General features: G+C 46.0%; 50 protein-coding genes and 3 pseudogenes. 26 read left to right on the top strand and 27 right to left on the bottom strand.

Annotation, left to right across the window (positions count from 1 at the left end; all coding sequences use genetic code 11):
* Positions 1-418 precede the first annotated feature (418 nt).
* From J07HQW2_RS17660 to J07HQW2_RS04175, 5 genes are all read left to right on the top strand, one after another.
* Complete coding sequence (locus J07HQW2_RS17660; RefSeq protein ID WP_021054123.1) at positions 419-532, top strand: AbrB/MazE/SpoVT family DNA-binding domain-containing protein; 114 nt, start codon at positions 419-421, stop codon at positions 530-532.
* Positions 533-537: 5 nt separating this feature from the next.
* Complete coding sequence (locus J07HQW2_RS17655; RefSeq protein WP_021054122.1) at positions 538-933, top strand: hypothetical protein; 396 nt, start codon at positions 538-540, stop codon at positions 931-933.
* Positions 930-1,298 carry a transposase gene (locus J07HQW2_RS17650; protein WP_021054121.1) on the top strand — a complete coding sequence of 123 codons (369 nt, stop codon included), beginning with the start codon at positions 930-932 and terminating at the stop codon, positions 1,296-1,298. Before J07HQW2_RS17655 ends, J07HQW2_RS17650 begins: the two co-directional genes overlap by 4 nt.
* A gap of 108 nt (positions 1,299-1,406) precedes the next feature.
* Positions 1,407-1,724: an RNA-guided endonuclease InsQ/TnpB family protein gene (locus J07HQW2_RS17645; protein ID WP_021054120.1), complete on the top strand. Its 318-nt coding sequence runs from the start codon at positions 1,407-1,409 to the stop codon at positions 1,722-1,724.
* A 387-nt stretch (positions 1,725-2,111) separates the two neighbouring features.
* Positions 2,112-3,923, top strand: coding sequence for an L-aspartate oxidase (locus tag J07HQW2_RS04175; protein ID WP_021054119.1), 1,812 nt, complete (start codon positions 2,112-2,114; stop codon positions 3,921-3,923).
* Positions 3,924-4,174: 251 nt separating this feature from the next.
* On the opposite strand, the gene J07HQW2_RS04170 is transcribed toward J07HQW2_RS04175, so the two are convergent.
* The 5 genes and pseudogenes from J07HQW2_RS04170 to J07HQW2_RS17635 form a co-directional block, all read right to left on the bottom strand.
* The gene (locus J07HQW2_RS04170) at positions 4,175-5,071 is read right to left on the bottom strand and encodes a DMT family transporter (protein WP_021054118.1); all 897 of its coding nucleotides are present in this window, start codon (positions 5,069-5,071) and stop codon (positions 4,175-4,177) included.
* Positions 5,072-5,352: 281 nt separating this feature from the next.
* Positions 5,353-6,579 (bottom strand): annotated as a pseudogene (locus J07HQW2_RS04165) (RNA-guided endonuclease InsQ/TnpB family protein); the annotation flags it as partial.
* Position 6,580: 1 nt separating this feature from the next.
* Positions 6,581-6,726 (bottom strand): annotated as a pseudogene (locus J07HQW2_RS17640) (DUF2080 family transposase-associated protein).
* Between the two features lie 190 nt (positions 6,727-6,916).
* Entirely contained in the window at positions 6,917-8,206 is a 1,290-nt protein-coding gene (locus J07HQW2_RS04160) for an MFS transporter (RefSeq protein ID WP_021054114.1), read from the bottom strand.
* Between the two features lie 314 nt (positions 8,207-8,520).
* Positions 8,521-8,682 carry a hypothetical protein gene (locus J07HQW2_RS17635; protein WP_021054113.1) on the bottom strand — a complete coding sequence of 54 codons (162 nt, stop codon included), beginning with the start codon at positions 8,680-8,682 and terminating at the stop codon, positions 8,521-8,523.
* A 6-nt stretch (positions 8,683-8,688) separates the two neighbouring features.
* On the opposite strand from J07HQW2_RS17635, the gene J07HQW2_RS17630 reads away from it, so the two are divergent.
* On the top strand, positions 8,689-8,826 hold the full coding sequence (locus J07HQW2_RS17630) for a hypothetical protein (protein WP_303703956.1): 138 nt from the start codon (positions 8,689-8,691) through the stop codon (positions 8,824-8,826).
* Between the two features lie 274 nt (positions 8,827-9,100).
* Positions 9,101-9,580: a DUF6789 family protein gene (locus tag J07HQW2_RS04155; RefSeq protein ID WP_021054110.1), complete on the top strand. Its 480-nt coding sequence runs from the start codon at positions 9,101-9,103 to the stop codon at positions 9,578-9,580.
* Positions 9,581-9,955: 375 nt separating this feature from the next.
* On the opposite strand, the gene J07HQW2_RS04150 is transcribed toward J07HQW2_RS04155, so the two are convergent.
* Both J07HQW2_RS04150 and J07HQW2_RS04145 read right to left on the bottom strand, forming a co-directional pair.
* The gene (locus tag J07HQW2_RS04150; protein ID WP_048075468.1) at positions 9,956-10,237 is read right to left on the bottom strand and encodes a hypothetical protein; all 282 of its coding nucleotides are present in this window, start codon (positions 10,235-10,237) and stop codon (positions 9,956-9,958) included.
* A gap of 113 nt (positions 10,238-10,350) precedes the next feature.
* A complete protein-coding gene (locus J07HQW2_RS04145; protein ID WP_021054108.1) occupies positions 10,351-10,869 on the bottom strand; it encodes a helix-turn-helix domain-containing protein in 519 nt (172 codons plus the stop codon).
* A 190-nt stretch (positions 10,870-11,059) separates the two neighbouring features.
* Here J07HQW2_RS04145 and J07HQW2_RS04140 point away from each other — a divergent pair, with 190 nt between their 5' ends.
* The 4 genes from J07HQW2_RS04140 to J07HQW2_RS04125 all read left to right on the top strand — a co-directional run bounded on the left by J07HQW2_RS04140 (position 11,060) and on the right by J07HQW2_RS04125 (position 15,183).
* The gene (locus tag J07HQW2_RS04140; protein WP_021054107.1) at positions 11,060-11,725 is read left to right on the top strand and encodes a ribonuclease HI family protein; all 666 of its coding nucleotides are present in this window, start codon (positions 11,060-11,062) and stop codon (positions 11,723-11,725) included.
* 249 nt (positions 11,726-11,974) lie between these two features.
* Positions 11,975-13,543 (top strand): cryptochrome/photolyase family protein, encoded by a 1,569-nt coding sequence (locus J07HQW2_RS04135; RefSeq protein ID WP_021054106.1) that lies wholly within the window; start codon positions 11,975-11,977, stop codon positions 13,541-13,543.
* Between the two features lie 343 nt (positions 13,544-13,886).
* On the top strand, positions 13,887-14,822 hold the full coding sequence (locus J07HQW2_RS04130; RefSeq protein ID WP_021054105.1) for an ArsA family ATPase: 936 nt from the start codon (positions 13,887-13,889) through the stop codon (positions 14,820-14,822).
* 121 nt (positions 14,823-14,943) lie between these two features.
* The gene (locus J07HQW2_RS04125; protein ID WP_021054104.1) at positions 14,944-15,183 is read left to right on the top strand and encodes a CDGSH iron-sulfur domain-containing protein; all 240 of its coding nucleotides are present in this window, start codon (positions 14,944-14,946) and stop codon (positions 15,181-15,183) included.
* 111 nt (positions 15,184-15,294) lie between these two features.
* Here the strand turns inward: J07HQW2_RS04125 and J07HQW2_RS04120 are convergent, their stop codons facing one another.
* Complete coding sequence (locus J07HQW2_RS04120; protein ID WP_021054103.1) at positions 15,295-16,731, bottom strand: sulfatase-like hydrolase/transferase; 1,437 nt, start codon at positions 16,729-16,731, stop codon at positions 15,295-15,297.
* Positions 16,732-17,271: 540 nt separating this feature from the next.
* Between J07HQW2_RS04120 and J07HQW2_RS04115 the strand changes: the two genes are divergently transcribed.
* From J07HQW2_RS04115 to J07HQW2_RS04095, 4 genes are all read left to right on the top strand, one after another.
* Positions 17,272-18,132 carry a GTP cyclohydrolase III gene (locus J07HQW2_RS04115; RefSeq protein ID WP_021054102.1) on the top strand — a complete coding sequence of 287 codons (861 nt, stop codon included), beginning with the start codon at positions 17,272-17,274 and terminating at the stop codon, positions 18,130-18,132.
* A gap of 198 nt (positions 18,133-18,330) precedes the next feature.
* Complete coding sequence (locus tag J07HQW2_RS04105) at positions 18,331-19,395, top strand: zinc-dependent alcohol dehydrogenase (RefSeq protein ID WP_021054100.1); 1,065 nt, start codon at positions 18,331-18,333, stop codon at positions 19,393-19,395.
* A gap of 493 nt (positions 19,396-19,888) precedes the next feature.
* Positions 19,889-20,293, top strand: coding sequence for a 6-pyruvoyl trahydropterin synthase family protein (locus J07HQW2_RS04100; RefSeq protein ID WP_021054098.1), 405 nt, complete (start codon positions 19,889-19,891; stop codon positions 20,291-20,293).
* Positions 20,266-21,216: a class I SAM-dependent methyltransferase gene (locus tag J07HQW2_RS04095; protein WP_021054097.1), complete on the top strand. Its 951-nt coding sequence runs from the start codon at positions 20,266-20,268 to the stop codon at positions 21,214-21,216. Before J07HQW2_RS04100 ends, J07HQW2_RS04095 begins: the two co-directional genes overlap by 28 nt.
* A gap of 181 nt (positions 21,217-21,397) precedes the next feature.
* On the opposite strand, the gene J07HQW2_RS04090 is transcribed toward J07HQW2_RS04095, so the two are convergent.
* The 5 genes and pseudogenes from J07HQW2_RS04090 to J07HQW2_RS04075 form a co-directional block, all read right to left on the bottom strand.
* On the bottom strand, positions 21,398-21,607 hold the full coding sequence (locus tag J07HQW2_RS04090) for a hypothetical protein (RefSeq protein WP_021054096.1): 210 nt from the start codon (positions 21,605-21,607) through the stop codon (positions 21,398-21,400).
* Positions 21,608-21,676: 69 nt separating this feature from the next.
* Positions 21,677-23,098 (bottom strand): annotated as a pseudogene (locus J07HQW2_RS04085) (RNA-guided endonuclease InsQ/TnpB family protein).
* An 8-nt stretch (positions 23,099-23,106) separates the two neighbouring features.
* On the bottom strand, positions 23,107-23,247 hold the full coding sequence (locus J07HQW2_RS17625) for a DUF2080 family transposase-associated protein (RefSeq protein WP_021054094.1): 141 nt from the start codon (positions 23,245-23,247) through the stop codon (positions 23,107-23,109).
* 278 nt (positions 23,248-23,525) lie between these two features.
* Positions 23,526-23,783, bottom strand: a complete 258-nt coding sequence (locus J07HQW2_RS04080; RefSeq protein WP_021054093.1) for a hypothetical protein — start codon at positions 23,781-23,783, stop codon at positions 23,526-23,528.
* A gap of 233 nt (positions 23,784-24,016) precedes the next feature.
* Entirely contained in the window at positions 24,017-26,173 is a 2,157-nt protein-coding gene (locus J07HQW2_RS04075; protein ID WP_021054092.1) for a PAS domain S-box protein, read from the bottom strand.
* Positions 26,174-26,949: 776 nt separating this feature from the next.
* Here J07HQW2_RS04075 and J07HQW2_RS04070 point away from each other — a divergent pair.
* Together J07HQW2_RS04070 and J07HQW2_RS04065 are read left to right on the top strand one after the other, a co-directional pair.
* Entirely contained in the window at positions 26,950-28,062 is a 1,113-nt protein-coding gene (locus J07HQW2_RS04070) for an AAA family ATPase (protein WP_021054091.1), read from the top strand.
* 64 nt (positions 28,063-28,126) lie between these two features.
* Positions 28,127-29,371 (top strand): DUF7504 family protein, encoded by a 1,245-nt coding sequence (locus J07HQW2_RS04065; RefSeq protein WP_021054090.1) that lies wholly within the window; start codon positions 28,127-28,129, stop codon positions 29,369-29,371.
* Between the two features lie 120 nt (positions 29,372-29,491).
* Here the strand turns inward: J07HQW2_RS04065 and J07HQW2_RS04060 are convergent, their stop codons facing one another.
* Positions 29,492-30,061, bottom strand: a complete 570-nt coding sequence (locus J07HQW2_RS04060; protein ID WP_021054089.1) for a DUF7344 domain-containing protein — start codon at positions 30,059-30,061, stop codon at positions 29,492-29,494.
* A gap of 491 nt (positions 30,062-30,552) precedes the next feature.
* Here J07HQW2_RS04060 and J07HQW2_RS04055 point away from each other — a divergent pair, with 491 nt between their 5' ends.
* On the top strand, positions 30,553-31,698 hold the full coding sequence (locus J07HQW2_RS04055) for a signal peptidase I (protein WP_303703955.1): 1,146 nt from the start codon (positions 30,553-30,555) through the stop codon (positions 31,696-31,698).
* 6 nt (positions 31,699-31,704) lie between these two features.
* Here the strand turns inward: J07HQW2_RS04055 and J07HQW2_RS04050 are convergent, their stop codons facing one another.
* On the bottom strand, positions 31,705-32,763 hold the full coding sequence (locus tag J07HQW2_RS04050) for a DUF5305 family protein (protein WP_021054086.1): 1,059 nt from the start codon (positions 32,761-32,763) through the stop codon (positions 31,705-31,707).
* A gap of 241 nt (positions 32,764-33,004) precedes the next feature.
* Here J07HQW2_RS04050 and J07HQW2_RS04045 point away from each other — a divergent pair, with 241 nt between their 5' ends.
* Both J07HQW2_RS04045 and J07HQW2_RS04040 read left to right on the top strand, forming a co-directional pair.
* On the top strand, positions 33,005-33,556 hold the full coding sequence (locus tag J07HQW2_RS04045; protein WP_021054085.1) for a response regulator: 552 nt from the start codon (positions 33,005-33,007) through the stop codon (positions 33,554-33,556).
* Positions 33,557-33,898: 342 nt separating this feature from the next.
* Positions 33,899-37,645 (top strand): PAS domain S-box protein, encoded by a 3,747-nt coding sequence (locus J07HQW2_RS04040; RefSeq protein ID WP_021054084.1) that lies wholly within the window; start codon positions 33,899-33,901, stop codon positions 37,643-37,645.
* 204 nt (positions 37,646-37,849) lie between these two features.
* Here J07HQW2_RS04040 and J07HQW2_RS04035 read toward each other — a convergent pair whose 3' ends face one another.
* From J07HQW2_RS04035 to J07HQW2_RS03995, 9 genes are all read right to left on the bottom strand, one after another.
* Positions 37,850-39,022 (bottom strand): ABC transporter ATP-binding protein, encoded by a 1,173-nt coding sequence (locus J07HQW2_RS04035; protein WP_021054083.1) that lies wholly within the window; start codon positions 39,020-39,022, stop codon positions 37,850-37,852.
* Between the two features lie 129 nt (positions 39,023-39,151).
* The gene (locus J07HQW2_RS04030) at positions 39,152-40,078 is read right to left on the bottom strand and encodes a carbohydrate ABC transporter permease (RefSeq protein ID WP_021054082.1); all 927 of its coding nucleotides are present in this window, start codon (positions 40,076-40,078) and stop codon (positions 39,152-39,154) included.
* Between the two features lie 2 nt (positions 40,079-40,080).
* The gene (locus tag J07HQW2_RS04025; RefSeq protein ID WP_021054081.1) at positions 40,081-41,151 is read right to left on the bottom strand and encodes a carbohydrate ABC transporter permease; all 1,071 of its coding nucleotides are present in this window, start codon (positions 41,149-41,151) and stop codon (positions 40,081-40,083) included.
* Between the two features lie 264 nt (positions 41,152-41,415).
* A complete protein-coding gene (locus tag J07HQW2_RS04020) occupies positions 41,416-42,714 on the bottom strand; it encodes an ABC transporter substrate-binding protein (RefSeq protein WP_021054080.1) in 1,299 nt (432 codons plus the stop codon).
* Positions 42,715-43,232: 518 nt separating this feature from the next.
* On the bottom strand, positions 43,233-43,880 hold the full coding sequence (locus J07HQW2_RS04015) for a hypothetical protein (protein ID WP_021054079.1): 648 nt from the start codon (positions 43,878-43,880) through the stop codon (positions 43,233-43,235).
* Entirely contained in the window at positions 43,873-45,000 is a 1,128-nt protein-coding gene (locus J07HQW2_RS04010; RefSeq protein ID WP_021054078.1) for a DUF3179 domain-containing protein, read from the bottom strand. The genes J07HQW2_RS04015 and J07HQW2_RS04010 overlap by 8 nt, the downstream gene beginning before the upstream one ends.
* A 175-nt stretch (positions 45,001-45,175) precedes the next feature.
* The gene (locus J07HQW2_RS04005; RefSeq protein WP_303703954.1) at positions 45,176-45,412 is read right to left on the bottom strand and encodes a hypothetical protein; all 237 of its coding nucleotides are present in this window, start codon (positions 45,410-45,412) and stop codon (positions 45,176-45,178) included.
* A gap of 809 nt (positions 45,413-46,221) precedes the next feature.
* Complete coding sequence (gene fen / locus J07HQW2_RS04000) at positions 46,222-47,202, bottom strand: flap endonuclease-1 (RefSeq protein WP_021054074.1); 981 nt, start codon at positions 47,200-47,202, stop codon at positions 46,222-46,224.
* A 242-nt stretch (positions 47,203-47,444) separates the two neighbouring features.
* A complete protein-coding gene (locus J07HQW2_RS03995) occupies positions 47,445-48,143 on the bottom strand; it encodes a GNAT family N-acetyltransferase (RefSeq protein ID WP_021054073.1) in 699 nt (232 codons plus the stop codon).
* 1,065 nt (positions 48,144-49,208) lie between these two features.
* Between J07HQW2_RS03995 and J07HQW2_RS03990 the strand changes: the two genes are divergently transcribed.
* The 4 genes from J07HQW2_RS03990 to J07HQW2_RS03975 all read left to right on the top strand — a co-directional run bounded on the left by J07HQW2_RS03990 (position 49,209) and on the right by J07HQW2_RS03975 (position 51,846).
* Entirely contained in the window at positions 49,209-49,796 is a 588-nt protein-coding gene (locus tag J07HQW2_RS03990) for a class I SAM-dependent methyltransferase (protein WP_021054071.1), read from the top strand.
* 199 nt (positions 49,797-49,995) lie between these two features.
* On the top strand, positions 49,996-50,418 hold the full coding sequence (locus tag J07HQW2_RS03985) for a DUF3054 domain-containing protein (RefSeq protein WP_021054070.1): 423 nt from the start codon (positions 49,996-49,998) through the stop codon (positions 50,416-50,418).
* A 152-nt stretch (positions 50,419-50,570) separates the two neighbouring features.
* Positions 50,571-50,894: a 2Fe-2S iron-sulfur cluster-binding protein gene (locus tag J07HQW2_RS03980; protein WP_021054069.1), complete on the top strand. Its 324-nt coding sequence runs from the start codon at positions 50,571-50,573 to the stop codon at positions 50,892-50,894.
* Positions 50,895-51,126: 232 nt separating this feature from the next.
* Positions 51,127-51,846: a hypothetical protein gene (locus J07HQW2_RS03975; protein WP_048075137.1), complete on the top strand. Its 720-nt coding sequence runs from the start codon at positions 51,127-51,129 to the stop codon at positions 51,844-51,846.
* 214 nt (positions 51,847-52,060) lie between these two features.
* Here J07HQW2_RS03975 and J07HQW2_RS03970 read toward each other — a convergent pair whose 3' ends face one another.
* From J07HQW2_RS03970 to J07HQW2_RS03960, 3 genes are all read right to left on the bottom strand, one after another.
* A complete protein-coding gene (locus J07HQW2_RS03970) occupies positions 52,061-53,299 on the bottom strand; it encodes a mandelate racemase/muconate lactonizing enzyme family protein (RefSeq protein ID WP_021054067.1) in 1,239 nt (412 codons plus the stop codon).
* A 164-nt stretch (positions 53,300-53,463) separates the two neighbouring features.
* Entirely contained in the window at positions 53,464-54,945 is a 1,482-nt protein-coding gene (locus J07HQW2_RS03965) for an HAD family hydrolase (RefSeq protein ID WP_021054066.1), read from the bottom strand.
* A gap of 103 nt (positions 54,946-55,048) precedes the next feature.
* A complete protein-coding gene (locus J07HQW2_RS03960) occupies positions 55,049-55,588 on the bottom strand; it encodes a transposase (RefSeq protein ID WP_021054065.1) in 540 nt (179 codons plus the stop codon).
* A gap of 218 nt (positions 55,589-55,806) precedes the next feature.
* Between J07HQW2_RS03960 and J07HQW2_RS03955 the strand changes: the two genes are divergently transcribed.
* A complete protein-coding gene (locus J07HQW2_RS03955) occupies positions 55,807-56,253 on the top strand; it encodes a DUF5799 family protein (protein ID WP_048075464.1) in 447 nt (148 codons plus the stop codon).
* A gap of 345 nt (positions 56,254-56,598) precedes the next feature.
* On the top strand, positions 56,599-57,671 hold a 1,073-nt coding region (locus tag J07HQW2_RS03950), incomplete at its 3' end, for a DoxX family protein (protein WP_021054063.1).

The raw sequence follows: 57,671 nt of genomic DNA, 5'->3' as shown, positions 1-57,671 counted from the left end.
CTGCAAGGACTATGACTTTTGTAAATTCAGTGTCCTTGATATATTTTCTCGGTGTCAGGAAGTACACAGAGGTTCATACTCGAATGTCACGAATAAGCTGCTTAAACATACGGTAAAAAACCATTCCTGAAACTTTGATTCTGTACTTGCCGGACATGTATGACCAGCCAACCTATACACGAGTAGCTTCAATGTGTTTTGAATGAAAACAATCTGTTTTGAGTGTGATCGGTCATATACCGAGCTTCAATTGCTTCCTGGTGAGGTTGACCTGTGTCCACGGTGTTTTGAACAAAAACTCAACGGCGAGTTGTAAGTAGGTGTGCAGGCGGTTCGAGGCGACTGCCCGGGGTTGAAGCCGACAACACACAATTAGTATTACAATTGAGCACGAATACATCATAATGAGTTCGATGGAATGCTACCAAAGCTCAGAGAACGTGGGCAAGTAACAATTCCAGAAGAAGTCCGAGATGGGCTTGATCTGGGAGAAGGAGAGCAATTGAAGCTCACTGTGGAAAAAATTGACTAACAATAATGGAACACACGCTTCGCTTCCGCGCATGCCTGTCCGACGACGTGGCTAACGAAGCGTGGCGACACATCGATATTCTTCGGCAGATTCGTAACCACGCTGTCCGAGATTACTATCGCAGTGACTACAGCGACCGACCATCCGACTACGACCAACACGGCAAACTCAAAGGCTGGACAGACCAGTGGTCAACGTTTGCCCAACAGTCACAACACGCCATACAACAAGTGATAAGTCAAATTCACAGCGATCTTAAGACGCTGCAAGAACGTCAAAACGAAGGCTATGATGTCGGACGTCTGAAATGGCAGGGTGCAGGTGAATTTCGGTCAGTGTCGTACAATCAGTCCAGTCGCTTCAACGTAGATGACAACACGGGCGACGACCGATTCGTGTGACTCCGACTCGAAAAGATTGGCTGGCTTGGTTCAGAATCCGCGCAGAGCGCACAGTCCCCGATGCAGACGAAATTGACGAAGTGATTCTGAAACAGGAGACAACTGGCGACTGGTATGTTTCACTCGTGACGACTGTCGAGAACACACCAGAGAAACCGCCACTCAGTGAGATTGAACCCGAGGGTCGTGTTGGTGTTGACCTCGGTATTACCAGCTATATCCACTCCTCAGAAAATCTGTCCGTGGACACGCTGGATTTGTCTGACGAGTACGACCGATATGCACGCGAAGGCGAAAACTTGATACGAAAGAACACGGACACGGTTCTGCCAACTGGGAGACACAACGTCAACAAGTTGCAGTAACCAAGCGAACAATCAAACGGAAAGTGCTGGACTACCAGCACAAACTCACGACGTGGCTCGTCCGCAGAGTACGATGTTGTCGCCGTCGAAGACTTGGATGTCAAGTCGATGTTGGAAACCAGTCAGAACGCGAAAAACAACCAAGACACTGCGTGGTCACGCTTCATTAATTTGCTGGAATACAAAGCCAACCTACACGGCACGCACGTCGAAAAAGTGAAACCAGAAGGAACGATCAAAGAATGCGCTGTGTGTGGTATTGAAACACCCAAGCCAGTCTGGGTACGCAAGCATACGTGTCCAGCGTGTGGTCACACAGAAGATCGTGAGTTGAATGCTGCGAAGAATATTCTCAATAGAGGACTGAAGCAGGTAGGAGCGGGACACTCCGAATCAACGTCGTCCGAGAGACGAAGTCTCTCGTGATCACGAAAATCTTTGATTTTCGAACGCCTGTGCAGACTGCGCTCACTACGCTCACCCCTCAACTGGAGGAAGTGGGTGCAAAGCGCGTCATTGAAGCAGGAAGCCACGGGGCTTGACCCCTATTTTATGCTCACCACAGGTAATAAACCAAGGGGGAGGACACAAATATAGCCGAAAGATATTGGATATCTGATGATCCAGCATCGTGTCATTATCAAAAACAGTGCCACGATTGACCGTGAGTCAGAGATAGCATCTTGAGATATCTAATTTGGTGCCATCTGCATATTCTATTACTGCTGAGTAACTATAATAATAAATTTGATAAATTCAGGTCATCGCAAGCGCGCGACGGATTTATTACCTGCCCGTCCGGACTTATATTGTATGTCTGACTCAAGTGTGCGGTCCACGTCATCGTCCGATCTTGACATCGGATACGAGCAAACGGATGTCTCTGTACTCATTATTGGTGCCGGCGCTGCTGGTGCCCGAACAGCGATTGAACTTGCACAACAGGGTGTCGATGATCAACTTGTATTAGGGAAACGTGGTCATGGCGATGCACATACAACGTGGGCACGTGGTGGTATCAACGGTGCGCTCGGCACGCACGATCCAGAGGATGACTGGACAATTCATGCTGCAGACACACTCAATGAAGGTCACTTTATCTGTGACCCAGAAAAGGTTGAAACTGTAACCCAGCAGATGCCAGATCGACTACGCGAGCTTGATGAATGGGGGATGGACTTCTCTCGAACTGACGATGGTGGAGTCGATCAGCGGTTCTTCGGTGCGCAGTCATTCCGTCGCACCGCCTTTGCAGGTGACCACACGGGTGAATCATTGCTTGATACACTTGTGGCACGGGCACAGGAACTTGAGATTCCGTATGAAGAAAATACGATGATCACCCGGCTTATCTCCGACGGTGAGTCTGTGCATGGCGCTGTTGGTGTCGATCTTGATACCGGAGAATTCACCGTCTTTAATGCTAACACCGTAGTATTAGCTGCCGGAGGTTACGCAGCAGCATACAGCCGTCATACTTCACGAGATGATGAAAATAACGGTGATGGTGCAGCACTTGCATATGATGCTGGTGCATCGCTGATGGATATGGAGTTCGTCCAGTTCCACCCAACAGGAATGGCAGTCGATGAGGACGACTCTGAGTGGGCTGAGTGGAGCGGTCGTCTCGTGACGGAAGCAGTCCGAGGTGAAGGTGGACGGCTTTACAACAGCGAAGGTGAGCGGTTCATGGAGCGATACTCACCTGATCAAATGGAATTAGATGCACGTGATGTCGTTGCTCGAGCCATTGCCAAAGAAATTTCAGAGGGACGGGGAACAGAGAATGATGGCGTTCATCTTGATATTTCCCACCGCGATGCATCATTCATTCAGGAACGGCTTCCGCGGATGTATGAGCGGTTTTCAGATCTCGGTGTTGATCTGGCTGAAGAACCGGTTGAAGTCGCTCCAACCTCGCATTATGGAATGGGTGGTGTTTCCGTTGATGAATATGGTGAAACAGACGTCGATAACCTATTTGCTATCGGCGAGACGATGGCTGGCGTCCATGGTGCGAACCGACTGGGTGGGAATTCCCTCGCTGAGACGGTTGCATACGGTACTGTCACTGGTGACCGAATCGCTGACCGGGTCACAGAATCAAATGCAGGTAGCAACGTGATTCCACAGTCACTACGTCAGAATCTTATCCAGCCACATTTGAATGAAATAAATTCACTAGCAAATGCTGATGGTGAACACGATGTGATGACGGTATTTGAAGAGATTCAAACGCTGATGTGGGAGCATGCACGCTTGCTTCGCGATCAATCATCTCTTGAGTCAGGGATCGAAGAACTCGAAGCAGTGCAGTCAATGGTTAATAATATGGATGTCGGTCCGGTCGGAAGCCGATCCTTTGAGTTCGCTGTCGATGTTGGATTTATGTTGACTGTCGCTGAATCCGTTCTCCGGAGTGCTGCAATGCGAACTGAATCACGTGGAGCACACTATCGGATCGATCACACTGACGCTGATTCGTCATGGCAGAAGAATATCTATGTCGAGCAGGCCGATATCGGTGGTATGCGAACGTGGACAGAATCAGTTGATAAACCAAGTCCAGCTGTTCAAGAAGCGCTTGATGAAGGTCATGAACTTGATTATCATCAACTTGAGTAAGTAAATAACACGTCTCACTGTTCGACAGTCTTCACACTCACGTTAGCAAATTTCTTTATACCATTTCGATTTTCCATTCATAATTTTTAGACACGAACAGATACTTTAAGAATCAATCTGATATTTAACAAACAATTAATATTTGCTACAAGAGACAATTACTGTAACTCCAGTATTAATACAGAATTCCCAGTGTCCAGACGGGTCATGTCGATATAATAAGATATCACTCTCTTGTGGTGCTATATTTTCTATCGCTGAGAGGTAATAATAATACCAGTAAGTGTCATAACCCCTCCAATCGCAGTGAATTCTGTCGGGAGTTCATTTAATAATAAAACTGCAAGCATCGTGCTGCTAACTGGTTCAGCGAGGAGTGAGACACTTACAACACTTGATTCTACATGCGCAAGAGCCCAATTAAGTATAGTATGACCAAGAATTCCCGGTCCAAGTGCCATCGCAAAAAAGAGAATCCACTCATGTGGCGGGTAAGCGACCAACGGGTCATTCACAGCGACTGTGAGCGCTAGTAATACAACGACACAGACTGAGTACACAATAACGACATATGGAACCAGTGGAATGCGCTGCCGGAGTGATCGACCAGTGAGGACATACCCAGCCATGCACACAGCAGCGATAATTGCAAGTATATTCCCATACAGTGGTGCTTCTCCAACGACAGGTGTACCAACAATCGTGCCTCCAAATGACATAATTACAATTCCACCGAGTGCAGTCGCCATCCCGATACCGGCACGGCGTGTGATCCGCTCAGAAAGAAACAATGTTGCACCGCTTGCAACAAATAATACTTGTACTTGGACGATTGTCACAGAGGCAGCTACACTTGTCCACGCTAGACTCTCAAACCAGAGAATAAAATGCAACGCCAAGGCAATACCAGCTGCACTTGCAGCAATCCAATCGCGACGAGAAAGGTGATCAAAAGCATCACGATGTGAGTAGACTGCGAAAGGCAACAGCAGAACTGTCGTGAATAAAACACGGTATAATGCAATAACAAGTGTTGGCGCTGAGCTGTATCGAATCAAGATAGCACTGGTACTCACTGCAAGAATAGCAACACCAAGTGCTACCGCGGGTGGCACGGCATCTGATATCTGCTGGACAGAAAATCCCACAGTAACACTGCTATGCGGTCGAATATTAATAACGTGGAATATACGCTACTCTTTCAGGAATAATGCATTAATCCTGGCTTTGTGAATATAACTTATCACCTATCTGTGATTTATTGCTGTGTAATGCTGATCTATAGATACTCCCAGGTGTCGTGATATTATACAATGTCTTCATCTGACCCTGAAATGGAGCCCACAACTAGAATTCTGCTCAATCTATGAGATGGCAGTGACAGTTATTTTCTGATTGCTGTATCCAACGGGAGGTGAACTACCCCACCCTACTCACTCACCGCTTGCGCGGTTCGTTCCTTGAGCGTGAGGCTTCCTGCTTCAATGACGCGCTTTCCGTCCACAACATCACAACTGCCAGATGAGATGAACAGAGGGAGCGTAGTCTCGACAGGCGTTACGGCTTCGAATTGTCCCAATCCCAGCGTTTCAAAACCACGAGAAAGTATGTTGAGCGCAGCGTTCGCGTCTCTATCCATCTCCATGTTAAATCCACACGCTGGGCACAAGTATTCACCCAACCACAGCGGTTTGTCTGAGTTAACGCCACACGACGCGCACTCTTTGGTCGTCCCTGCGGGTTCGACTTCGCCAAAGTGCGTCCCTTCACGCTCGCACCTGTACTCAAGCAGTGTGGTGAACATATCCCACGCTGCCGAAGCCGTATCGTGTTCTGACTGCTGACAGACGACTCAAGCATAGACTTCACATTCAACTCCTAGTCCTCGACAGAGACTAACTCGTACTCAGTGGCGTAGTAGTTCGAGAGTTTGTGTAGGAAATCATGTCGCTTCCGCTTGAGTTGCTGGTGGCACTCGGTTATCTTCAACCGTCGTTTTTCCCCAGTTGTTCGAGCGTGAGCCGACGGCTCGACCATCCGTGTCATGAGGGCACTTGATAATCCCGACATCGGTTCCAATGCAACGGTCAGGATTGTCGGGCTTTGCTGGTTCTTCTTTATTCTCAACAGCAAACGAAGCGTACCACTCACCAGTCTGTTCTTTTTTGATACTGACCTCTTTGACCGTGACCGTGACATCCTTGCGAATCTCGCGGTGAACGGTGATTGGAATGTCTACGAGTTTCGAAAGTGAGAGTGAGAGGACGGTCTGACCGTTCTTCCTGTCGAACTCGAAGCCAGACTGAGCACATGTGAAACTCCGATACTCGTTTGGCAACTTCCAGTTGAGACTTCCAACGTTGTAGCCGTTCTGGTTTGAGTCCTGAGGGGCTTTGATGCTGTCCTTGATGTGCATTACTGCGGCTTGCGCAACCGTTGAGCACAGGTCGTTCAGCTCGTCCCACCAGTCCTTGAGGTCTGGAAGTTAATCACGGACTTGACGCACTCGTTGATTGAGCGTTCCTGCTGAGTCGGGGATTTGTTCGAATTCGTTGAGTGAGTGGTTGTACGGTCGCCGACAGGTATCACGGTAGTGGTCCAGCGTCTCTCGCTGGGCATCGGTCGAGTGGAGTCGGTACCTGTAGGTGTAGTATGGATTACTCGTTCGATTCTGTGGTTCGGACGACTTTCACATCTGCGCCACGCCACCGCTTGGGAACGAGGACGTGAGCGCCGTTACCTGTGGTTTTACTTCGCCGTCGATGACTTCGTAAGCTTCAATTTCGTGTCTGTCTATTGACATAGTATAAATATTGTTGAAATCTAAAACTGTCGGTTTGTGTGTCCGTAGGATGGCACGAATCTAATGTGCGTGAGACGATGACGGCGCTGTATCCCCGCCCCCGCCGTACTCGCTCGCCTACGGCTCGCTCCTTGAGGACGGAGACTTAGCGCCTATAAAATGCTAAGAACCGCTTGATCGTCGCTTACTGTCATGACACGTGTGTATCAGCGTCTGAGTGTGTGTTCTCTCGATTAGGGAGACGGGCATAAAGTACGGCTGCAACCGCGGTGATAGCTGCTAACAGGAAAAACGACTCCTCAAGCAGTCCACGACCAGCCATTGCCCCAACGATAGTCGACCCAGTAGCAGCAAATAAAAAGAACCCACTTCGAAGAGTTCCCCATGCAGTTCCCGTGACAGTATCAGGGAGCACAGCAATAATATATGCATTTGAAACCGGTGCAATTCCGAGTCGGGACCCGATGAGCACCGAAACAATAGCAAGGAGGATGAGATCATCAATGAACGGTACTGCAATCAACGCCGGGACACCGAGTGCTGTCATTGTAGTGAGCGTAATACGTTCACCGAATCGGTCGGTTATGGGACCAGCGATGAGTTGTGTGACCGCACCACCAATAAATAAGAGTGCAAGCATCCCTGCTGCAAGAGACTGATCAAGTTGCTTCGCGGAGACTAGATATGTTACATAAAACGCAGATAGCCCCTGAAAGGCAAATAACATCAATGCAACTGCTGCTCCCGCAAGAGCAACCCCCTGGTGACGAAGCGCACGAACGCCACTAGTTATTAGCTTCTGAATCGATGGTGTCTGTGATTGTGAGACCGTCTCAGACGTATCTGATGCTGGTGAAGTTGTAATTGAAGTTGAGGTTGAGGTTGAGGTTGAGACATATGTCTGTATAACAACACGATGGGTGAGTACACTTGCCAGCACAAGTAGGGGAACTAATGCTGTAACCACAGTCCGCCATCCAAGTGTATCAACAAGTACTCCGGCTGTCAATGGTAATATTGCTGACCCGAGACTTCCCGCAGCAAGTGTTGCACCAATCGCGGCACTATCGTTATTTGGAAATGTTCGCGATAATGCTGTACCTCGGGCAGGTCCGTAAAGCCCGGTCGCAAAGCCAAATGCCCCACATCCGAATAAAAAGATAATAAATACTGGTGCAATTCCAAGAATCACAACAGTTCCACCAGTAAGAAGAAGACTTCCCGTAAGCAATCGTTGTTCGCCTAGCCGATCAATTAACACGCCAGCAGGTGATTGCATTAGCGCATATGCTGCCCAAATAAGGGTCACTGCGACGCCAACCCCAAGATTACCAACCGCAAATGTTGCTTTCACTTGTGGAAGAACAGCAGGCACAAGAAACCGACCACCAAGAACAAACACCCATCCGAGTGCAATCGCGATAAGTGTCCATCCTCGCCCATCACCACGCAGGTGACTTACTGCTGTATTAGTTCCCATGTAATATCTTAGAGTGGGTACCACGAGGGCATTGTGATTTTACCCGATACTGAGTGATTTCGAAAACGGGTGATAATGAAGTGTGTGCTATTTGTATACTCATGCAATTACATCAATAGCCGATATTTAATCGCAGGTGATAATTTCATGCCAAATTTCAAAAATTACAAAATTCGATATCTAAAAAATATAATTAATTTCAATTAATAACTCCGTCTTACTGCTGTGATGCAGTATGGAATAAACTAGCTGATCAACAAATACCGTCGTGATGCTGCTGGCTTCACCACATACTATAGTGAACTGCCTCGGGGTCAAGCCCCGAGGCACTCGCCCTGCTCCGCCTGTAGATTATCAGCAAGCCGATCATACGCTCGAAGCGAGACGAACTCACCATCAAGATGAGCCGTCCCATGGCGATTATGCTGACCTGTCTGATTGTGGTCGGTGGTTATATTGATTGTTTCAACTGGCATATGATAGTGAATGAGTGTGACCTCAATGAGTTGGAACGGTCAATAATGAGGGTCTATGATGCACGCGAGATAGCTGACTCTCGTGGCTCCGCTAATCTCTCGGTCATCACTGAGGGCACCGCTGACACTGGACATTTTTCTTAACTGTCTAGTATCACACCATTTGATAAGACGAGCCGCTGCTCATTACGTGCCGAGGTCTTGGATAGTAATGGCTATTTTCAAATATGTTGTCCAGCGTAGTGGACAGTCATATCATGATAAAAGGGTAAGCCCGGAAGAATTACATTCATGTTACATAAATGTAATGTTGATCCTGACACTAACGTATTCAGCTGCTTAATAAATGTTATGCTGCCTGCAGCACGGTTCAAGAGACCGCGGCGATAATTTATATTACTTTCACCTAAATCAATACATGTCGACTCAGGCTGAGACTGCGAATAGCTCACAAGCAAACGTATCTGATGGTAAATGGAAAGCAGGTGTCATTGGTGGCATCGCTGGAGCGGTAGTAATGGGTGCTGCAATCATTATGATGAATACACCAACGCTTGCTGTTGCAATCCCCTCACTATACACACTTGCACCGCCAGCAAATGTTGGTCTTGGATTGTTCGTACATCTCTCTCATGGCGCTGTTCTCGGTGTTATATTTGCAGCACTCACCAGCCTTGGACAGTTCTCGGGACTTGGTGCACGAGTTGGAATTGGTGCATTGTGGGGCGTCATCACCTGGGCCGGATTTGCTGCGCTTGTGATGCCAGTGTGGCTAAGTGTTATCGGATCACCTGCGAGTCCACCGTTTCCAAACTTTGCGCCTCCATCGCTGCTGTGGCATCTCATCTATGGCGTCGTGCTCGGCGTCATTTATGATGTTTCTGAGGATATGGTCTGAAGATAGGTTTAATTAACTTTTAATTCCCTATCCTGTTTTTTGTGATCACTCTATACAGGTGATGAGTACAAATATTGCCCCTCAATAGAGCCGATTAGTGTAAGTATAATTGGATTGCAATCAAAGTGAATTTCTTATGATTATCTCACAGAAATAGTAAGTTAGAGGTAGTATCTTGCGCCGTTTGTCTCTGAGTTGAGTGATACATATAATTAGAGACTCAGCGACGGTCCAATGACTGACTAACATCAGGATCAACAATCGCCTCAACAACTGCTGATGATCTGCGATCCTAAGCATAATAGCTCACCTGGCGAATGTCTCTGTCTTCTGTCGGATCCCTCAAAATACACTCAGCGCCTAATGTGCCGTATATTATCCCTTATGATTGGTCACGATGATATTATCATCTTTCATGCGAATATGTAGCAAAGTTTGCTCTGGTTCATCATCGGGATCAACATCAGTTATGTCAGAAAGCCCGGGGGCGCACCCCATCATCCCAATTTGATTGAATCCACATGTACCACAGACTGCATCCTGTGTGTGAGGTTTGTATTCATCTTCAATTACTTTTGCCGGAACATATCCGACATCTGTAATCTCTTCATCACACATTGAGCAGTTCAGTGGACGTGATGCTGAACGCATATTCATATCCATATTTTCGTATTATACACATATAGAACTAATTGAAATGTAGAATCGAATTATCTCTGATATCTCATAACCTGAGAGAGTCTTTTCTCCGGTTCAATTATATATTCGTGTTATTCTGAATAAAATACCTCCCAGGCTGGGTCCCCCTCATCGGGGTCAGCGATCGACTCTACCTTTTCCCGTTGAAGCGCATTCAGTTGCGTCGTTGCCGCTGCGGTCCACCGATAAAACTCGCCACGTAATTGTTCTCTTACCGTTTCTGGTGATACCGGCGTATACACGTATACCTCACCGCCGCTGTTGAGAAGTCGTCGCTGTTTTTTGACGACGCCAATTGATGCAAGATGGTTGAGATGGCGATTGATGAGACTCCGGTCGTACTCAGTTTGCTCTGCAAGTGTTGTTACTGTTACTGAGCCACCCTCCATGACGCACAAACAGAGTTCTAATTCTGTTTCTGACATTTCAAATACACTTTTCAGCAGATCAGACAGTGTTGGATTGCTTGACACAGGATCAGGATCATCTTCTATTGCTCCCATTGTCTCTTCACAGCACGTAATTGGTCCATCCCCGATCCCAAGATTTCCACAGTGTGAGCACTCATAGGTCGTCACATCATCACCCATGTATAACCCGATGTTGTTATGATATAAGAATCTATACTCGCCGAGAGCTTTTACCGCAATGACCCTTGTTTAATTAAATATATAATACAACATACAGCGTCCGTCGCTTAGATATATTAAGAGTTCAGTCATACTGCAAGCTAACCAATGTGCTAACATGCATACAGTCACAAGCGAAAATTAAATATTAATGAAAGACACAATCCCTGAGCCACCAACTGAGTCACTTTCACCGCTTGCCACAGCAACAGCAGAAGTAATCACGCAGCATGCATACGACATCACAACAGCGATTGATGCAATCGATGAGGCTATCCCTGGATTTGGTGGGCTGTTTGCCCCAGAAACAACTGCAGCTGAGCGACGAACAGCAGTTGATGCTGTTCGTGAGAGGTCTGTCGAAATGGACATATCTCCTCAATCAAGTAATTTAGATGTCGAGAGGCTTGTACTGTATACAGACGGAAGCTCTCGGGGGAATCCCGGACCAGCAGGGGCAGGAGCTGTGGTTGAAACACCGGATGAGACGGTTTTGTGTCGGGTTGGACGACCTGTTGGGTCGCGAACAGGGAATAATACCGCTGAATATGCTGCACTTCATTTAGGACTTGCGTGTGTTCTCACACGATATGGGGTATTACCACTTGAGATTAGGATTGACTCAATGACAGTCATTGGTGATATATGGCGGGATGCGACTCGAGAGGAATTCAGCGGATATCGTCGTGTGATCAACACACTACTTTCAGATTTCCCAAATCATCACTGGACGCACGTTGCAGACGCTGAACGAAATCCTGCTGATGCACTCGCCACGGTTAGTGCTGATATTGCTGGACTTGGTCCTGGAGCATGACGCGAGACGTTGGTATCTTCTATTGTCGAAAAATTTATCATACAGCTAATATCAATCAGCACATGATCAGAATGTGATAATCTGAGGTATCATCATTATTCAATCGGTTGTTACTAGCTTCTTTATTATCCGATTATGTGGATCTACCCGGCAGGGAGATGTATATTGTCTCAGTTCAAAACTAGAAATCGACCCTCTCAATTATGAGCTTGGATAAGTAATATTGGTATCTAGCCGGTAAGACACATAATGATACAGCCATTGGTCGGGGACACCCCGACGTATGAGGTGGATGGCGAGACAACAGTGCCATGGATTCTTGGCACACAACTCCATCCTGATGTTGGTCCGCTTGCGCGGGCGCCTTCTGGATCTCGCGTTTTATTGATTGAGGCGCGTGATTTTGCCCAGCGAAAATCGTATCATCACGACAAACTTGCAATCATGTTTAGTGGGATGCGACATTTCAGAGATGAGCTTGAGGATGCAGGATATGATGTTGTTTATCTCAAAGCAGACACATTCAGTGATGCGCTTGCGGAGTACTTTGAACGGTATCCTGATGATGAACTCATACAGATGCGCTCACCAAGTTATAATAGCGCTATGCGGTTTGATGAGATGGTCGAGGATGCTGGTGGGCAGTATCGATCTGTCGAGAACGAACTCTTTGTTGGGACAACACCAGCCTTTGATGAGTGGGCGAATAATTCAGATACCAAATCGTTCAGACATGAGACGTTCTATCGGTGGATGCGAGGTCAAAGTGGCGTGTTGATGGATGGTGATGACCCAGTTGGTGGTGAGTGGAACTACGATGATGAAAACAGGGATTTCCCACCAGATGACTGGGAATCACCACCAGTATACGACCCACAGCACGATGAACTCACCAAAGAAACAATGTCATGGGTTGAGTCAACGTTCGATACATGGGGAGAAGCAGACTCACTTATTTGGCCAGTGACCCGCGAGCAGGCGCTTGAGAAACTCCATCATTTTATCTCTGAGCGTATCCCGTCATTTGGTCCATATCAGGATGCAATGCGACGCGAGGATTGGGCAATGTCACATGCATTATTAGGAAGTTCGATCAATCTTGGTTTGCTTCATCCTGTCGAAGTGATTCAGGAGATTGAGACCGCATATAATAATCGCGATGATATCCCACTGAATTCTGTTGAGGGCGTTATTAGACAGATACTTGGATGGCGGGAATTCATGCGGCATGTCTACCGGCATACTATGCCTGAGCTTTCCTCAGCGAACCAGCTTGATGCGCAACATGACCTTCCATCGGCATTTTGGTCAGGAGACACAAACATGGCTTGTCTTGGTGAAACCGTTGATGATGTCAAACAACGCGGATACTCACATCACATACAGCGATTGATGGTGCTTGCAAACTTTGCGACATTGTGGGGTGCTGATCCAAAAGAATTGAATGAATGGTTTAATGCAACATACGTTGATGCATACCATTGGGTTACGACGCCGAATGTTGTTGAGATGGGACAGTATGGAGATGGGGTTTTCGCAACCAAACCGTATGTTTCCTCGGCAAATTATATCGATAAAATGAGTGATTACTGCGGTGAGTGTGAGTATTACAAAACGAAAGATACCGGCGATGGTGCCTGTCCATTTAATTCACTATATTGGGATTTCCTTGACCGAAACGAGGAAACACTTCGAAGCAATTACCGGATGGGCTTAATGTACAGCCATGTGGATAATAAGCGCGAAGACGGCGACATGAAGGAAATCAGAGAACGCGTTTCAGATCTTCGAGAAATGGAACGTGCAGGGACGTTATGAAATACTGATCATCTAAACAATCAAATGTGTGTCTTCACCCGACGAATGCGTCGTCGTTGATGTTTGTGTACGAAATTCCTCGATAATTGAACCCCACCTGGACTAGTAATTGTTTTTCACTGACCGTGCGCTGGGTGTTGTAAGCGCAACTCTGCATATGGCTATATCTTTAGACGCTCATTACAGTATCAATAGAGACCGACGCTCGCAGTTGATTGGAATGGTAGGATCGAGTAGAGTAAAATATATATTGACGCATCGCGGTGAGTCACATCATATTTTATACACGCGTCATCGCTGCTGGTCCGCGTGACATATACACACCCGGGTCCATGTGATAATAATGCCCGAGTTTACCCTGTATGGTGGAAAGGGCGGTGTCGGCAAGACCACTTCTGCGTCGGCAACAGCACTTGCAGATGCCCGCCATGGTGAGCGAACACTCGTAGTTTCGACAGACCCTGCTCACTCAGTCGGAGATCGATTTGAGACGACTGTTGGTGCGACACCGACATCGGTTCATGACACGTACCCACTTTATGCCGCTGAGATTGACCCGCAACAGCGACTTGATGATAATTATACAGATACGATCGACGCGTTGACAAATGAGATTGAAAATCTTGGTGTTGATATTGGTGATACCTTTGGCATTGATGCTGGTGATGTGATTGGTAGTGATGAACTTGCCGTTGTTGATGCGTTCAGCCAATACATTGGTGATGATACCTGGGATCATGTTGTCTTCGATACAGCTCCGACCGGACATACGCTTAAACTGCTACAACTCCCCGACATTCTTGATTCGACATTCGGCAAAGCATTACAGGTGAAATCTCAGGTTGAAAGTGTGACAAATGCTGTGAGCGGATTTTTTTCCGGTGGGAGCGATGACCGAGAGCGTGGACTTTCGGATATCGATGTTGACTCAACGAAATCCCGTATCGAGCGTGTTGCAACAGTTCTGCAGAATCCAAATCAAACACGGTTTCGTGTTGTAATGGAGCCTGAGCGATTGTCACGACTTGAGACTGAACGGCTACTTGACCGACTTGAGAGTGCCTCGGTTCATGTCGATCAAATTGTTGTTAATAAGGTGCTGACTGATATCGATACGTCATGTACACTATGTAGCACTCGCCGAGAAAGCCAGCAAGAGGTATTAGAACAGACTCGAAAACAGTTTGAGCAACCAGTGACAACAATTCCGCTAATCGCCGGGCATAACGGATATGAAGTGCTTGAAACCGTTGCTGAATACCTTGACGGTAAATCATAGTATCAAAGAGGTGCTTTTCGGTACCTTAGAAGGCTGGCTGCGTGTATGATACTCTCCTGCTGTGTTATCGTCATTTGTATACCGCGGAGGATTCTTCCGTCTGGGCGGCGGAATATAATATATGTCACGAGAAGTTACACATGAAGCAAATGGACCGACACCGCTTGATGAGGAAGATCTTGAAGAACAAGGTGGAACTGCGTACCTTTGTGCATGCGGTCTTTCAGATAATGAGCCGTATTGTGATGGGTCACACAATGCAACGGCGGATGAAGACGATGATGTGACGTATAAATATGAAGATGATGACGACGATAATCCTCGTCATGAAATTGATGAGATTGTTTTTGCAGACGACTGATATTACCACCGATTACGTATTCTCACTGATTAGATTCTGATTTCTCATCGTTAGTCTCTAAATTCTGATATCAACTAAATATAATGAGTTGAGTGCCAACCCACAAACCACTCAAGTATAGCCGAGATCCTCAAGTTGGCTTCGTGTTGCTGCTGTCACTTCGATAGCGTTGCTTTCGGACCGATTATCTGGGATCTGGTCATCGAGAGACTGTAGTGCTAATTTTAGCTCATCTGTGTCTGTGTCTGTATCTGTCTCATCGCCTATAACGCAGAACCCCTCATCTGACTCATATCCATATGCCGTATCAGTGACAACGCCACGGTAATCTGTATCGACGGTATCGATTGCTGCTGGGTCATATCCACACTTGCGTAGTGTTTCACGCCGCATTGTCGCAATCCCATGATACTCGGTTCGTACAGGTGCACTACTGCCGTGTGTTCGAAGGTCACGACCTCGGCTCTCACTCATATCACCGCCCTCACTCCCAGTTGCGATTGATAATATCGTCTGATGTACGTCAAGCAGTGATGCTAGGTCATCACGCGAGGTATTTGGAAATCCTGGACCTGTGATTACCATTGGAATTTGAAGTAATTCAGGATAGACCCCATATCCATGTTCCCACACATCGTATGCCCCGAATAATTCACCATGATCAGCGACTGTAATCACATAATCGAAGTCTTCACGCAATTTCTCAAAGACATCGCGATAGACATCGGCGAGATATGAGACCGAGTCATCGTATGCCGTAGCTGCATGGTCGCTGTCAAGAGTTAATTCAGGCGTATTAACTGTCGTTGGATCTATACCAGCGGCGACCGCATCTGCCGGGTCAGCGAATCTTGTTCGAAATGTTGCTTCGAATGCTGGACCCATTGCGTATGGCTTCACTGAGCGATGCGACGATGGGACGCGATATGGCTGATGAGCTTCCATGAGGTTTACAAATAAAAATGTCGGACGCTCATCAGTGCTATTAACATTTGGACCATCGCGGCTGATATAGTCTCGAAATGCCTCTGCGCCGCTGTCAACGGCTCCAATGTCGTATGCATGACGTGCATGTGTAGCGCCAAGTTGGAGTGACCGTTTGATATCGTATTCGCCAGATAGTATCTGATACACACCATCTGCGTACGCTATTGATGCTGGCGCATCATTCTCTTCCATATGTCGAAACCAATTAAATATCTCTGGTTCAGGGAGTGACAGACGCCATGTTCCCTCAAATGAATTAAATCCACGGTCATAATTATATGCTGGTGAGACGTTGATATTTGCAGAAAACGCGTTCGTATCGTACCCGGCTGTCTGCAGTCGCTCAGCGAGCGTTGGGACCGACGTCGACAGTGTCCAGTCATGAACAGTCACGCCCACTTCACTCGGGTATCGCCCGGTGAAAAGTGATGCATGTGCAGCACCGGTCCAATGACTCGTTGACCACGCACGCGTGAACCGCGACCCAGGGAGCCACCCAAAATGTCGATCAAATGCATCCGCTCGTACCGTGTCAAGAACGACGACTGCAATATCACTCATAAGATAATATATACTCATGTACTAAATGTGGCGGTGCCGGATATATCTCTTGAAAAGCCTGAGGATATGTATAGTCGTTTATACTTGCGTTCCTCTCGAATTCACAGCCGGTCGAAGTAATCAATAGTGATGAGATCAGTCAAGACTCACAGAGATCACGATATGTTCTTGCAAGGATATCATGAATCAAGGACCAAACAGCAAGCACGTTGAGAACGCATTTGATCAATTGAAACGACTTGGAGTAATGTTAATTAAAGCCGGCGGCACCGCGTATATACTATCAAACGGGACACGTATGTGTAATCATACTCACGAACACTGCCACTGCCACCGTCACCGGCTCAAAAGTAGAAAATTCAGATGATATGTAGTAAAAAGCGGTTTCAGCAACTAACTGTGGTGGGTAGGGCAACTCAGTGCAACTATTGAATATTGGATAATGCTCAATTCATCTTCTATGAGGTCAATTGACCTATATATTTACACCCGAAGCTAAATGTGAGGATTTAATCTGGAGGGGCACATCGTCAATATGTTGTGTCGAACACCTTCGATGAGACGGTTCGATTTTCACTTGTGCAACTTGATGACTACGGACCATGGACGGTTACGCCGGCTCCACGCCGAGAGACAGATCTCCAAGCATTACAGGCTCGAATTTATGCTGATTTTGCTGACTTTGTTGGTCGGAGCGATGGGTATGCATTCTACAATCGTTTTGATAACATGCTCGGCGTTGTTAACAATATTCCACCGGAAGCATTTGTTCGGTTTCAAGAGCGGATCCGGAATCGATATCCTGTGACTGCCAGTGTCGGTATTGGCGAGGCAACGACACCTGTTGAGGCAGTCCGTCGAGCAAGCGAACAGTTACAAGAAGCCGGTAGCGCTCAAGACTCTAGCCGACGCGAAGCACTTCGATATGGCGGTGTCTCAGGAACAACAACGTCGACACAGATGACCGTTGGACACTTTGATATTATTGACGTCACGGGAACATATACCGATGACACCAATGCTGTTGACACTGAGTTGGCAATCCGTGACTCTGTTATGACGCTTAGAGAACATCTTCGGGCAGAATATGATAGCGTTGCCCAGTTCGTTGGCGGTGACAATGTCATTGCAATCTGTCCACAGCTATCATATGACACGTTCGAAACAATCCTTGAACATGTGAGCGTAGAAGCTGGCGTTGAATATCAGGTTGGCATCGGGCGAGGAGAAACAGCACATGATGCTGGAAGCGATGCAAAACATGCGCTTGAGGTATGTCGTGAATCTGGTATATCTGCCTATGAAGCCGACGGCGCAGAGCATGCCGCAGATGATGAAGCCGATGGCATCAAAAGTGGTCATGGTCGCGATACAGTTGAGTCTGAGTGGGTTGGCGAGTAGTGACAATGAAAGGATCAGTATCTCTCAGTAACATCACTGCCGCCAGCAGCGTTGGCAAGACCAGTAGTATGAACATGTGCATACATGCAGATACTGATACGATTCAGCCCAATACAAGTATAATTTTAGCTATTATTGAAATACACGCGCTTGATATGGGTGGTGAAAATACCATGACGGTAACACACGGACAAATGCATGACTGACAGCTCTGATATTGATTCCGGCACACACGTGCATGCAGATGTAGATGTAGATACGGACACCGCACGCAAACTTGTCTTTAGCGACGTTCGTGATGTTCGTCTTGATTCAGTTTCAACCGAAGAGCTTGGTCCAAATGACGTCATCGTTGAGACAACTGTCTCAGCAATCAGTCCTGGAACAGAATTACTCTTATATCACGGAGAGGTCCCCGAGCAGATGGCTGCTGATGAAACACTTGAGACACTTGATGGCGACTTATCATACCCGACCACATATGGGTATGCCGCCGTTGGCGACGTTGTCAAAGCGGGGAAAGAAGCAACTGACCGAGTCGATGAGCGAGTATTTGCATTTCATCCGCATCAAAATCGGTTTTGTGTTGATTCAGATAATCTTATTTCGATCCCAGATGGATTAGACGATGAGACCGCATCATTATTACCGACCGCTGAGACAGCGACAAACTTTTTACTCGATGGATCCCCCCGCGTCGGTGAACGCGTTGTCGTCTTTGGAGCTGGTGTTATTGGTCTTTGCACAATACAGCTACTTGCTAATTTCCCAATTAGCGAACTCGTTGTCATTGAACCAATCCCCGGTCGTCGAGAGTTAGCACGCACATTTGGTGCAGATCGTGCTCTTGATCCATCAGCATGCGATGATATATTTAATGATCATGATCCACCTGGTGCAGACCTCGTTTATGAGGTATCTGGTCAGCCTGCCGCACTCAACGCTGCAATCGATGTTGTCGGGTATGATGGTCGAATTATTGTCGGATCATGGTACGGTAATAAACCAACAGAACTGGAACTTGGTGGTGACTTCCATCGTGACCGCATTACACTTACATCGAGTCAGGTGAGTACGATTAATCCTGACCTCCGGGGACGATGGAATACCGACCGTCGGCTATCTGTCGCAATTGACCAACTCAACGCAATCGATGTTGACGCACTCATTACCGATCGAGTTTCATTTGATGATGCCTCAAGTGCATACCGTCGATTAACGGAAGTACCGGAATCAACGCTGCAGGTATTATTGACATACTGATGAAAAGATATGCCCCACCTGACACACGACATGGCTATTCAATCATCCGAGTGGTGAATAATAATGAATATTGAGTGGATTGGTGCTGAAGCGAAACCCCAGCCGTCGCGACAATACCCGATAATACACTCTGATGATATTTTCACACATAGGTTATGTTCGTGTACAGTTGTCTGTAGACAGCACCAATTGAGTGCGACAATTACAGCACAAAAAGACATGACAATATGCTTCAATGTCCGCGAAAATGAACGAAGGGCGGACGAAATTGGGTACTGTGTTAGTGATGAGCATAATACCAACCAGTGTGACTCACATTTACAACTGCAGCCAGCTCAGTCTCGCAACAGACCTGACTTGGGACTTACACTAGCTTTGATACACAATCAAGGAGATAATCACAGAGAAATCATAGCATGACTGATAGAGAAATATTAACACAAACGGATACTGATAAGATGAGAGAGCAAGAGAACAGGATAACGCTAAAACAATGACTGAGATATACCCACATGAACTCGCTGTTAGGCGCGATTTTGTCGCACAACATGTTCTTACAGTGCCGGACCCAGAGCCTCCAGAGGGACAGATACATAGTCACCATTTCGAAGTTGAACTCCATTTTGCCGGTGAATCACTTGGTGAGTACGGGTATCTATTAAATATTCTTACAGTGGAATCAATACTTGACGATCTTGTTGAACGATATCGTGATTCAGTATTGAATGATCTCTCAGAATTTGAAGGGCTAAACCCAAGCGTTGAGCATTTCTCTCGAATATTTGGCGATCGTGTAGCAGAGAGGCTGATTGCTGCTGGTGAAGATACGCCTGATCAGCTCCGTGTGAAAATCTGGGAAGACGATGCAGCATGGGCGAGTCATACACGGGCACTGTGAAAATGGATGTTGATCATGCACTCGTTCGATATCTAGAAGCAAAACGAACCGTTGATGACCGGTCATTCTCACGACGAGTTAGAGAGATTCTCACTGAATTGCTCCCGCCGGAGCCACAAATTATCGATATCGGTGCTGGAACGGGAGCAACGGTCCCGCGACTACTCGACTTGGGAATTGGTGGGTCATATCGTGGCATTGACTCATCCGAACAGCTAACTGCGTATGCCCACGCTGTCCGCTCTCGTGAACTTCGATTTCGGGACTTTGAGGTTACAACGGCTCCTGAATATAAATTCACTGTCAGTAATATATCAGGTACCGATACTGACACTGATACTAACACTACCTCTGACGCTGAATCATCGCTTGATGTTGTCTTTGAGACAGATGATGCACTTGCTGCTGCTTCAGACGCTGATGACATTGATCTGCTCATGGCACAGCAGTTTATGGACCTTGTCCCGATTGAGCAAGCATTAGGCGTGTTCTTGGATGCACTTCGTCCCGGCGGACTTGCGTACTTCCCGCTAACATTCGACGGAACAACCGTTTTTCAGCCGGACCATCCCGCAGATGATGCTGTTGAAACGGCTTATCACGATGCAATCGATGCCGTACCGGATCGAGATAGCCATGCGGGACGACATCTCTTGGATACACTTCGTAATCGTCCTGGAGCAGTACGTGCGGTTGATGCTGCTGATGCAGTTGTATATCCACAAGAAAATAGATATACAGGTGATGAACAATATTATTTACAACAGCTACTCACATTCGTTGAAGAAACTGTGACAAGTGATGCCGTTCCTGAAATTGATGACTGGCTCGCATCGCGACGTCAGCAGATATCTGATGGAGTGCTCAGTTATGTCGGTCATCGATATGACATTCTATATCAAACCTCGACAGAGCGCTCATAGGGATAACTATCTTCCACACCACCACAACCGCAAAAAAATGTAGGACTATGACTTGTACATCATTCCCCACAGTACTTTCTGAGGGATATTTCGGTTTTATTATGGATATTTGATATCAAATATCAATTGACATACAAGTCGTGCAGACTACAGTATTATCGACTTTGACTCTGGTTTCGATCTACTCTCGGGGATTGAGATCAATCGTTCCGTCAACGGTCCAATGTGCATGGTCTGCATCAGGTCCGGTCTTACTCGGAACCTGGATCTCCATATTGCGGAGACGGAGCGTGGTCGGGTCATCACCGCCACTCACTTCTTCATACACCATTGCGACAAGTTCAGGCCAGTTGTTCGTCTGCTCGACTGGGGTATCTTCATTCGTACTCATACAGGTGTCAATTTGACCGCAAGGAAATACCGGTGTCGATATACTTTTTTTATTTATACATGCTGACGATTACCAGTGAACTACCCCACCCCACTCAGCCGCTGACGCGGCTCCGGTGAGGGTGAGGGTGGGGGCTTCCGCTTCCGCTTCTGTTTCAACGACGCACTGTACATCCACAACGTCAGAACTGTCTGAGGAGGTGAACAGAGCGAGCGCGAGTGCAGTCTCCACGGGCCTTCCAGCCTCGGACTGTCCCAGTCCTAGCTTCTTCAACCCACGAGACAAGATATTGAGCGCAGCATTCGCATCCCTATCCATCTCGAACCCGCAGGCAGGCCACGAGTGCTCCCGAACCCACAGTGGTTTATCTGACTCGACACCACAGGAAGCACAATCCTTGGTCGTGCCAGCAGGCTTCAGTTCAACAAAATGCGTTCCTTCACGCTTGCACTTGTATTCAAGCTGCGTGGCGAACGTATCCCACGCTGCCGAAGCCGTATCATGTTCTGACTATTCCAAGACGACTCCATCATAGACTTCACGTTCAAATCCTCGACAGCCACCAAGTCGTACTCAGTGGCGTAGTAGTTTGAGAGCTTGTGCAGGAAGTCATGTCGCTGTCGCTGTCGCTTGCGCTTGAGTTGCTGGTGACACTCGGCCAGACCACTCTCAACCGTTGTGTCTCCCAGTTGTTCGAGCCTTGTTGTTTCCGCGAGAGCGACAGCGACAGCGAGCGCTGTTCTCGCGTGAGTCGCTCTCGTTCGTTTTGGAGGTCGAGGTCGAGGTCAAGGGAGCCGACAGCACGCCCATCCGTGTCGTGGGTGTACTTGAGAATCCCAACATCGATTCCAACACAACGGTCAGGGTTTTCAAGCTTGGCTGGTTCTCCTTTGCCCTCAACGGCGAACGAAGCGTACCATCCACCTGTTCGTTCTTTCTTGATACTGACCTCTTTGACGGTTACGCCGTCGGGAACTTCACGGTGGATGGTGATGTGATTGGAATGTCGGCGAGTTTCGAAACTGAGAGTGAAAGGACGGTCTGACCGTTTTTGTTGTCGAACTCGAACTCGAACTCGAAGCCAGACTGCACATAAGTAAAACTCCTGAACTCGCTCGGCGACTGCCAGTTGAGACTCCCGACGTTGTAGCCGTTCTGTGTGAGCTCAGCCAGGACAGGGCAGGGCAGGGATTTAATGTTGTCTTCGATCCGCATCGCATCGCATCACGACATCACAGCGGCTTGCGACACCGTCGAGTACAGGTCGGTTGAGCTCGTCCCACCAGTTTTTGAGGTCTGGAAGCTGGTCGCGGAGTTGCCTGACTCGGTTGGTGAGTGTTCCTGCTGATGCTGAGTTGGGTATCTGCTCGAATTCGGTGAGCGCGTGGTTGTACAGTTGCCGTTGCCGACAGGTATCTCTGTAAGAGTCCAGCTTTTCGCGCTGGGCTTCGGTTGGGTGCAGTGGAGTCGATACCCGTAAGCGTAGTGCATGGATTAGATTACTCGTCTGATTCTGTGGTTCGGACGATTTTCACGTCTGCGCCACGCCATCGTTTGGGAACGAGAACGTGAGCTCCATTCCCAGTGGCTGTCACTTCTCCGTCGATGACTTCGTGACCTTCGATTTCGTGTCTATTCATCGAATCAGTATATACATTGTTGAAACTTAAAGTTATGAGTTTGTGGTTTTGTGGTCTTGTGGGTTGGTAGTAAGGTAGTGTAAGATAGATGATGGCGGCGCTGTATCCCTGCCCCCGCCCCGCCGTACTCGCTCGCCTGCGGCTCGCTCCTTGAGGACGGGGGCGGGGGCTTAGCGCCTACAAACTGCTAAAAGAACAGTAGTGTGTCTGAGTAATGCATTTTTTGGATCCATCATTGCGACGTAGCAGTTAGTCACAACTGCCAGAGATTAGCCACATTATGATTCTGTGATGAGAGAGCCAGAAGTTGAATCAATGTGACTGCGAGCGGCAGCAAATGCCTCCGTAGATGTTTTGAATGAGCCGAGATGTGTCCACTCGCCGGTGGGTGTCGCCGTGTAAGTGTCAAAATCACCACCACGATATTCATGTGATTCAACATATAGTTCCTCTGTGACAGTCCCTGTCTCATCGCGACAAAGCCAGACACCTAGTTCTTTTCCACCCTCAAGATCTTTCCGTCGATGCCATTCCATGTATGTAACATTGAACTGGATATTCAAATCATAATTGTTAGCAAGCGATTTGTATCGCTGTCAGATACTGTTTATTTATGATTTCGTGAGTGGTTGTAAGGCTAAGTAACATCAATAATTATAATAATTAGCACGGAAGTATGCGTCACATAAAGTATATTTTTATTTATTTTAAGTGGTCAGTTTCTGATATGAATATCTAAGACATATTGACTCACGAGTAAACGAGTAATTCAATACTGCTCAAATCGCATCTCAATTTGATTTCCACGTGGATCTTGTGTTTCGATGTCAACCGTTCCATCGGACCGCATTACAACCCAGTATACCAACCACAGTCCAAGTCCACTTCCATGATAAACAGATCGTATCTCGGTCCCACGTTGGAGTATTTGGCTGTCCATACCCGGAATCGGTTGGTTTTCATCTTCAATGCGTACAGCCACTTCACCCTCTGTCGGTAGTCTCTCAACTGTGACAGATACCTTCACTTCAGTGACTTGAGATGGTTGCGGTAACGATACCAATGATAATGCTTGTTCAGGTGTATCAAATTCGTTGTTACTGTCTCTAGTATCTCTGTTGATTTCATCATTAGCTGAAATTTCTTCCTCAGTAGAGTGAATGATAGCATTACTGATTAGTTCCTCCACGGCAGTACGGACCTGTGGGATTGCTCGTGCCGGTGGTGTCTTCTGACACTCAATCTCAATGGATGCCTGTGTATATTTTTCCGAAATACGCTCGGCTGTCTGTTGGACAATATCACTCATGTTCACCTTCTGACACTCGGGCGGATCAATAATTAGATTCGTGATTGCTGTTGATTGCTCAGCGAGCGTTATTACATCATCAGTCGCTGTAATAATATTAGCAGTGTAATCTTTTTCACTGATAGCCGGATTATCAAGTATCGTTTCTGCGTATCCACGAGCGATATTCATATCATTCCGCATGTTATGTCGAAGGACCCGACTCAACAGTTCTATATGCTGTTGATGCTCTTTCAATTCCGTGATATCCGTGAGGATAACCACGTACGAGGTCGTTTCTCCGTCTTGTGATTTAATCGGCGTAATCGTTTGTTGTACATAATATGTTGTTCCGTCAGAACGTTGCTGAATAACCTCTGCCTCTCTTCCGTCAGTTTCCTGCATTCGTTCCCAGAGATTATTTGGATATGCATCGGGGGCATCTGGAGCGTTCAAAATTGCTGGTGAGCGACCGATGAGTGTTGAGCGTTCATGCCCAGTATTGCTCTCAAACGCCGGGTTAACGTACTCAATCGTACCGCGGACGTTTGTTATAAACACAGAATGATCGACTGCTTCGATAGCTTGCTGAAATCGCTGGCGCTCAATCTCAGCCTCAGCGAGTTCTAATTCTGCTTTTTTAGATTCTGTTATGTCGATATATGCAAAAACTGTCCCGGATTGAGATCCCGATGATTGAATATCCCGCTCAATAGTATCATAATATTTCGTTGCACCATCTTGATCCCACTTGAGCGACCCACTCCCGTGTGTGAGTTGGTATAACTTTGGGGCAGCGGTCTCAAATAATTGCCCTTTTGACCCAGTGAGTGTCGAAAATACTTCCGTAGCGTTGGATCCGAAATATCTAATCCGCCCTTCTGCATCGGTGAGAACAATTGCATCCGCAATGTCAGAAAGCGCTTTTCGACGCCATGACTGTGAAACCGAGTACAATTCTTTGTTACTGACAGTCGCGGTCCCGAGCGCGAAGATAGCCATTCCAAGCGGTGCATAACTCACCTCAATAATTACTGAGGGAATAATATTTGCGTAAACAAACACATCAAGAAGCGCCGGTGCAGCGGTTAGAACGAGCACTGCTCTAAATCTGGTAGCATTAATTTGTGTCTGCGACGCAGATTTGAGTAACCAGTACAGCCCTATCGACACAGCTGTGTATGCAATCCCTGTGACGAACCAGTACAATGGTCCCGGATTGAATGAAAGATGTGAGAACGGGAGTGACTCCTGCGCCGGAATAAAATAGAGATTGTGAATCGGATTAGTGAGCTTTGCGATGACAATAGCCAAATATACCACAAGCAGCAAACCACGATTTACCGTATCTCGGTGGTAACTATACCCTGCATATGCTGAGGCAACATACAGCCACGCACCGATACTTGCGAGACCGACAACTAATCCCCCAATGCGAAGTGCAATGTCAATGCGCATATCTGGAACTGCAATCCGTGCTACAGTTGTCAGTGCCCACAGTCCAGTGAGAGAAAATAACCACATAAGACCAGTTCGAACCTCATTATCGACGGCGCGACGAGATCGATACGCACCAGTGAGGCACGCTGCAGTGGCAAACCCGAAGACGGATAGGTAGATTATCCAAATGTGGTTCACAATTTCATATTGGATATTCTTGTTGCAATAATATTGTGCAAAATTTCAAAATTATTAGTAATGTATTGAATCGATTACATCAGCAGCTTCAATCAGATCTCACCCTTGGTTTATTCATTACGACGCGATCATATGACAATATTGAGAATTATTTCGGTAGTTGACGATTTATTCTGTATGAATCAAATATCAAATATCAAATGTCTGATTACTATATTTATTCATAGAAGCGATGCCTCAGTCGCTGTTGATACAAGTAGTGTTATTGAGTTGAGATTACTGTCCGAGAAAATATGGTGTGCGGGATAAATATGATAATTTAGTGTAAATAATCATCTAATTTAGTAATCACGTGGATCAACAAAATTATAATTGCCAGGCCCTGTTTATCTGTTAATTAGCAAAATTTCGTGTTTGATACCGTCGTAATATCTACTTTTGAATTCATCGGTCTGATAAACTAAAATGATGAATGTATGACAAAAAGGATATATGTCCATATCACGTATAACTTTCAATGACGAATTATACTGATTCATCTAAAATAGTTAGCTAAGTTATGAAATCAATGGCGAGAATATGAACTTTCTAAAAACTCTTTCGCACTTAATTATATATTGCTTCGGGTTATTGTGCCAATACACTCGCAGAACATGTGCTCGAAATAATTCATTGAGCATGGCAACGCCGACCACAGCTGTCGTTGAATCCGTATTCGATATCACTCCAATAGATACCCTCAATCGAAACACTCAGATCACAGTCGTAAGATATCAATGGTAGATCATACATCAGATAAACATATAGAACCCGATGCCGATGAGTTCTTAGACTGGGCTGAAGAGATAGCTGAGTCTGAAGAGGTATCTATGGGTAAAATATTCGATCAACTTGTTTCTGCATATTGGATACGTACTGAATTGCAGCGCACACTAAGTTCTGTTGCGGATACATCGGCTGCTAATCAGTTACCCCATGAGCAGAATGACACGTCTTCTGAAGACAATAAAACCGAGCAACAGCCGCTACCGACGAAAAGATTGGCGTCTGAGTCTAAATCTGAATCTGCGTCCGTATCTGCAGAGAGTGGTATCTCTGAAAGCGGTCCGGAGTATAATGGATCCAAGAAAATGTCGGATGAATCCTCAGAAAAAGAGTTGTGGCAACGACTATACGACCTATCGGATGAACTTGATCAGAATCGCCGAAGTCAGACCGAGCGTTGGATCCGCATTCGGGACCGCGTAGAAAGCATAGAACAGCAGGTGAACATGGTGGAAAATGAAAACAAAAGTGGGGCGACGAATAGCACATCTGGGAGTGATACTAGAATGAGTGATATACGATCTGAGATAGATTTAATTAAAGAAAATATTGAGCAACTCAAGGAATCACGTGAGGAGTCTTTGGAGTTACAACAGGAACTTGAACAGAGGATCAATGAACTTGAGGAGTCTCAAGAGGCAATTCGATCACGGATTGATGATGAGTTTGATTCAATTGAAAATGCGTTTGAAGCAGCGATTAACCGACAAGAAAAGATTGAGACACGTCGGAGTCAATTAACAGACCAGATTGAGGATAATACTGATACGATTGAATCTATAAATAATAGTCAAGAAAACTTGGAGGACATTAGACAGGCGGCGCTCAAAGAGGGAATAGAAAATGCAGATTGTGATTATTGCAGTAAAGAAATAAAAATTTCAATGCTAACCTCGCCAGAATGTCCATTCTGTGAGACCCCGTTCAATGATATTGACCCAGGTGGATGGAGTCCGTTCAATTCAAATATCCTTACCGGTGCACCACGGGACCTCTCGGCTGATGACCCAGAGGATTTTAATTCATTTTTAAACGAGAACACAAGTGAGAACGGGATTAATTGATGATTATTGAACAACAGTCGCACAGTCTACAGTTTGTGTGTCAGTTAGTGACTTTCAAATTATCATGACGGAGAAAAATGATTCAGATAATGAAACACGGTCAAGTGCTAATACACAGTCTCGATTTGCTAAGTTTGAGCCTGCTCACGACACAGATATAGAAGAATCAGCAGATGACGATGATGACATTGATAGTGCTGATGATACGGATGATGATTTCTCATCAAAAGATAGTACGAACACGGACTCAAATACGGATCTGATCACGGATACCGATAGAAATACAACTAAATCAGATTCGGAAGAACAAGTACCGAGCGATTCTGACGCGAATCGGCTTTGGTCTGATGCAACAGTCACAGACAGGGTTGACACTACTAACTCCGGATCATCATCTGATAGTGATACCAATCTTGAGAACGCCACTGATAATAAAACCGACTCCACTATTTCCACAGATTCAACTCACCATTCAATTGAGTCTACTACTGACAGTTCTGAACATGACTCGAATCGGATGTGGAATCAGCTTTCTCGCTCAGATGCACCAGAAGAGATGATCACGACTGATGATCGCGACGAAACTAGCTCTGTTAAAATTAATCAGACGAAGTCTTCTGGCAAAGCAACTGATACTAATCAGACTCAGAACAACTCCGTGAATGCCGATCGAGTAGATCCCTTGATTGACTCACGGTCGGTATCATCAGTTAATTCTGATACAACTGCTGAAAGTATTCAGACTGATAGCAGTACTATCTCTGAGGGGTCACAGGCACTTCTGCTTGGACAGAACAACCCAGAAACATGGAATGTTGGGTTTAATAATATACTACAAGCGCAACAATCACAAAATATGTTATTACTTGTTCCAACAGGTGAAGCAGTAGATATTCTGCGTGTTTGTCAAGAACACCCTGGTTGGGATGGCGGTGAAATTATTATCATCAAAGTTGGAGCGAGTGTGCCCGGAGATATGTCAATTGCAGAATTATCTGGTGATGGAATGGAAGAATCGATCGAAACACATCAGATATCTGATCAAACCGATCTCTCTCGACTTGGCATTTTAATCACACAGATACTTGATGAGTGGCAGGACCCGAATCAAACAACAGTTTGTAGCGTTCATACACTTCAGGCGTTTTTGCAGTATCTTGGCCCGCAGAAGGTATTCCAATTTTTACACACGCTTAGTCGACGTCTCAAATCTGCAGATATCAATACAAATTATCTGATGACACCATCGGATGGCGACCGCACAATCAATACACTTCGACCACTGTTTGATACAGTCATTGAGACGTAATCCAGTATTTGAAACAAGCTAATGACGATCCCCTACTTGAGGTGTACGTGCATGATCCCAGAGATGTAGATCGTTTACGATTCACTGAATTTCACCAAATTATCCTACTGAATAAAATCTTCACTGTAATTCTGGTGGGGGCCCAGAGTCACCAAGCTCCATACGTTTTCGCTGAATTGTCTGGATTATTCCTGCAGCAGTATACGCGCCAAGCATTCCAATTGTAACGATAATGAGTTGACTTCGCTGAAGAACGCCAACTCCAGCGTATGTGAGTCCAACAAGTACACTGAATGCGACTGTCAATCCAATGTAAAATATACTCCACGGAATATCATCGTTTGCTACAACTTCAAAATAAATATTTAGATTATCGGCAGCGTCAGTAAGATTAACTATTCGGTTTTCTTCATCATACTCGACAATACCTTCTTCATCGAGTGTCGAAAGGTGCGATTGATACAATGAAATATAGACCCGTTTTCGTTCCTGTGAATTCAGCTGTTCAATCGGCTTTTCATTCTCCCATGCGGCTACTTGCTCAGCGAGGTCTTGGACGCTCACTCCTGTATCTGATTGTTTGAGATGGTGAATAGCGTATCGCCGACGCTGATCGGAAAGAATATCATATGCTTCGTCTGTCGATAATGGCTTTATATCGTTTTGTTGTTCAGCAGTGTCGGCTACCATCAAACTAATTCGTATGATGAGTGTTGATTCAATGCATATCAAACCCACGAATTGTGGAACTTGGAGCCACACTCCGTGACTATGAAGATCAGCGTCTAGATATTGAGTCAATTACGATTGAAAATGATAATCCTCTGATTATCGTCATCAAGCTCTCAATTGCCGACGAAGGTCGACCAACCTCTGATCAGACATCCATATTGGATAGAACAAGAATAAGATAAATTGAGACCTGTTGATATGAACTGATCATACTGACATTGTATATGCTACCGATGTTTTCGATTGCTAATGATGGGGACTACACACAGTTGGAATGAAGCTGGTAAATAAAAAGGGAATATGATTATAAAACACGGGTAAATTCGATTTAGGTCTAAACCGAGCGATGGGATATTATATTATCAACATGATTGATTAATTTGATTGCTATATGATTGAAAGACACTAAATGACTGAGATATTATATCCAATTACTGAATATGGTGTTAGTGCAGTCGATTAAACGGATTGGAGGCGCGCTAGCACTGTTATTTGTTCTTTCAATGCTTGCCGGGGCACTCCTTGGACAACCAGTCGGTCCGGCATATGTTGAAACGGGTAGTATGGATCCGACTATTAGCACCGGTGATGGATTCGTTGCCATTCCAACAGCATTAGCTGGACCGATTGAGGAAGGCGATATTGTCACCTTTGATGCTGTTAATCTCAATGGTGGTGGATTAGTAACGCATCGAGTCGTTGAGACAACATCAGAAGGGTACATTACCCGTGGTGACGCAAACGTTGTCACCGACCAGGATGGCTCTGAACCGCCAGTCAGTGAGTCACAGATTGTCGCCAAAGCGCTCACAATCGGTGATTTTGTCGTTATTATCCCGAATCTTGGAACCGCAGTCACCACGATGGGATCATTTACGACGACAGCACAAGAAGAATTAGCAGTCGCACTTGGAACACGAGCCATCCTCGGTGGACAGGGACTATCATATATTCTTATCGGATTTGGTGGAGTTGCATATGCACTTTCAGCATATGCAGAAAACAGCCGATCTACGCGCCGACGGGATACCTCGCGCTCGTCAGGAAAGATCAATCCGACAATCATCATTACTATCTTGATATTACTTTTGATAGCTACTCTTACGATGAGCATGATCCTTCCAGGTGGTGTCCATCAATTTCAGTACGTGAGTTCAGAGAGCGATTCTGCTGGAATTTCTGTTATTGGGCAGGGCACGAATGAAACAGTTGGCTATCAAGTCCCAAGCAATGGGTGGATTCCAGTTGTCGTGATGATTGAACCAGCGAGTGATAATGTCGCTGTCTCTGATAAACAGTTAGTCGTCCCCGCACAGACAACAGCGGAAACGAATGTGACGATTTCTGCGCCGCCCTCAACGGGAGTGTATGTTGATGCAATAGTTGAACACCGATATCTGGCTTTTCTACCGCGTGAGATAATCGTTGGATTATATCGTATTCATCCATGGGTACCGCTCGTTACGATCAACACCGTCGTAGGCGTTGCATCACTTGTCGTCGCAACGACGCTCATTGGGCTTGACCCTATTCGAATTGGTCGTCGACAACGTGATGTCCCGTTGTTAGTCAAAATTCGTCGGTGGCTCGAATAAACGCCATCATTCATCAACAGAGAGATTCAACCAAGATGAAACAGCGGTCGGGTCACGTGCGTAGTAGTAAATAATGTTCTCATCAACGACACTGTACGTCTCAAGATCAGAGTCATAAATAACGCGTTTGTTTGTGTCGATTGCAATGTCGACAATCCCTTCAAGTGAATCTATATATACATACTCACTTGCTGCGCCGGTTGGCAGTTCACCCTCTGATATCCACTCATCATAGCGATCACGAACAACAGCAAGCTCTAGTTCGGCTGGATCATCCTGTCGACGTGCCCAAATGAGTACAGTAACCCCAGCGATGAACAAAATGCCACCACTCCCAGCTAATAGTTGTACTTGCTGTATATTCGGCTGCCCAACATACTGCTCTGATGACTGTGTTTGGCTTTTTGTTGTGCTATCTCCAATTTCAGAACTTACCCAATATGCCTCAGATGACGATTGAATCGTAGTTGTTGAACGCAGTTGTCCTTCATATTTATTTCCGTTATCAACCGGTGAGCTGTACGTCACAACAAATTGTAACTCTCGTGATAGCGTTCCGGTACTTCCAACAGCCGACTCAAATGGATCAATTCGTGATAAGTAATCCGAAATTGTCAACGTTGTATTATGCTGGACCTCACCATTTTGTACTGTCCATTTATTATTTGCAACCACTTCTTGTCGGTCCCAAAACACTTCACCACGAAATGTTGCTTCATAATTAGCAATAACTCGATAGGAAACGTCTACTGATCGATCCTGTGGAACAGATATTGCTGTACTGAAAGTGACATCGGGTGAGGCATTCTGAAAGTAGACAGGATGATTTTGGAGTGTCCGTCCACGGTCAAACAGTTCTGTCGGACCGGTAACTGTTGCACGATGGTCTGTATCAAATGAAAACGATTGAACATTTGTGTCTTCTGGGCTTGTCTGTTCGACTGGTGGGTTCGTATAAACAAATCCTGCTGCGGCAAAAGCAGCAACCGCAGACAATACAAGTAATACGCTAATAACTTGACCGTACCGCGTAGCATAATACTGTAAGCGTACGTCTGTTGCCATTACAAATTGACTGTTATATGTTGAACTGCTTCCGGAGAAATATATCTTCTTATATATATACTCTACTTTTTGACCATATTGATATCAACTGATGCCGTGATAATATTTATATGAAAATAAATACGAAATGTATAGATGTAGCATCATGAATACAGAAGCGAACCATCTCTCACCCTCATGACTCAATTATGATACTTGTGACTGTCTCGGCAAATACATATCAGAAAGTCGGAGTGGCATCATGAGCAGCGATAAAGAGCGAATATTAGTCGTTGAGGATGAACCAGAACTGGCGGATTTGTATGCGGTATGGCTTTCTACGAAGTATTCTGTCGATGTCGCATATGGAGCTCAAGAGGCGATTACGAAGGCTGATGAGTCGTTTGATATTATGATTCTTGATAGGCGGATGCCAGAACAGCCAGGTCGAAAAGTACTTCGGGAGGTGCGGGACGCAGAGTATCGTATACAAGTGGCTATGGTAACGGCAGTTGAGCCAGATTTCGATATTCTTGAAATGGAGTTTGATGATTATGCAGTCAAGCCAATCTCACGTGAGGATATGCTTAATCTTGTCTCAAATCTCATTGACCGAGAGTCATACAGTGAACTTGTAAATAAAATGTATGAACTTTCGGAGAAAAAGGCACTACTTGAAGAGCGAAAAGACCAGCGGCAATTATCGGATAATGGTGAGTATCAACAACTTATCGAAAACTTAGATTCAATTAAACAACAGGTAGATGAAAAAATCGGACAAATAAATACACAACAAGCGTTCAAAAATATTTAATTCACGGATCCTACTCAGGAATATAATAATATTAGTTGAGTCCCAGCGCTTGGTCGGTTCGTAATCATCATTGGATTAACGTTTATACATTACTGCGACATCGCTTTGAGTAGCGCTTTTGATATCAAACAAACATCATATCATCACATTGTAGGTTCACGTATTCAAGCCGAGATGTGATCTTCTTCGGCAGTGGTAATTAATATAACATCTTATACAATGAGTGAATTGACCAATAAAGCGGTCTATAAGTATATGTTAATCTAATTTGACGGGTATAATCACGCTGAAACGTATTATTGAAATACGAATATCTTAGTGGATTCAAATGAGATAAACCGTATGAGCCCTGCGCCAGGCGGTGTCACCGAGTCAGATCACTCGGGACTTCTTCGACTTTCTGCCGAACTCAATCACGCAAAATCAATATCGGAGTCCGCAGCGGTTGTTGTCGAAATCTTCAATATTGAGTTTGACGCACCGCTGTCTGCAGTCTGGCAATATGATAAGAAAACTGAGTTGCTTGAACCAGTTGTTCAGTCAGAACCGGCACAGGGTATTATCGGTGAGTTACCAACACTTCCACCGCCATCACTTGCTGGTCGAGCATATGATGAGCAACAAACCAAACACATCCGTAATGTTCCACAGGCTGATTCTGTACACAATCCCGATACAACAATTCAAAGTGAGATAATCGTTCCTATCCCAGAATTTGGTGTCGTAACGATTGGCATGACTGACGTGGATGCATTCTCCGATTCAGACGCTCGACTCGCAGAACTCGCGGCTTCGAATCTTGAAGCTGCAGTGAATCGAATTAGGCGAGAGCAGCAATCCAAGACAGAACATGAGTGGCGACAAATTCTCTTTGAGGGCTCACGAGACGCCATTCTTGTCAGTGATACGGATGGATCTATTATCGAAGTAAACACCGCTGCGTGCACACTAAGCGGATATGATCGAAGCGAAATCCGTAATCAACGATTAGAGAAATTTTTATTTGATGGCGACTCGGAGGCATATCAATCATATCAACAACGAGTTCTTAATGATGAGTCACTGAGCGATGATATATCTATTTCGTGTGCTGAAGGTGATTCTGTTGCTGTGTCATATTCAAGTCGACGTGTTGAGGTAAACAATTCAGTGTACGTTCATACGACGGTGCGTGATATCAGCGAAAAGCACGCTCGTCGCGAACAACTCGCATCGCTTGAGTCAGCAATTGACGAAGCAAATGATGGAGTCGCGATTATTGAAGACGGCAAGTATACATATGTTGATGAAACTCATCTCGAATTCTATGGCTATGATGATAAAGAGCAATTACTCGGTGAGAATCTACAGGTAATATATGATGACCCAGCTAAGATCAAACGAATTGAATCGGATATTTTGCCGACGTTACGTGCTGAGGGGTATTGGCGTGGGATAATAGCCGGATCAAATGGTGAACACGATTTTCCGAGCGAACTTTCACTCACCCGTATTGATGAGTCGCGGATTATCTGTATTGTTCGTGATGTGACAGAAAAGCACAGACGGGTTCAAGAACTTCGCCAGAGCGAGCGACGGTTTAAATCGGTATTTGAGGATCCACAATTACTGGTTGGACTCACTGACACGGACGGAACAGTTATTGATATCAATCAACGGGCATTAACCTATGTTTCAGCTGATTATGCGACAATTTGCGGAAAGGATTTGTGGAAGACGGAATTCTGGAACCATGATGAAGAACTCGTCACGTCGATTCGTGAATGGGTAGCTCGCGCAGCGGACGGCGAGTATATAACGTATGAGTCTGAGATACCAGATGAAGCCGGTGATACTCGATACCTCAGTGGTACTGTCCGACCAGTGACGGACGTAGATGGAGTTGTGCAATCGCTTCTCATTACCGCATATGACGTCACTCAAAGCGAGCGACGGCAACAAGAATTAGAGTCATTCCAACAAGCAATCGAACAGGCTAACGATGGGGTCGCAATCCTTGGAGACGATGGGTACGATTATGTCGACCAGACACATGCCGACATGTACGGGTTTGAGAGTCCAGCCGATCTCCTCGGCGAGTCGTGGCATCGGTTATACGACGAGGAAGAGGCTGAACGACTGCGGTCAGAAGCATTCGAATCGCTTGAATCAACAGGATACTGGCGTGGAGAAGTAACCGGAACTCGACCAGATGGGAGCAGTTTTCCTGCAGAAATTTCGTTGACTGCTGTTGAACACGGATCCGTTGTCTGTACGGTTCGTGATGAGACAGAAAGAAAAAAACAAAAACGAAATCTTCAGCGCGAACGACAACAGTTTGAATTACTGACCGAAAGCATCGATGAATATGCGTTTATAGTGCTTGATAAAAATGGGACAATTACCTCGTGGAATGATGGAGCGAAGGATCTCTTTGGATATAGTCCTGAAACTGCTGTTGGCATGTCAGCCACTGCGCTCCATCCTGACTCAGAGCGACAAGAGAATGTCATCCAACGATTATTAACTCAAGCTTCAATACAAGGCGAAAGTGCTCATGAAGGACAGCGTGTCTGTGAGGACGGGTCAACGTTTTATGCAGATGTCCGATGTACGCCGGTTAAAACGGATGATGAATCGTTCCTTGGATATGGATTGATCGTTCATAACCTGACCGAAAAACGGCGTCAACAGCAGCGGACAGAGCGATTCGTTGAAGAATCAGTTGATGTTGTTACAATTGTTGATGAAGATGGAACGCTCTCATATGTGAGTGCTGCTTCAGAACGTGTCCTTGGATACGATTCTGACACTCTCTCTGGGACAAACATCTTTGATTATGTTCATGTGGATGAGCAAGAAGCGGTAATGAATGAATTTGTCAATGTCATTGAAAACCCGGCGCAGACATCTGAGTGTGAATTCCGTTTCCATGCGCCCGATGACACATGGTTGACTGTCAACGCTCGAGCGCGAAATTACACTGATGATGAAAGCGTTGGTGGTGTCTTAATATATATCCGCGATATTAGCCAGATCAAAAAGCGTGCACGACGATTTGAGGCAATATTCAATCAGCAATATCAAGTTTCTGGATTGCTCGATACGGACGGAACGATCCTTCGGCTCAACAATGCACTCTCCTCAGCAGAAACTGAGATCGCGGATGACTCTCAAATTGTCCAATTCTCAGATCTCCCACTATGGACACACTCGGATGAGCTTGTTGAGACAATCCAGCAGAGTATCAATCGGGCAGCCGATGGTAAAAGCGTTCAACAGACACTTGAGGCAATGTCTGCAAATGGACTTCGGTTACTTGATCTCTCAGTTCGACCCATAACTAATTCTGACGGAGACATTACACTACTCGTAGTTGAGGCTCGTGACATCACCACACAAGAGCGGAAACGACGACACTTGCAGGTTCTTCAGCGAGTAATTCGACATAATATCCGCAACGATATCACGAAGCTTCGAGGATTCCTTGATCTTACAATCGGGGCTGATGATCATGAAAGTCGACAAACGCATGGTTCGAATATTCATGAAGTGCTCGACAATTGGGAAATGATTACAGAAAAGACACAACAAATACAGAAATTAATTCAAAAACAGGGCACTGGAACGGAGTTCATTGACGCCAAATCCGGATTAGATGGGATCGTTGAGCGTCTTAAATCGTCGAAGGCACACAGTTCTGTATGTCTTGAAACCACCGAGACAGTCAGTGTTGATATGCCGAATGTAGTACTAGTTGCCGTCGATGAGCTAGTTCAAGATTTCACACGCGGGGTAGACAATACTTCTGTAGATACAGATACAGCAATTAATATTAATGTTGAATTAGTGATATCAGAAGCTGATTGGGTTACGATTAGGGTTACAGCTGATAGACTAATTTCGAATATCAAATCAGCAGTGCTTGAGAGTGGAGAAGAGACACAATTAGAGCATGCCAAAGGACTCAGTCTATGGCTTGTCAATGTAGTTATTATGCAGGCTGGAGGGTCGATTGCGGTTGAGAGAACGGATAACAATACAATCGTTACAATCCGTATTCCAACCCGGAGCCGACGAAAACAGGCAGGTGCAATCACCCTCAGCTGATAAATATCTACTTTTGATCGCAGGCATCAAATCATCAGTTGATATCTGCGATTGGAGTCAACATTTAATTTATTTGATAGTGTATCTAATTCGCTACTATGTCACGATACTCAATCAAATGCTCTGATCATGATACCTGTATCAGACATTCTCCGATTGCAGTGCACCTGCGTCGATACTTTCAGTAAATAGTTCAAATAAGTATCACTGCAATCGTGGCGTCTCAACAGAGCCAATATCAGTTAGTGATCGGTTCATGAGCGCCGTGCCATTGTGCGTATCAAACAAATGAATCCCCTCTGGAGGTATCTCAACAATCACATTATCGCCACTGTTGATAGTCTGCATGCCACTAACTGTGGCAATGAAAGTCTCTGACTGAGATCTGTTATCCGTAGCAAACTGAAGATAAATATGATTTGACTCACCAACCGGCTCAACAACATCAACCACACAGTCAAAACAGTGATTATTTGCCTGAATCGTATCATCAGCATCTTGATGCAGTATTACATCTTCTGGTCGGACACCGAGTGTAATCTCACGCGTGCCTCCAATGGCTGATTGGATCTTTTCTGAGAGTGGGTATGAAAATTGTTGGGCAACAAATGTTCTTGATTTGATTTTCCCATTGAAGAAATTCATTGATGGCTCTCCGATAAATCCAGCAACAAATCGATTTTGCGGTGTATGATAGCATTCGAGTGGTGTCCCAACTTGTTGAAGAGTTCCATCATCGAGTACAGCGATTCGATCACCCATTGTCATTGCCTCTGTTTGATCGTGTGTAACATACACTGTCGTGACATCAAGATCAGCCTGAATTCGTTGTAGCTCCGTTCGCATCGTCGCACGAAGCTTTGCATCGAGATTCGACAGTGGCTCATCCATTAAAAAGACAGCCGGGTCACGAACAATCGCACGACCAAGAGCAACGCGTTGTTGCTGCCCACCTGAGAGTTCTGCCGGGGTTCGATCAAGGAGTTCGCTAATATCCATCAATGTAGCCGTCTCTGTGACTGTGTTAGCAATCACATCATCTTCGAGAGTTGTTGATTCTTCGAGTCCAAATCGCATATTCTCACGAACAGTCATGTGTGGATACAATGCATACGACTGAAATACCATTGCAATATCACGGTTAGCAGGTGAGACACCGTTGATCCGACGGTCCTCAAGCGTGATATCGCCGTTTGTCACCGTCTCAAGCCCAGCGATCATTCGGAGTGTTGTTGATTTTCCGCATCCAGATGGTCCAACAAGCACGAGAAACTCGCCGTCATCGATAGTCATCGATACTTCATCGACAGCAGTAACTTCATTATTCTGTCCACTGTTGAACTCTTTCGTGACATCTGTGAGCGTTAGTGTTGCCATTATTCTATCAATTATGTTATTTGAATTATCCGTGCGCTTCTGTGCGAATTCTAATATTCAATATGCATGGTACAACATTATTACTGCCAGTTGTGAACATCGTCTCGCCGTGAGCTATCTTAGCGAAAATCATGTTGTCACTCCTTTCGCAAAACGATCGCCAAAGAAAATGTATATTATGAGTGTCGGGAGGGCAGCAACAAGCGCTGCAGCCATTCGAAGGGGAAAATTTGTTCCTGATTGTGAGACACCAATTCCGACGAGTTCCTGTGTCACAACAGACGCATCACCGAACTGGACAATCGTCAATGCGAATAATAAATCGTTCCATATTTGTGTGAATTGATATATAAACACTACAGCAAACATCGGAACTGAAAGTGGTAGAATGATTCGCCAGTAAATGGTCGATATCGATGCTCCATCAAGACGTGCGGCTTCAATCATCTCTGAGGAGAGTTTTTTATAATGTGCCCGGAATAATAGAGTGCAAATTGGAATTCCATATGCGGTATGTGTAATAATCAATGCAAGTAATTTCCAATGATACTCTGCAATGAGTGGTACTGATGCTGCCACTGTTGTGAAAATGCTCTGTAGTGGAATCACATTATACCAGAACTGCGTCAGTGGCACTAGCACTGCCTGATATGGAATAAAAATTCCCGCAACAAACAGTATATAAATCCCAATTTGTCCGCGCCAATTGACTGTCGTCAATGCATACGCAGCCATGCTTCCGAATAACCCAGAAAACACTGTCGCTGGAATCACAAGCACAAAACTATTGAGTAATCCCCCAGTCAAGCTGTTGACTGCATTTATCCACGGTTGAACTGAGAATGACCCTGTTCCAGGAATTAACGGTTCTAATGGTGGAAGAAACGGAGTATTTCCTGTGTATGATGCTGGTGTGGTAAAGGCTGTCATTATGCCGGTCTCAATTGGAATAAGATAGAATCCAGCCATCGCTAGCAGGACGATATAAAGCCCAATTCGCTTGAGTTTCGCCACCAGTGACTGACGATTTGTTTCAAGTATACGTTGACGACTCATTTTTACAGATCTCCTCTGCGGTATTGTGAGTACAAATATGGTCCGACAATAAACAATGCCATGACAAATAATACAACTGCAATTGTTGATCCATATGCCCAGTTTTGATTTGCATATGCTTCTCTAACCATTCGCGTCGCCAGAATATCAGCGGATGGTCCTGGTTGATACCCTGAGTACATTGAAAATAAGAAATCGAACGCTTTCAATGCGAACACGGTGATGACAACAAGTGCACTGACTGTTGCTGTTCGTAACTGCGGGATGATTACCCGCCGATACATTTGAAATGTGCTTGCACCATCAACTCGGGCAGCCTCAAAATGACTTGAGGGAATGCCCCTGAGCGCAGCGAGATACACTATCATTGCATAGCCACTAAACTGCCAAACAAGTGCAAATGCAACTGCAGCAAGCTTCAGCTGTGGGTTTTGGACAATTCTAATTGGACCTATCCCAAACGCTTGTAATGTAATGTTAATCAACCCCGTCTGCGGGTTGTACATATATAACCAGAATTTCGCTGTTACAACGAATGAGAGGCTCATTGGAAGTAGATATATTGTCCGAATGGTATTTTCAAATCGGATCTTTTGATCAACTAAGATCGCGAGCACCAAGCCAAGAAGCAAACAAACAGCAGCAAACCCAATCATTAGCACTATTGTGTTCTGTGTTGCATTCCAGATAGGTTCAATGCTGAGTGAAGACCATGATGGTGTTCCACCGGTGAATGCAACGATATAATTTTCAAAATCTAGTGTGCTGTAGTCTGGTTCACCAAGTCCAGCAAAGTCTGTCAGTGATAACAGTATATTCCAGATAATAGCACCATAAATAAACAATCCAACTAAGCCGAAAGGAATAATCCAAAATGGGGCTGAACGCACAATATCACGCCGCAGAAATGACTGTACACGAGTGAATAATTGCTGAAATTGGTCAACACCAGAGTCACGCTGTCCGGATTGCGACTGTTGTCCTGACTCTTGACGGCGTTCACGCCTGCGTTGGTCTTCTCCGACGTTATCGAATCCAAAGTGGGATTTACATTTTTCAAAGAGTCGATACATACTTTATGATAATTTATATACAGAGCATGTCAAACTGAGTAATAATTACTATCTTCATATTGGGTTCTGCGTGACCTCTAATTGCGTTGTCTACTTTTTTTATTAGCACTGATACATTAAGATATTTTACATATATTCGTCTAGTACATATAACCTACTCATATCAGGTTTGTATCAGCCGATTCTATTTTGACACCGAGTTAATATTCTTATGAAGATTGCTTCCCCCAAAATTTAGATTTATCACGTAATATATATCAACAGTTATTCAAAAGCGCTAACAAGTTTATCTGCCGATTGATCGGGTTCATAGCTTTCGAGGAAGCCACTGAATGCGCTCCCAATATTGGTCGCTACACCCGGCGAAACAGCAAGTCCATGTTGAATCGATGGCGGTTGATTATCTGCGGTAGTAAAGTCATCATACTGATCCTGTTGGAATGAGTTGAGCGCTGAGACATCGGCATCTTTTCGAGGTGGAATTGATCCTTTTGCCTTATTGAAACGAACTTGTCCCTCAGTACTTCCACAGTATCGTAAGAATGTCTTCGTTGCCTCTGGGGATGGGTTGTTTGCGAAATACGGGAATGAGTCCATATTGAGTAGATAGCTACCCTCAGTGCCTGGATATGTAATCTGATTCCAGTCCTCTCCATATTTGAATCCCTCAGTTCCGGTATAGGCACCAGCTGCCCAGTCACCTTGGTGAATGAATGCTGCATCACCCTCTATTATCATCGTATTAGCTTCGGTGAAGCTAATTGAAGAGCTATCAGTTGGGTAATACTCACGTAACTCATTGACACTTTCAAGAGCGCGCTGTACCTGTGACACATCACCGTTTCCTTCAGTGTATGCAGTATAGCCATCAATTCCAGCTTGTGCAAGAAGGGTTGTTTCCCATAGCTGAACCGTTGACCATCCACTGCTTGTCTGCTGTGCGAATGGAATAGCATCGGTACTTTCTGCGACGGTCGAACAGGCGTCAACAACATCTGCCGGTGACGATAGCGCGTTTGGATCAACGCCCGCCTCGTCGAGGACTGCCGTATTGTAGAATAGATTATTAATCCGATGAATATTCAGCGGGACTGTTACATATGTACCGTTCAGTTTTGCTTGCTCTTTAGGACCAGCTAAGTAATTATCTTTCAGATCATCCGTCCAAACATCCTCTTCAATACTCTCATACGCTCCATCGAACTTTGTTAATGTCTCTCCTGGCCACGTCTGGAATGTGCTTGGTGGATCGTTTGCCTGGAGCCGATTTGAGATAACCTGATCAAGATTCCCGCGAGCCGCACCATTAACTGGCTCCTCAGCGAATGAGACATCCGGATGTGCTTCTTGAAATCCTTCGATCAGCGAAGCGACAGCTGCGTTTCCGTCACCGGACGACCATGCATGAAGAAGTTCAATTGGACTTGTATTGCTTTCAGCTTCCCCAGATGCGTTCGTGGAGCTACTGTCACCACCACTACACCCTGCTAAACCGGCGACACTCGCCGACCCAGTCGCTGCTAAAATATCTCGACGTGAGAGTTGTGTTGTATTTTCTGTCATTGATTATTTCCTGCGAAACATATCCTGCCTTCTGAACCGCTAATTCCAATGATAGATAACAACATGTGAATATCTAAAGATTATGATTTACCATGTATAATTGAAACATATACAGACCATCGTAATTGCATTAATTAGTGTAATCTATGCGATAGTTATAAGAAATTTCTCATTTATGATAGTGAAATGAATGGAATTAAACCTGCTATGATAAGAAACAGACGATAATCACAGATCAAATCGTAGATATAAATATGTAGCACAGTGGCGTCCGGGGTACGGTTTATCACTGCCTTGTTGTCATAATTCATCTGAAATAATATTTTGACTATAATCTCACAGTAATAGAAACAGATTCGGTGTGAATATAGAGTCGTCCACTCATGACGAAACTGAAACAAAAGTATTGATCAGGAGAGGACAGCATCAGTCATAGTCATGAGTTCGCAATATAATACAATACAGATCTGTGGATGATATAATCGATTTATCATCTAATATAAGATACATATGACCGTTCACAGCGTCTGCTCAATTCGTCGCCCAATGAAGATTAATGAGATAATAAGCATCCCAACCGCAGCTGGAACAAGGAGTTCAAACGCTGTGATAATAATACTAGATGCTTGAATTCCAAGAACAAGGAGTATAACTGGTCCACAGCACGCTGTTCCTGAAATAAGTCCAGGAATTCCAGCAAGCATGCCACCTGATGCACTATGTAATCCGCATGCTTTCGGTTGACGCCAGAGCAGTACCGATCCTGCAACGTTCATGCCAACAAGTATTGCGAGCATGAATCCAATAACCGAATTCAACGAGAGCAAATATGTGAGAGGTCCAGTTTGTATCCGAGCGATCGGACGATACGAAAATGGTCCAAGAGCGGGTGTTGTAAACGTTGTTACTGGGTCAGAGACAACCGTAATTCCCCACCCACCAAGTCCAGGTGCAAGATGACCAACACCCCATAAATATAGGATAAAATAGCTACTTCCAACAATACTGGTGAGCAGTCCTAATCGACGCTGGCGACGAATCGCATCTACTGCAATCGAAATCCATCGTAGTAACGAATAGATGACTGATACGCGTTCTCGTAACGACATATCAGCATCTGCTGTGTCTGATTTGTCTCTTGACTGTTCGTGTGAGCGCTCACTCATTGGTGTACACTGCAGTTTCTGGGTAGTATCCTGCCCATGCAAACCACATTGCATCGAAACTGTACATACGTGTGAGTGGGAGCGATGATGGGGCATACCCTGTGCCATCTGGAGCGATAATCTGTCCTTGTTGTCGCTCAAGTGTGAATGTCATCTCTTCTGGGTTCTCGTATACATATCCAGTATCAAGCTCTGGGTCATAGACAGCAATCACTGATAGTTCATCAATTGCCCCTGAAAGAACGCCCGCCTGACGAAGACTTTCTTTATGAAATGCAGCAGCACCATCTGGTGTTCGTACCCCATGTACAGTTGTCTTCTTTGGATATCGATCATCCTGGTGTAATGCTGGGAATAATAATCGCTCATCCGCGTAGTATCCGCGGAGCGGATTGTATGATCCATATGGATCACGGCCATAATTCTTTGCATATCCCGTTTCTGTTGAAAGCACGCGCGTGTCTGGGTGCCGCTGTTGCCATTGTTTCCACGTTGTCCACTTGACTCGGATAGGAGTGAGTGAGCGAATCGTTGGCGACTCATTCCATGGTCCTGGAATCGCTGTCGCAAGCATCTGTGGCCACCATGTTTCGGTAGCACGGTCGTACATCACAAGATTGTTGTTGATTAATCGACCTGAGACACCGAATGTAGTCTCACCGCGAGCGAATCCCTGAGCAGTCCCGGTTAGCGGGCAGTACGTCACTGTAATGTTCTCACCACCAAACGTGTCGTTGACAATCTCATGAAGCACGAGAATCGCCTGTGGATACGCTCTTGCAACTCCATTATGAACAACTCCGAACACCGGGTCACCCGGGTCAACTATCTCAGTTTCATCCCTTGAGATAAATGTCGGATTATCAATAGAAGGGATACCATCTTTATCTGGTCCCCCAGACTGTGCTGCTTCACGAAGTGCTGATGGCGACAGTGGAAGTGGGAGGGTATTTTCCCGTGTTGGAGCGGATACGCCCGTATCTGTTGATAATGGCGTGTTTGCCTGTTGTGATGCTTGCTCGGAAGTATCTGATCCACTACTGCGCCCAGAACACCCGGCAGTGAGTGCTGCGGCAGCAGCAGTGCCAATGGTCGTGAGAAAATGACGTCGGGCGGGCATATCGTATCGGGTATATCGTGTGCACCGAGTTAACGCCCCGGCGTCTGTGTGACATCAATACACAACATATGAGTTATGACGGGATATGACACGATGATGGACAATATCGCTACAGTTGATGATTCATACAGACATCACGCACTATCAGATGACTGCACTAACCACAGTATGATTCTTATCGAAAGAGTGCACCCTTATGTTGCCATTGCGTTGGATCATCAGCTGCATTTCCTTTGACCCATCCCTTTGCATTGCACTCAGCGCACTGCCACTGTTCTTCGAATGTGCCAGCATCAGTTCCCCCTTCTGTATAGACAATACTTACTCTCTCGCCCCCACAGCAGTGACACATCTGAGGACGCCTTGTGGGGTCACGGCCTGCTATCGTCGTTGTCATCTCGTATATACTCATAGTGTCTCCAGCAACTTGTGTCTGTCAGATGTATGGAGTATTCATCATGGATAACTATGAGTATCTGAAAAATCGCGCACATAACACATGTGTTATGATGCTTCTAATCACATCACATCATATCAAATTTATTTTATATCAGATGATCATGACCTCGATAAGAAATGTACCTTATGATTCGTCTTGAAAAACATCGACATCTCATACCTGAGTGAGAAGAGTCTCTTATGCCATTACCGTTATAATATAACGCAGTGTTTCACCCGCTGAGAGCTGGCTTGGAGATTAGATCTATTTAAAATCAGATTAACTAGCACTTCTGCAATGTATGTACAATCGATCTACTTCGTTATCAACAATTGTACTTGGTGATTTTGATATTATTCAGTTATCATGCTGGACAGCTACGACTGTGATTATCGCTAAAATAAAACACTCCTTATTGAACAGAAATCAATGAGAATACAACACAGAGTAGCACTGATAGTGACGATTTGATTCACAGTTGCGGTTAATCTCTATTTGTTCCTGGTGGAGTGTTACTGTATATACCAGTTCATCGAATCTAAGATTAATATCTGGTATGATCCAATCAATGATTACTGACGGAAAATAACCCAATATGTACACCCACGAGATTCAAGCCGTTGGCAAGAGTAAAATTACTGATGAATGGTGCGGACCGATTTATGTTCTGGGCAACGGCGCTACTCATTGGAATAGTTATTCTTGGGATTATCGTCACGTTTACAGCTGGATGACAAGATTGAGCGATTGTAACATACATAGACGCGTATGCTCTGAGTTATTCAGACCCACTCATCAAGACCAGTTTGTACAACTGATGACTCAATCCGTTCAAATCCTCGTGCAACCTCATCAGCGGGAACTTCCCAGTTATCAACCACATATGAGCGCGCTGCATCCATATCTGGACTTATGTTTGTATTCAATGTATACTCCTCAGTAATTGGTGGGTCCAAGAATAATGATCGCACACGGTCAGCATGCTGAATAAATTCATCACGAGCATCAAGAACACTCCAGAGGTCGCCATGCTCGTTAATTGCCGATATTGCGGTTGCAGGACCGATTCCTGAGACACCATCATTAAAATCAGTCCCACATAGAACCGCCACATCGACTAACTGCTCCCGGGTAAGATCGTTCTCTTTGAGTGTTGTTTGGAGATCCATTAATTCAGGATTACCTTTGGAAGTGAGTTGTCGAAGTGTGTACGGTGCACCAAATAATAGTGTATCATAATCTTCACTTCCAACATAATCAACATCGCCCCGGATAGCCATCTCTGCTGCTTGTGCTTCCCCTTCAGCAGGAGCTTCAATAATCGGCACATCAAGTCGGTTTAACAATCCTCGTGTTGTTTCATGAATCGTCTCTGTGAGTCGTTGAGTGCGTGCTTCAAGCCGAGATGCGGCGAGTTCGTCTCCTCGCTCTTCAGCGGCTGCCTGCAGTTCAACCGCTTCCTCACGGGCGACCCGACGTTTTTGTACTTCTTCATCTTTGAGCTCGGTTACCCCGCCATCAAACACAAACACCGGGGTGAGATCATGTTCAAAGAATTTTGGAAGCCCTTGAACAACTCCAATCAAATTCGCAACTTCAGCTCCCGAGCTAGTCGTGTATGCCGCATCACGGGTGAATTTCACCGTCGTTGTGAGATATCGATATAGCCAATTATGCGCATCAACGGCGACAACGCTTCCAGAAATATCATCGAAAGCGACTGAGTCAAGTGCCGCCAATTGCCGCAACGCTGCATTTCCCATTAATCATGTAGTCGACCGACGCAGACTAACCACTGTCGGTGTTTCGATTATCAGTAATAAGGGCAAGACCCTTTCCTCAAAGAACGAACGGCACCGAGTCGTGAGTGAGTAGTCCGGGGTAGTTCACTATCACTTGTGTATCTTAGTAAACCAATGATAAACGTAGCTAATAAGACGCCCATGTAAAGTGGATTAGCATGACAGAAACACGAACCGCACGTGAGACAGAAATAATATTACGACTAATATGGCGAGTCGACTGCAGCATGCAACTCTGGTGGGTCATTCTCCTGTTGACTCGCTAAAAATGCCGATTCTGGATCATCATAATTGCGGTTTCGATATTTATCAAATCCAGATTGATATTGCTCACGTGTCGTTGTTGCCGGGGTCTCAGCAGGTCGTTCAAGCACTAATTCTGCGATGCCTGTTTCGCGACCTGTCCATGCGAATCCAGCGCGATACATTGCTTCATACGCAAATGGATTGTTCACAGCAATTCGAAGACGCTCATACCCCCGATTAACAGCGTGTGGAGTGAGTGATGCTGCCAATTGTGGACCAAGCCCATTTCCACGCTTGTCTGCTCGAACAGTTACATAACGATAACACAGTGTCGTCTCAGCTGTTCGATCAGCACTAAATGAGAGCGCCGCAAGTACTGAATGATCATATGGATCCGACCCAGCAATATTATTATTATTATCAGTATCAGTATCATCAGCATCAGTATCTGCGTACACTGACTGGGTTTGCTCTGATTCATTCGTACCTGGATGTGCATCTGCTGCAGTCGATGCAGTGATCTCAGAGGGCTCTTCGGTTTTGAGAATCGCTTTTCCGACTGATGATAACACAAACTTTCCTGCGTACGCAAAAGAGCGATAATCAAGCCGGAGTGTCGGTGCTTCTGGGGGCCACCCAAGCACGGTAAACTCCATAGTATAATATTGTAACTCAATCGAAAGAATTCATCGATGATGATACTAATATTTTCTTACCTCGCTTACCCTGGCTACTATTATAAGGGTCAAGGAGAATCCCTGCGGCTTCAGCCGCAGGACAGGACAGGACAGGCTGAATCCGACAACTCGGAGGTAATCTCCCCGGCGATAGTTGCGGTGAGATTGACAATCCGCAACTGAAAGCGACAGGCAACACTACGTACTGATAGGAATCAGGCTCAGAACAGAGTGATTGCCGCCAGTCCTCCGATGACGATGGCGGCCTGCCCTGTCCGCCCCAAGCAATGAGACAGTAATCGGACCCAGTCTGGTGAACGGTCGGGTCCGATACTGAACCGATGCAGTGCCTTGCCCGACTGCTGGAAGCACCACAGACAGTCACTCCAAGTCTGTCGAAGTCTGCCGGACTCCCCACGGCACAACCAACTGTGGGAGTCCGAACACGATGGACGAGAGGATAGGAGTGGAGTGGAGTCCCGGGGACGGGGCGGCTTGGGCTTGGCACTCCCATCGTCAGCAGTCCTGTCCCACTCTACCCGTGACAGTCCGTGAACCCCACACGGATTCTCACTGTACTGGGGTTCGGTGGAACTGTAACCCTAAAATTGAAATCTCCACTCACACTCACACTCACACTCACACTCACGCTCACGCTCAGGATTCCTCCGCGTTTACGCGGAGGAGGATGTCAAATATGAGAACGACGCAATTTGCCAGCGGACACGGCGAATGCCACGGGGCTTGACCCCGAGCAGTTCACGGGCTTGTCGTCGTATCAACGATAACTCTGCATATCGATCGCTACTAACGTACTCTTTGAACGAATGTCGACTTTATAGAAATTTGGGGAATATATAATTCCTGAGGGTCAGGATGAATACGATACTATATTTCATGATCCTGGCTTAGTTACGATTCTTGATCTGGCACGGCAATCTGAGCTTAATAGTTTTATTGATATTTGAGTGGCTATTGCGTCGCAATTCGCCCGCTTTCGCGGTAACACGAAGAAACATGTATACAGCGTCCAGATGATATATTGTGTCAGGTCGATACGGTCCTGGTGACGTCAGATTCTTCGATCGCATCGCACGGGTTTATGCTACCGTAATGCCATCAGCGCCGACAAGTTCACTCAAAGATGCATTTGTTGTCGCTGATCGACCCATTGAACGTGTCCTTGATATCGGTGGTGGAACTGGACGAGCAGCCACAGGATTGCGAACGCTTGGAATTGACGCCGTCGTTGTCGACACTTCGATTGCCATGCTTAGACATGCTGACTCAGACGGACACCCAGTCGTTGTTGGCGATGCAAGACGCCTTCCAATAGCGACCAACGAAGTCGATGCTGCTGTAATTGTTGACGCACTTCATCACATTCCCACTCCAGAGCGTGCGCTCACAGAAATTGCCCGCGTCATCTCCCCAGGCGGGATTGTGATTATTCAGGAATTTGACCCGACGAGCATTCTCGGGCGGGCGCTCGTGTGGGGCGAGCATCAGATTGGGTTCTCATCGACATTCTGGACCCCCGCTGAGTTGTGCGATGAATTGGATTCGATTAAGATGACCTCAAATTTAGTTGATGATGGGTTTGAGTATATTGTCGTTGGTCGTGTAAAATAATAATATTGTGGACGTCGAGTATTTCTGATCCGTTGAATTAGCAGTTCGTAGGCGCTAAGCCCCCGGCTTCAAGCAGCGACCGGCGTCAGCCGTGAGCGAGTAGGGTAATTCACTGCTGATATTGGTAGTGATATATTGCTACATACACTCAGAAATATAAATCCGGGAAAGACATTAACCACCGGTCATATCTAATAATATGGCACATTCTGAGGAGTCGTTTCTCACACGACGCATTGATCCTGGTGCGTATCCTCTAGTAATTGGAGACATACTGGGAATATCTGCGGTTCTTACTCTCGGTGTTATCTTTCATAATGGAATTGAGTATCTTTCAGTTGCCCCAATCGAGTGGGGGCTAACCGTACTCCCGTTTTTAATTGGGTGGGTTGTGATAAGTCCATTAATCGGTGCCTACTCTGCTGGTGCCGCAGAATCGGCAAAGGCTGCGATTCCACTTGGGGTTCGTGCGTGGATTCCTGCTGCAATCGTTGGAGTTACACTTCGAGCTACGCCATTATTTGAAGGCGGAGCTGGGCTTACATTCGTTGTTGTTGCCCTCACCACTGGTGCTGTTGCTGTGACTGTTATGCGATGGCTCTTCTTCTTGATCCGTCGATAATTTGCTACGTCATTATATCTGAGTGATTAAAGTAAGCTAAATAACATTAGTGAACGCCCCTCAATTATTATACTTCATAATACGCATTTGTGATGCGGAGAGCAAGCCCCGGTTTATAAAGAGTTTTGACACCATCGGTCAAACTGAGCTATATGACGGAATATACGGTTGAGTTTCTTGATGCTGGAGAGACGATTGAAGTGTCAGATAAACAGACGATTCTTAAAGCTTGTATCGATGCAGGAATCGCTCAAGAATATTCCTGTCGCGTTGGCATGTGTCTAGCATGCTCCGCTGAGATTGTTGAGGGGGACGTCGTCCAACCGGCAGCACGTGGTCTTTCTGAAGCTGAGCGAGATGATTATGCACTTACATGTATGGCACGACCACAAACCGATCTTAAGATTCGTCGGGGTGTCTATCCGCCGAGCATTGAACAGGATGCTACTCAGCCGGACATGGCTGCAGATGATTAATTCCGATTGCCAATTTCTGATACTAACTAGCGTATTCTGAATGACTCGAGTGTGATGTTGAGTGATGATCAAAATACAATCAACCTACTATATCTCCCAGCAGAGCGCAACGGAGTCATAGAGACGGTTCGTTAGCTAACGCATTCAGTTATATTCATCTCAGTAAATAATCATGCATCATCAATCATTGCTTGACAGTAACTATCAGGTAACTCTATGTGCTTGTTTCAATATGAACGCGCAAACATTCAAACGCAAAATCGAGACTGAAGCAGAGCGTGCACTTGAACAACTTGATTCAGATGAGTTTCTCCGTGCAGCAGCCGGTGGCGAGCCAACAACACAGACACTTCTCGAAACCGCAGCTGCAAGCGAACACGCAGCAGCAATTACATTTGAGACCTGGATTAGCGACGAGTCCGATACTGATGTTAAAATAGCGTTTGAGAGCGTCGTTGAACAAGAGCGCACGCATTATGACCGCGTTACTGCGGCGATGGATGCAATAATAAAATCCGATGGTGACAGCAGCAATAGCAGTGGTGGTTATGATATCGATCAGAAAGTGCACACTCAGGAGCCTCCGGGACCAATGCATGCGTATCTTCGTGAGCGTGAAACAACGATACAGCGGATTGCATCTGGGATGGTTGGTCGACCACTTGCGAGTCTTCGGACACATGCACAACTTATTTCATTTTTTGAGTCTCACTCAGGCACATCTGTTGACAATTCTGGCGGTGATATTGTGCCTGAAGCGCAGGAGAATCCGGCAGCTGCGCTATTCACCGATCTTTTTGAGGAGACAGAGAAAGTTCTTGATGATGGGCTTGAACTCCTCACAACGCGATGCACGACCGAAGTTGACCGGAATGCTGCAATAGCCGTCGCAACATACACAATCCGACTCGCAGCAGATGATACACGCGATATGCTTGCAAGTATGTCGTGACTGACATGGATAATAGCAATACTGTCAGTGCTATCAATAGAGACAGCAGTAAAGAGATTATACTTTGAGAATCATACACGTCATTTCACACCGCTTTATACTATGTTGACATCCTCCCCAGCCTGAAGGGCGGGTCGGGGTTTTTACCCTTTTTTTCATAAAATCGTATTATTAGTGACTCAAAGTAACGTTCGTTAATTGTAGCTACGTGAGATTAGACCTCATCAAATAGCGTCTCACCCTCAACCATGTGTGCTGCCACAGTGTCCATATCAAGCGTTACACCCAATCCAGGCGCTTCTGGAACCGTAATATACCCATCTTCTATGACAGACTCTTCAACAAGATCTTCCCACCATCCAAGATCATATGAATGATACTCGACAGCAAGCGCATTTGGAATCGCAGCACCAACATGCGTAGCTGCGACCGTTGCAATTGGTGATGAGACATTATGCATTGCTACCGGAATGTAGTATTGATTCGCTACATCGGCAATCTTTCGAGTCTCTCGCATGCCCCCAACCTTGGGCAGATCTGGTGCAATGATATCGACTGCCTGGCTTTCGATCAGTCGTCGTTGCTCAGTGACACGATAACGGTTTTCACCAACAGCAATTGGCGTGATCGTTGAGTCTGTGACGGATTCTTGCACCTCAAGATTCTCCGGAGGGACAGGATCTTCAAGCCACCACACATCATACTCCTCAATCGCGTCCGCGAGTCGTTTTGCAGATCCACCAGAGAACGTCCAATGGCAATCAAAGGCAACATCTGCACGGTCTTTGACGCGCTCTGAAACCGCTTCGACAATATCGACTTTATGCCGAATTTCACCTGGGCGGAGATGTCGGTTTGCACGATCTTTCTCTAGCCCGGATGAGACGTCGAGATCAAACTTCAATGCATCATATCCAAGTTCTTCGACAACCCGCTCTGCCTCGATTGCACATGCCTCTGGATCAGCTTCAGCTTCGGTATGGCAATCACAGTAAACACGCATCGCATCGCGGTATTTCCCGCCAAGTAGTTGATAAGCTGGCACTTGCAGAATCTTCCCGGCAAGGTCATGTAGTGCAAGTTCGATTCCAGAAATTGCAGTGACGCTAACCCCCTCAATCGTCCCTTCACCTGACATCTTCTGTATCAGATGTTCGTATAGCCGGTCAATATCAAGCGGGTTTTCACCAATAATCATCGGCGTCATCCGCTCAATCAACTCTGGTACGCCTGCACCCCAATATGCCTCACCGGTTCCAACAATCCCAGCGTCGGTATACACGCGGACAAGTGTCCATGGGAAATTGCCGTCAATCATCGTCGTTTGGACGTCAGTAATCTCAATATCCCGCTTGCTCCCTCGTGATGCTGTCACGCCCATTGTCTCTGCGGAAAGCTCACGCATTGTATACTCCGCGTTTGGGTCATGAAGATCGGTGTAGTCCTTGCTCATATCACTACATTTACTCGAAAAAACGTAAATCTTCCGAGAACTCCCGTCTGCCGGCTGTTACGACTGCTGTATACCGCTTTGCAATCACGAGTAATCTCTGAGAAAATTGCCTGCCACCACTGTATAGATACGATCAGTAAGAAAAGGCGAATTATGAATTTAATCTAGGACGGGTCATATTCTGCCGGATCAAGCTGATTGAGGACAGAAATAACGCGGAGGATCGATGCCGCATCACCCGGTTCATAGATGAGATCGTCTGTCGTCCGGACATGCTCTACCACACGTGCTGATGCGTGTCGCGGCGCAGCAGCAATACCCGTTTTGTGCGTTTGAGCCCACTCCATGATCCGGAGATCCGACTTACTATCACCCATAATAAGCGTAAATGGGTCTGAAATATCAAGCACGTCAAGTGCTGCTTGCACACCAGTTGGTTTGTCTAAATCGAGTGACCCAATCTCAGCTGCATCAGCATGATAATATGCAACATCGATCCGATCGAAGCGCACACGAACGGGTGTAGGAATCGAATCTATCTCAATTATTGATGCTGCATCTGTCTCTGCGAGGACAGTTGCGATTTCCGGGTCAGCAGATGCATAGTAGGCTCGCGCCCACAGTGCACCGATACCGTGAGTTGTTTCAGACTGTGTTTTTGGATTATTTTCATTCCCAGAAGCGTCGTCTAAGATCGCAGATAGATCCACAGTAGCCGCCGTGTCGTTTTGTATTGAGTTGACCGTCTCATCATCCATATCGATAGCCTCCGCGACGATATTTCCAAGGAGATCAATTAGATAGCAGAGTCCATCATCAATCACTGTCTCGGCTGCGTCACTTCCAGTCTCATAATTAGGTTTCAACGTAATATTGAATTCATTCCCCTGGAGGTGTGCTGATCGCTGTATCGTCTCTGGTGCTTCCGGAAGCACTTGTGAGCGAATCTGTGTGAAGATCGATCGAATCTCTGAGTCCAACTCTGCATAGAGAAGTCGCTTGGTGTCTGAGCCATGCCCTGGCGTGAATACACCCGTTCCTGCCTCATACACAATGCTAAGATCGCCCGAGTGAACCAATTCACTTCCAAGCCCCTGGATAGCGAATCCTTTGACATTTTCAAGAGTCTGTCCTGTGCAGATGATAATTGGAAGACCGGCTTCATGAATCTCTGTCAGATGATGCAATGTCTCACGAGGAATCTCATTGTCCGTCCCACCAGCGGAACGAAGCGTCTCATCAACGTCAAGCACAAGGGCATTTACTTTCCGCTGATATTTCATGCAGAGATCAAGTGCGGTGAACGCTTGTTCACGTGTTGCTTGTGAAGCGACTGTAGCCATTGTTTTAGCTTCAACTGCTACGTTCTCGGTCGTCTGTATCGATGTATCGTCATTACTCTCTTGATCTACTGATGCGTCATATTGATGAAAATCTTCAGTATCACTCTCAGCATATCGCCCACTGGCGAATGCATCGTGGATCTCATTTTTTTGAGCCTGCAATTCATTATGCGCATCTTCCCAGTACTCAAGTGCAACACGTGAATCAACAGGCGGAAACAGATCTATGAAATTCTGCCGGTCCCGCAATGTGTCTGTTGAGAAGTTTTCATAAAGAGCATAAAGACGATCATAGCGGTCCATATCATAGTAATAATAGCTACGATAGATTACCTTTTTCACTCTATTGTATCGCCGGCTCAATTTGTAGTTTGGAATAATCTATTTTTTGACTGTTAGTCTTCAATCAGCTACCCACGGCTGAAGCCGTTGGCTTGTTGATGGACTCTCGTTCCACCGATACGAACGTATTGGATGTCACTTTACTAGCACTTACGGTCACAATCCCCGAGTTGAGGGCGTACTGACAGAACGCCTCTCCAGCAACGGACTTCTGCCCCTGCCTTTGCTGGAGTGTCACCAATAAATTCCGTGCCAGCGCCACGTTCTTTGCCGCGTTGTAATCCGTGTTTGTCGCGTATCCACACAGTATAAGTACTCGAAGTGCTGACCATCGCGGTTTTCTACGAGCGTGCATCCACAACATTTCGAGCATTGTTGGCTCGACGTTCTCAGCGACGATGCCAACTTGTTCCGACTTGCACTCTACCTGTTTTTGCAGCGCGTTGAACGCCCATTGTTGAAACTTCTTGCTGTCGCTAATGCGTTTTCGAATTTGTGCTAACTCCTCGATTGTTGGTGGCGTGGATATCACTCTCGCGGTCGTCAGGCACGTCGAGTCGAACCCAAACCCGAACCGTTCGAGTTGAGTTATGTCCCACACCATCTCTCTCAGTAATGCCTATTCTTTATTCTCTGTTTGAATGGTGTTGGAGAGTCAGCACTGTTGTCTTCGGTGGTGTGTCTCACGGAGTGTACGCGCTTGCTCCCATGGCTAAAGCCGTGGACTTCCGCGCTGCTACCGCTGTGAGCTCGGGCACAATAGATGAAATAGAAGAACACAGTGGGGAAACGCTCAACACAGCTAGTGACTTACGCGGAGATATGTCTGAGTGGACCGACAGTATTGTCGGCGATCGGATGACGGTTGACAGGGAATTCAATGATCGTGTCACTGCCTCAGAATTTTCGAATCAAGAGTGGGGGCTAATCATGACTGCCACTGAACTTGATATTGAAAATGCAGATAACCCCGAGACAGCGCGACTTATTGCAGATACAGAAAACCTCTCGCAGATTATGCCTGAACTTGACACTGTTCGATCACAGATGTCACAAATGGGAGGGTCACCAGGGGATAGCGGTAGAAATCCTGGCGGTGGTGTCGTCGAATCAATAAAAGGTGTCTTGGGACTTGGAGGCGACGATGGGAGTGACGAGGAGCGTCTTGAGGCGGCTGAGAACCTTGCACAAGCGTATGCTGATGAGTTACAAACTCATCTTGAATCGACTGGAAAGTGGAAACAAGTTCGTATTGCGTATCAAGATTGACTTTCTGTAGATACGAATTCACAGAAATTATAAAAAATCATACGTTGATTCATACGCACCACTCATTGATCTGCTGTTTGATCTAAAAATATGTCTGAAAAATAGGATTTCCATAGAGTCAGTTATCCGTATAACTAATATCATATATTTACATATTCTGAGACATTCCTACTGGAAAGTAAATACCATAAATAATCATTCGCCAGTGAATTTAATTCTTATCGGACCATCGTGGTTGATATGTCAGGCAAATCAGAGTCACAATCGCAACTGCGACGGCAGTTGTGCCTGTGGGGAGATAGATGCATACGGTTACGCTTGGGTCTGATACTGTCGCTATGTCTCATGGCACCACTCGTGCTTGCGACTGGTCGAGTAAGCGCACATGTAAGATATGTCACACCTGGAGGGAACCCAGTTGCTGTTGCTGAATTTCTGGGTCGTGCTCTAACAAACCCATTTAATCTCATACTTCTAGCTGGTGGTGGTCTCTTTGGTATCGTTGGGGTGACGTTGTATCTACAGATACGCCCATTTCGACGCGATCTCGCTGTTTTTCGCCGGACGATGGGAGAATACCGCGATCTTCTTTCCTGGCTTCTTCGGTTGAGTGTCGGGCTTCCGCTCGTTGGGGCTGGATTCTCCGGATACTTTTTCTCACCAGCTGTCACGCTTGGTCCTCCCGTATTTGTCCGACTGTTCGGGGTCACGACTGGGTTTTTGCTTCTCTTTGGATTCGGCACGCGGCTGATGGCGTTTGTCTCACTCGCCGGCTACAGCGTTGGACTCATGTTGGAGCCCAGCTTACTATTGGCATTTGAGTATGTGCCTGCACTTACTGCGATTGCACTGCTAGGTGGTGGTCGACCGAGCGCGGATCAAGTTGTGGCACGACTTGCGGCTGAGGATACAGTTTATTCACGAATTGATCCGTTTTATCGTGCAGTTGCTGTCCCATTCGTGGAGTGGGTATCGGGGTACAGATGGCTTGTCCCGGTGGTGATTCGTGTTGGTCTTGGAATTTCCTTCATCTACCTCGGTCTAACACAAAAAATTATGAATCCTGGCGACGCTGCTGCAGTAGTTGCAAAATACAACTTAACTGCCGTCGTCCCAGTAAGTCCAGAATTATGGATTATTGGTGCCGGTATTACCGAAATGGCTGTTGGGACCGTGCTTTTTGTCGGTGCGTTTGCTCGGATGGCTTCAGCAGTGTCATTTGTTCTCTTTACAACAACACTGTTTGGTCTCCCCGATGATCCTGTTCTTGCACATATCTCACTGTTTGGACTTGCATCAGCGCTTCTCATCACCGGAGCAGGTCGATGGTCGATTGATGCAGTTCTTGGGGGCACTGATGACTCACAATCTGCAGTCGATCCTGAGGCGACTGAGACACCTGCAGATCCATCTGCCGC

It is taken from the genome of Haloquadratum walsbyi J07HQW2 (genome assembly GCF_000415985.1).
Classification (GTDB): domain Archaea; phylum Halobacteriota; class Halobacteria; order Halobacteriales; family Haloferacaceae; genus Haloquadratum; species Haloquadratum walsbyi_B.
Note: the sequence above shows the minus strand (reverse complement) of the source record. Positions and strands in the feature narration are given on the sequence as shown.

What these genes read in the sequence shown, in the direction of transcription:
- J07HQW2_RS04060 (WP_021054089.1), bottom strand. Translation starts at nt 30,061, where the DNA reads ATGGTAGCCGACACTGCTGAACAACAAAACGATATAAAGCCATTATCG.
- J07HQW2_RS03960 (WP_021054065.1), bottom strand. Translation starts at nt 55,588, where the DNA reads ATGGTGTGGGACATAACTCAACTCGAACGGTTCGGGTTTGGGTTCGAC.
- J07HQW2_RS04135 (WP_021054106.1), top strand. Translation starts at nt 11,975, where the DNA reads ATGATACAGCCATTGGTCGGGGACACCCCGACGTATGAGGTGGATGGC.
- J07HQW2_RS04090 (WP_021054096.1), bottom strand. Translation starts at nt 21,607, where the DNA reads ATGAGTACGAATGAAGATACCCCAGTCGAGCAGACGAACAACTGGCCT.
- J07HQW2_RS04005 (WP_303703954.1), bottom strand. Translation starts at nt 45,412, where the DNA reads ATGAGTATATACGAGATGACAACGACGATAGCAGGCCGTGACCCCACA.
- J07HQW2_RS04100 (WP_021054098.1), top strand. Translation starts at nt 19,889, where the DNA reads ATGACTGAGATATACCCACATGAACTCGCTGTTAGGCGCGATTTTGTC.
- J07HQW2_RS17645 (WP_021054120.1), top strand. Translation starts at nt 1,407, where the DNA reads ATGTTGGAAACCAGTCAGAACGCGAAAAACAACCAAGACACTGCGTGG.
- J07HQW2_RS03955 (WP_048075464.1), top strand. Translation starts at nt 55,807, where the DNA reads ATGTCTGAGTGGACCGACAGTATTGTCGGCGATCGGATGACGGTTGAC.
- J07HQW2_RS04020 (WP_021054080.1), bottom strand. Translation starts at nt 42,714, where the DNA reads ATGACAGAAAATACAACACAACTCTCACGTCGAGATATTTTAGCAGCG.
- J07HQW2_RS04045 (WP_021054085.1), top strand. Translation starts at nt 33,005, where the DNA reads ATGAGCAGCGATAAAGAGCGAATATTAGTCGTTGAGGATGAACCAGAA.
- fen (WP_021054074.1), bottom strand. Translation starts at nt 47,202, where the DNA reads ATGGGAAATGCAGCGTTGCGGCAATTGGCGGCACTTGACTCAGTCGCT.
- J07HQW2_RS03995 (WP_021054073.1), bottom strand. Translation starts at nt 48,143, where the DNA reads ATGGAGTTTACCGTGCTTGGGTGGCCCCCAGAAGCACCGACACTCCGG.
- J07HQW2_RS04065 (WP_021054090.1), top strand. Translation starts at nt 28,127, where the DNA reads ATGACGGAGAAAAATGATTCAGATAATGAAACACGGTCAAGTGCTAAT.
- J07HQW2_RS17655 (WP_021054122.1), top strand. Translation starts at nt 538, where the DNA reads ATGGAACACACGCTTCGCTTCCGCGCATGCCTGTCCGACGACGTGGCT.
- J07HQW2_RS04040 (WP_021054084.1), top strand. Translation starts at nt 33,899, where the DNA reads ATGAGCCCTGCGCCAGGCGGTGTCACCGAGTCAGATCACTCGGGACTT.
- J07HQW2_RS04035 (WP_021054083.1), bottom strand. Translation starts at nt 39,022, where the DNA reads ATGGCAACACTAACGCTCACAGATGTCACGAAAGAGTTCAACAGTGGA.
- J07HQW2_RS04010 (WP_021054078.1), bottom strand. Translation starts at nt 45,000, where the DNA reads ATGCCCGCCCGACGTCATTTTCTCACGACCATTGGCACTGCTGCTGCC.
- J07HQW2_RS03985 (WP_021054070.1), top strand. Translation starts at nt 49,996, where the DNA reads ATGGCACATTCTGAGGAGTCGTTTCTCACACGACGCATTGATCCTGGT.
- J07HQW2_RS03965 (WP_021054066.1), bottom strand. Translation starts at nt 54,945, where the DNA reads ATGGACCGCTATGATCGTCTTTATGCTCTTTATGAAAACTTCTCAACA.
- J07HQW2_RS03975 (WP_048075137.1), top strand. Translation starts at nt 51,127, where the DNA reads ATGAACGCGCAAACATTCAAACGCAAAATCGAGACTGAAGCAGAGCGT.
- J07HQW2_RS17625 (WP_021054094.1), bottom strand. Translation starts at nt 23,247, where the DNA reads ATGAATAGACACGAAATCGAAGGTCACGAAGTCATCGACGGAGAAGTG.
- J07HQW2_RS17635 (WP_021054113.1), bottom strand. Translation starts at nt 8,682, where the DNA reads ATGCCAGTTGAAACAATCAATATAACCACCGACCACAATCAGACAGGT.
- J07HQW2_RS04175 (WP_021054119.1), top strand. Translation starts at nt 2,112, where the DNA reads ATGTCTGACTCAAGTGTGCGGTCCACGTCATCGTCCGATCTTGACATC.
- J07HQW2_RS04015 (WP_021054079.1), bottom strand. Translation starts at nt 43,880, where the DNA reads ATGAGTGAGCGCTCACACGAACAGTCAAGAGACAAATCAGACACAGCA.
- J07HQW2_RS03980 (WP_021054069.1), top strand. Translation starts at nt 50,571, where the DNA reads ATGACGGAATATACGGTTGAGTTTCTTGATGCTGGAGAGACGATTGAA.
- J07HQW2_RS04130 (WP_021054105.1), top strand. Translation starts at nt 13,887, where the DNA reads ATGCCCGAGTTTACCCTGTATGGTGGAAAGGGCGGTGTCGGCAAGACC.
- J07HQW2_RS04120 (WP_021054103.1), bottom strand. Translation starts at nt 16,731, where the DNA reads ATGAGTGATATTGCAGTCGTCGTTCTTGACACGGTACGAGCGGATGCA.
- J07HQW2_RS04070 (WP_021054091.1), top strand. Translation starts at nt 26,950, where the DNA reads ATGGTAGATCATACATCAGATAAACATATAGAACCCGATGCCGATGAG.
- J07HQW2_RS04150 (WP_048075468.1), bottom strand. Translation starts at nt 10,237, where the DNA reads ATGAATATGCGTTCAGCATCACGTCCACTGAACTGCTCAATGTGTGAT.
- J07HQW2_RS03970 (WP_021054067.1), bottom strand. Translation starts at nt 53,299, where the DNA reads ATGAGCAAGGACTACACCGATCTTCATGACCCAAACGCGGAGTATACA.
- J07HQW2_RS04105 (WP_021054100.1), top strand. Translation starts at nt 18,331, where the DNA reads ATGACTGACAGCTCTGATATTGATTCCGGCACACACGTGCATGCAGAT.
- J07HQW2_RS04140 (WP_021054107.1), top strand. Translation starts at nt 11,060, where the DNA reads ATGAAAGACACAATCCCTGAGCCACCAACTGAGTCACTTTCACCGCTT.
- J07HQW2_RS04050 (WP_021054086.1), bottom strand. Translation starts at nt 32,763, where the DNA reads ATGGCAACAGACGTACGCTTACAGTATTATGCTACGCGGTACGGTCAA.
- J07HQW2_RS04025 (WP_021054081.1), bottom strand. Translation starts at nt 41,151, where the DNA reads ATGTATCGACTCTTTGAAAAATGTAAATCCCACTTTGGATTCGATAAC.
- J07HQW2_RS04155 (WP_021054110.1), top strand. Translation starts at nt 9,101, where the DNA reads ATGTCGACTCAGGCTGAGACTGCGAATAGCTCACAAGCAAACGTATCT.
- J07HQW2_RS17660 (WP_021054123.1), top strand. Translation starts at nt 419, where the DNA reads ATGCTACCAAAGCTCAGAGAACGTGGGCAAGTAACAATTCCAGAAGAA.
- J07HQW2_RS04095 (WP_021054097.1), top strand. Translation starts at nt 20,266, where the DNA reads ATGGGCGAGTCATACACGGGCACTGTGAAAATGGATGTTGATCATGCA.
- J07HQW2_RS04145 (WP_021054108.1), bottom strand. Translation starts at nt 10,869, where the DNA reads ATGGGTGATGATGTGACGACCTATGAGTGCTCACACTGTGGAAATCTT.
- J07HQW2_RS04125 (WP_021054104.1), top strand. Translation starts at nt 14,944, where the DNA reads ATGTCACGAGAAGTTACACATGAAGCAAATGGACCGACACCGCTTGAT.
- J07HQW2_RS04080 (WP_021054093.1), bottom strand. Translation starts at nt 23,783, where the DNA reads ATGGAATGGCATCGACGGAAAGATCTTGAGGGTGGAAAAGAACTAGGT.
- J07HQW2_RS04160 (WP_021054114.1), bottom strand. Translation starts at nt 8,206, where the DNA reads ATGGGAACTAATACAGCAGTAAGTCACCTGCGTGGTGATGGGCGAGGA.
- J07HQW2_RS04030 (WP_021054082.1), bottom strand. Translation starts at nt 40,078, where the DNA reads ATGAGTCGTCAACGTATACTTGAAACAAATCGTCAGTCACTGGTGGCG.